This window comes from Streptomyces sp. NPDC058257 (assembly GCF_042881845.1).
Lineage (GTDB): Bacteria > Actinomycetota > Actinomycetes > Streptomycetales > Streptomycetaceae > Streptomyces.
On sequence record NZ_JBHVXJ010000002.1, the window covers coordinates 661436 to 718252 of the forward strand.

Below are 56817 nucleotides of genomic sequence, written 5' to 3' on the forward strand. Positions count from 1 at the left end.
CCGCGGGGCCCCGGGGGGGCGGGGGGGCGGCCCGGGGGGGGGGGCCCGGCCCCCCCACCCCCGCCCCCCCCCCGGGGGGGGGGGGGCGGCCTCCCCCCCCCACCCCCCCCCCCCCCCACTGGTATGAGGTGCGAGGTACGACACGTCGACCGCACCTTCAGAGCTGCAACTTGAAGCCCACATGCGATGCCGTGAAGCCGAGCCGCTCATAGAAGCGGTGGGCATCGGTGCGGGAGGCGTCGGAGGTCAGCTGTACCAACTGGCAGTTCTGGCGCCGGGATTCATCGACGGCCCACTCGATGAAGCGGGTGCCGAGGCCGCTGCCGCGTTCGTCGGCGTGGACGCGTACGCCCTCGATGATCGACCGGGTCGCCCCCTTCCGGGACAGGCCCGGAACGATCGTGAGCTGGAGCGTGCCTACGACGCGTCCCTCGCGCAGGGCGACGACCACGTGCTGGTGCGGGTCGTCGGCCAGCCGCTCGTACGCGGTGAGGTACGGGGTGAGGTCGTCCGGCGACTCGCGCGTGCTGCCCAGGGGGTCGTCGGCGAGCATCTCCACGATGGCGGGGATGTCATCGGCGATCGCCGGGCGTATCTCAAGATCTCCCATGCGGGCAGCCTATGCAGCTGCCCGCTTCTGGGGCAGGGGGACTGCGCCCGCAGCAGCCCTATGCCGGTACGCGTACCGCTTCCACGGCCCTGACCAGCGGTGTCAGTTCTGGGTTCAGCGCCGCTTCGTCGAGCGCCTCGCGCAGCGCGGCGTCATTGGTGGGGCGTGCCTCGGAGAGGAGCGTGGCACCCGACTCGCTGACGTCCGTATAGATGCCACGGCGATCGGTGGGGCACAGGTAGCGGGAGAGCAGCCCACGGTCCTCGAGCCGGGTGACCAGGCGCGTGGTGGCGCTCTGGCTGAGGACGACGGCGTCGGCGACCTGCTTCATCTGCAGATGGCCGCCCTCCCCGTCGTGCTGGCGGCTGAGGACATCGAGCAGGGAGTACTCGCGCACGCTCAGGTCGTGCTGGGCCTGTAGAGCGCGCTCGATGTGGGTCTCGATCTTCCCGTGGAGCAGGGAGAGCGCGCACCAGCCCTGCGCAAGGGCGGTCAGTGCGGGGTCCGTCGCTGTCATGGCTCTTGTTCCTCCGTCCCGGAGCGGCTGAGAACCAGGATAGTCCACCGATGCAATATCAGGCGGTTGCAAGTAACCAGCGTCTGCAACTATTGTGGACGCAAGCTAAGCGCACCCGCAATCGTCTGGAAGGTAGAACCATGCCTCTCGCGCTACTGGCCCTCGCGATCGGGGCCTTCGGGATCGGGACCACGGAGTTCGTGATCATGGGACTGCTCCCTGAGGTCGCGGGTGACTTCGGCGTCTCCATCCCCACGGCCGGTCTCCTCGTGACCGGCTACGCACTCGGCGTCGTCCTCGGCGCTCCCTTGATGACGGTCCTCGGCACCCGCATCTCGCGCAAGCGAATGCTGATGCTGCTCATGGGCCTGTTCATCGCGGGCAACCTGCTCTCCGCAGTGGCCCCGGTCTTCGGCGTCATGCTGGCGGGCCGAGTCGTCGCCTCACTCGCCCACGGTGCCTTCTTCGGCATCGGATCGGTCGTCGCGGCCGAGCTGGTCGCACCGGAGAAGAAGGCCGGGGCCATCGCCATGATGTTCACGGGCCTGACCGTGGCCAACGTGGTCGGCGTGCCGCTCGGCACGCTCGTCGGGCAGACCCTCGGCTGGCGCGTCACCTTCGCCATCGTCGCGGGGCTCGGCGTCATCGGCCTGGCCGGTATCGCCAAGCTCGTGCCGGACCTGCCCAAGCCCGAGGGCGTACGGCTGCGCCATGAGCTGGCCGCGTTCCGCAACGTGCAGGTGCTGCTGGCCATGGCGATGACGATCCTCGGCTTCGGCGGTGTCTTCGCGGCCGTCACCTACCTCGCGCCGATGATGACGGACGTCGCCGGCTATGCGGACTCCTCCGTGACCTGGCTTCTCGTCCTCTTCGGCCTCGGCATGGTCGCGGGCAACCTGATCGGCGGAAAGTTCGCCGACCGTGCCCTGATGCCGCTGCTCTACATCGCGCTGAGCGCGCTGGCCGTCGTGCTCGCCCTCTTCACCCTCACCGCGCACAACAAGATCGCGGCAGCCGTGACCATCGCGCTGATCGGTGCCCTGGGCTTCGCCACCGTGCCTCCGCTGCAGAAGCGGGTGCTCGACCAGGCTTCCGGCGCGCCCACGCTCGCCTCGGCCATGAACATCGGCGCCTTCAACCTAGGCAACGCGCTTTCGGCCTGGCTCGGCGGCCTCGTGATCTCCGCGGGCCTCGGCTACACCGCCCCGAACTGGGTGGGCGCTGTACTGGCGGGCTCCGCGCTCGTCCTGGCCGTCGTATCGGCCACATTGGAGCGCCGCTCGGCCGCTCCCAGTCTGATCGTCGCCGGCACGGCCCCCGTCGAGCAGGCGACTCCCGTCCACCACTGACCTCCCCCTACGAACCACCGACACGAGCACTACCGCGCAAGGAGAACCCCAATGAGCACCACCACCCCCGCTGTCGTCCCGCTGACCACGCAGGACGCAGAGGTACTCGTCACCGCGGCCGGCCACGCGGCCGAGGCGGCCGGTGTCACGGTCAGCGTCACCGTCCTCGACGCCGGCGGTCACCTGCTGGCCTTCCGGCGCGACGACCGGGCCGTGCTGATCTCCGGCGAGACCAGCACCCGCAAGGCGTACACGGCGCTCCAGCTCAACGCTCCGACCGCCGACCTCGTCGACCTGGTCAAGCCCGACGGCGCCTTCCACACGCTGCCCACCGCCCTCGACCGTCCGCTGCTCTTCATCGCGGGCGGCGTCCCGGTCCACCGTGACGGGCGTCTGATCGGCGCCATCGGCGTCGGCGGCGGGGCGCCCGAGCAGGACCACGGCTTCGCCACGGCGGCCGTAGAAGCCCTCGCGTAGTACGCCACCGCGCGAGGAGCAGTACGCCACCGGGCGAGGAGCAGTACGCCACCGCGCGAGGACATGACGAAGGCCCGCTCTCAAGAGCCAGGAACCATCCGGCACTTGAGGGCGGGCCTCTGTGCGCGGTCAGCAGGCCGCGACCGTCAGCGGTGCGAAGCGACGGGTCCAGTCGCCGGGCAGCTCGGGGACGCCGTACGTCATCACGGCGTTGAAGGCGATGGGCGCGAGGCCGCGCTCCTTCACCCAGGCAAGCAGCTCCTCATGGCGCACGTCGATGTCGGTGCGCAGCGGCCGGTCCGATCCCGCGGCGAGCGAGGCGATCAAGGCCTGTGCCGTCTCCGTGTCCGGGGCGATCAGAGGGCCGATGACATGGGTCTCCATGTTCGGCCAGGCACCCGCGTAGCCGGTGATCGTGCCGTCAGCCTCCGTGACCCTCAGCTGGTCGACGAAGGCGGGAAGCCGGGTGAGTACGTGCGTGCGGTCGAGGCCGAAGACCTCGGTGTCGAGACGGACGATGGCAGGCAGGTCCTCCGCGGTCGCAGGCCGGGTGGCGACATCCGGCAGTGGGCCGCCGGGAGTGAACGTGCCGCGGACCATTTCGGCGCGACCGGTGGTCTTGAATCCGAGCTGCTCGTACAGGGGGCGGCCGTTGGGCGTCGCGTGGAGGGTGAGCGGGGTGGTGCCCGCGCTCTCGACGACGTACCGCGTCAGCCGGCGCCCGAGACCCTTGCGGGCGTGCCGCTCGGCGACGAGAACCATGCCGATCGCTCCGAGGCCGGGGCGCTCCTGGGGTCCGTATTGGGTCACTACGCAGGCGGCGATGAGGCCGTCGCCGTCCGGGTCGTCGATGCCGTAGCCCGTACCCGCCGAGAGCAGTAGCCCCCATTTGTGGTCCTCGCGTGGCCAGCCACGATCCTGCGACAGGTCGGCGCAGGCGGTGAGGTCACGGAGGGTCAGCCGGCGGATGGGCAGTGCGGAGAGGGAAGGTGTCGACACTCGGGTCAGGCTGTCTGACGCATGTCCTTGGCGTCCACCGGTTTGTGGGTAGAAGCACGTGGGTTTCGGCCACGTTGCTTCCGGCCGCGGCGGGTCAGGCCCCAGGGCTTGAGTACTGAGATGACCGTCATGAAGAGGTAGGCGCTCAGGGAGACGATGGGGCCGGCGATCACGCTGGTCGGGTCCGTCACTGGGTGCCCCGCGGACACGGTGGCGACTGTGTCGTTGATGCCCGGGCGCAGCGCGAAGGCCGACGCGGCGGTGGTGGCCAGGGTCAGCCAGAACTTCGTGTAGACCCAGCGGTGCTTGGCGAGCCCCCAAGGAGTTCCGAGGGACAGCAGCAGGCCGCTCAGCAGCGTGAGCAGGGCGAGCGGGAGTACCAGCCAGTCCGCGAAGAGCTTCATGGATCGGGCGGCGGCTTCGGTGGTCGAGGCGGAGCCCGTGGTGATGGCCGCGAGGGCGAGCGCGAGCAGGCCGAGCGCGAGCCCGAGCCAGCCTGCGGCGGCGGTGACATGGACGACGAGGGTGGCCCGGCGAGCGGGGCGGCTTAGTTTCACGTGAAACACGGTGCCGGGAGCGGCGGCCGAAGGCGTCTGACAGCGGGAGTAGACGTGGGTACTAGTCTCGGCGTACATGGCACGCCTTCACCTTTTCGATCTGGACGGAACGCTGCTGCACGGCACGGCAGCCCCCGTGGAGATCTCGCGACAGCTTGGCCTCGAAGCGGAGATCGCGGAGCTGGAACGGGACTTCGTTGCGGAGCGGATCGACTCGCCCCAGTACGCGGTGCGTGTGCACGCTCTCTGGGCGGACCTCACGGACGCACAGGTCACAGCAGCTTTCGAGGGGGCTCCGTGGCTGATGGGGATCCGGGAGACCTGGGCCGATATCCGGGAGGGCGGGGACTACTGCGCGGTGATCTCACTGTCGCCGTCGTTCTTCGTTGAGCGGCTGCTCGGCTGGGGCGCGCATGCCGCGCACGGGTCGCGTTTCCCCTCTGTGCCGTTCACCGAGCCGGTGAACCCGACGGGCATCCTCAACGCGGCGGGCAAGGTGAAGATCGCGCAATGGATCTGTGAAGAGTTCGGGGTGAGGCGGTCCGATTGCGTCGCTTATGGCGACTCACTCTCGGACCTGGATCTGTTCGGGGCCGTGCCTGTTTCCGTCGCCGTCAATGCGGATCAGCGGCTGGTTGGGCTCGCTACCCACTCTTATGTCGGGCGGGATCTGCGGAAGGTGTATGAATTGGTGCGCTGCGCCGGGTAATTGGGTCAATTGACAGGCGTCGGCCGCTGAATTCCTGGTGAAGCACGGCAGGACTTGTGTGCCGGACGGCTGCCGGTATGGTCGAGTCCGGTTTGGGCCGGGTGCATCTCAGCGCACCCCTGGGGGCGCGGGCGGAGGTCAACGCAGCCTAACGGGGCGAAGAGATCGAAGACCTGAACTTTCCGTTATGCGACCGGCGTGACGGTGGGGGATGGGACGCTGCGGAGACATGACTGCGGGCAATGTCACATTTGCCGCCTACTTGTCCGTAGCGCCCGGTAATTCGAGGTTCAATGTGGCCACATTGGCTGCCGAGGCGGAGTGGGGAAAGTAAGCGGCTTCCTTCAGGGAAGTGCACGGACCGACTGAGAGATGTTCGAGGCGAGGCACAGCATGGACGCTCCGACCACCACGTCGGCGGGCAACGGCACTTCCGGCGACAGCGGCGGTGGAGGCGGCTGGTTCACTCCACGCAAGGCGCCGAAGCCGTCGGAGGGCGGCGAGGCGGCACGGCCCGAAGGCGGTGAGCCCGAGACGGCCGAGGGGCGCCGGGTGTCCGCCATACGTCCGCTGGGCAGGCCCGGCGCAGCCGCACCCACGTCGGCTCAGGAACACCCCGCGCCGGAAGCCGATGACACGGCCGAGGAGCGAATACCGGCCGCCCGGCGGGCAGCAGAACCCGCGCCCGCTCCGAACGCGGCGCAGCGCGCCACCCAGGCCCCCACATCACATCCCGAGCCGCGCTCCGAGCGCGTACCGGAACCACGGCAGCAGCTCGCTCAGGGGCATCCGGTCCCGCAGGGGCAGCCCGAACCGCAGACGCAGGAACAGTCGCGGCCCGAGCCGAAGTTCTCCCCCAACGGCTCCCCCGACGCGGTCCGCGTCCAGCGCACGATGGCTGAAATAGGCCCCGTCTCCGACAAGGTGACCTCGTACTTCTACGCGCTGCTCTTCACGCGGCACCCCGACCTGCGCCCCCTGTTCCCCGCCGCGATGGACACCCAGCGTGACCGGCTGCTCAAGGCGCTGCTGACAGCGGCCGAACACATCGACCACGCCGACGTCCTCACCGCGTATCTGAAGAACCTCGGCCGCGGACACCGCAAGTACGGCACCCGGCCCGAGCACTATCCGGCCGTCGGTGAGTGCCTGATCGGCTCGCTCAGCCGTTACGCGAGCGCGGTCTGGGACGAGGAGACCGAGGCCGCCTGGGTCCGGACGTACACGACGATCTCCCAGATCATGATCGACGCGGCTGCCGCGGATGAACTGCGCGCTCCCGCCTGGTGGTTGGCCGAGGTCGTCTCGCACGATCTCAGGACGCCTGACATCGCTGTCGTCACGGTCCGCCCCGACCAGCCGTATCCCTTCCTGGCAGGCCAGTACACGAGCCTGGAGACGCCCTGGTGGCCGCGGATCTGGCGGCACTACTCGTTCGCGTCGGCCCCGCGCTCCGACGGTCTGCTGTCGTTCCATGTGAAGGCCGTCCCGGCGGGCTGGGTCTCCAACGCCCTGGTGCACCACGCACGGCCGGGAGACGTCCTGCGCCTTGGCTCGCCCGCCGGTTCGATGACCGTCGACCACACCACCGACAGCGGCTTGCTCTGCCTGGGCGGCGGCACCGGGATCGCCCCCATCAAGGCGCTCGTCGAGGACGTCGCCGAGCACGGCGAACGGCGCCCGGTCGAGGTCTTCTACGGCGCCCGCACCGACCACGACCTGTACGACATCGACACCATGCTGCGCCTCCAGCAGACCCACCCATGGCTCTCGGTCCGCCCGGTCGTCGACGATCACGCCCAATTCCCGCACGCCGTGCGTGAGTACGGCCCCTGGAACGAGTACGACGCCTACCTCTCGGGCCCGCCCGGCATGATCCGCAGCGGCGTGGACGCACTGCGGGACGTCGGCATCCCGGCCGGCCGGATCCGCCACGACTCCGTGGAAGAACTGGTGGCGGCGTCCGACTGAGGCTCGGCCCAGGAGAGCGGGTCAGCCCAGATCAGGGGCATGCATGGCGCGAACGCCCTCGATGTTGCCGTCCAGATAGTGCCGCAGCGACAGCGGTACGAGATGGACCGAGGCGATTCCGACCCGGGTGAAGGGAACATGGACGATCTCGTACTCGCCGCAGGGCTCCTCCATCTCGGGGCCGTGTCGCAGTGAGAGGTCCATGGACTCCAGGCGGCAGACGAAGAAGTGCTGCACTTTGACGCCGGTCGTACTGGCGTCCTCACCGATGTGCTCGATGGTGTCCACGAAGCACGGCACCACATCGGAGATCTTGGCGCCGAGCTCCTCGTGCAGCTCTCTATGGAGCGCTTCGACGACGGTCGTGTCCTCCGGCTCCACGCCGCCACCAGGGGTGAGCCAGTAGGGATCGACGCCGGGTTTGGTTCGCTTGATCAGGACCAGGTCGTCGCCATCGAGCAGGACGGCGCGTGCGGTGCGCTTGACCACGGGTCGGACGGTCATGGGAAGAATGTGGCCCGGACTGTTCCACGTGAAACATCGCGAATCTGCCGGAGTCTTACTCAGGACCAGTCGACGGCAGCGCGCAGCAGCCACTCGTGCGCCCGCGCTATATGCGGCATCGCGAGCGTGCCGGTGCGTACGGCCAGGAAATACGTGCGCAGCGGGGGCACCGCCGGGTCCAGCAGGGCCACGACCTCGCCATTCTTCAGAGCGGGCGCACACAGATAACGCGGCAGCACGGCGAGCCCGGCCTCGGTGGAGACGCAGGCGAGTACCGCCCGCAGGTCCGGCACGATGACGGCGCCCGATGCGGCCGGACGGGTGTCGAAGACGGCGGCCCAGTAGCGGGTGACCAGCGGCAGCGACTCGTGCACTTCCACCACCGGCAGGTTCTCCAGCGCGGCCACGCCCTTGCGGTGCAGCGTGCCGAGGCCGATGCGGTCGGCCCAGCGAGGCCCTGCGACCAGGACGTGCTCCTCGTCGCAGAGAGGCGTCGCGGTGAGCAGAGTGCCGCGCGGTCGGGCCGTGGTGATGGCCAGGTCGTGGTGCCCTGCCGAGAGCCGTTCGAGGACCTCCTCCGCGTTGCCGAACGAGGCACGCAGCGCGAAGCCCTGTCCGTCCTGCCCGGTCAGCGTGGTGAGAGCGGGTAACGCGCGGGCCGCGGTGAACTCCGGAGGTCCCGCGAGGTGGAGGGTGCGTACCGACGAGTCCTCTTCGAGTCCGGCCTCGGCGATCTCCACGAGGGCGTCGAGATGCGGCGCGGCCTTGTGGGCCAGCTCGTCCCCGATGGTCGTGGGGGTTACGCCGCGCGCCTGGCGCAGGAACAGGGGGCGCCCCAACTGTCGCTCGAGGGTGCGTATCTGCGAGGTCACGGCAGGCTGCGACAGGCCTAGCAAGGCGGCCGCGCGAGTGAAGGAGCCGGCCCGGTGCACGGTCACAAACGTGCGCAGCAGAGCCAGGTCCACGGCGGTGTCCTCCACTCCCGGCCCTCGGGCCGCGCCCAACTATAAATATGTCGATAGGTCTCTGTCGCTACTGTGATTGGACACTGACACAGAGTCAACTAGCCTTGTGCGCGCGGTTCTTCGCGCGCAGAACCGGAACGGTCCGAGCCACGAGGGGGGAGGCTCGGACCGTTCGTTGTACGTAGGTCCGCTGCTAGCGGGTACTAGCCGGAAGCGGTCCGCACGCACTCAGGGCTGTCGGTCCGCCGACTCGTCCAGCGCGCGCAGCACGTCCGCGACCAGGTCTTCGGTGTCCTCGGACCCGGCGGAGAGGCGGATGAAGCCCTCCGCGACGGCGTCACCGCCCCAGCGGCCACGCCGCTCGGCGGTGGAACGCACGCCGCCGAAACTCGTCGCGTCGTCCACCAGGCGCAGCGCGTCGAGGAAACGGTCGCCGCGCGCCCGTGAGGGCAGCGTGAAGGAGACGACACAGCCGAATCGCCGCATCTGCTGCGAGGCGATCTTGTGCGAAGGGTCGTCCGGAAGGCCGGGATAGCGGAGGCCAGTCACCTCGGCGCGGTCGCCCAGCGCCTGGGCCACGGCCAGGGCGTTGGCGTTCTGGCGCTCGGCGCGCAGCTGGAGCGTGGCGAGCGAGCGGTGCGCAAGCCAGGCCTCCATCGGCCCAGGGATGGCTCCGACGATCTTGCGCCAGCGCCGCACGGACGCCGTCAGCTCCGCGTCGCGGCAGGCGACGTACCCAAGGAGGATGTCGCCGTGGCCGGTGAGCATCTTGGTGCCGCTGGCCACGGAGAAGTCCGCGCCGAGTTCGAGGGGGCGCTGGCCCAGAGGTGTGGCCAGGGTGTTGTCGACCGCCACCAGGGCTCCACGCGCGTGTGCCGCGTCGGCGAGGCGCCGTACGTCGCACACGTCGAGCCCCGGGTTCGACGGCGTCTCGATCCACAGCAGCTTGGCGCCGTCCAGGACGTCGAGCTGGGCGTCGCCCGCGGTCGGGGCGGTGCGCACCTCGATGCCGTACGCGGTGAGCTGCTCCCTGACCAGGGGCAGCGCCTGATAACCGTCGTCCGGCAGGACCACCGCGTCACCGGCGCGCAGCTGCGAGAAGAGCACCGCCGAGATGGCAGCCATCCCGGAGGCGAAGACCAGGGTCTCGACAGCTGTCCCGGGCGCAGCTGTCCCGGGCGCAGCTGTACCGGGGGCCTCGCCACTCCCCTCGCCCGAAGCCTCAGCCGGGCCCTCCCCCGGCGCCTCAAGCTCGCCGATGGCCTGTTCGAGGAGAGTCCAGGTCGGGTTGTCGTCCCGTCCGTAGGTGTACGGCCCGGTGGGATCGCCCGGCAGGTGGAAGTGCGCGGCGAACACCGGGCCGGGAAGGGTCGGCTCGTGTTTCACCGGCTCGGGGAGGCCGGCCCGCACCGCTCTCGTGCCGTCGCCGAGCCCGGCGCCTGTTCCCGCTCCGGTACCTGCGGCTATCGCTGCGGAGTCCGTCATGCCGCCCGCCCTTCCCTTGCTTCTCGTACTGCGTCGAGCAGACCGTCGCTCGCCGCCTCCACCATTCTCAAGCACATCTCGAACCCGTCGTCGTCCCCGTAGTAGGGGTCGGGGACGTCCAGGTCGCCCAGGCCCACGGCCACGGGGTCGTACGAGCGCAGCAGCCGCACCTTGTCCGCGTCGGCGGGTGTGGGCGCGAGGCGTCGCAGGGTCCGCAGATGGCCGGAGTCCAGGGCGATCACCAGGTCCAGCCGCGAGAACCAGGAGACCTGGAATCGGCGCGCGATGTGATTGCTCTCATAGCCGGCCGCCGTCAGGACGGAGACGGTGCGCGGATCGGCCCCGTCCCCCTCGTGCCAGCCGTCGGTGCCCGCGCTGTCCACCCGGACGAGCCCGCCGAGTCCGTCCTCGTCGACCCGGGCGCGGAAGACGGACTCGGCCAGGGGGGACCGGCAGATGTTGCCGGTACAGACGAAGCACACGGAGAAGGCCATGGGGCGGGCTCAGTCCTTGTCGTCGGGCAGGACGACGTTCATCGCCCAGGAGACGATCGAGATGATCAGGCCGCCCAGGACGGCGGTCCAGAACCCCTCGACGTGGAAACTCACGTCGAACTTGTCGGCCAGCCACGAGGTGAGCAGCAGCATCAGGGCGTTGACCACGAGCGTGATCAGGCCCAGGGTCAGGATGAACAACGGGAAGGTGAGTACCTTCACGATCGGCTTGACCAGGAAGTTCACCAGGCCGAAGAGCAGCGCGACGACGATCAGCGTGACCGTCTTCTTGCCCGTGCTGTCGCCGGTCAGGGTGATCTTGTCGAGGAGCCACACGGCGACGGCCAGGGCCGCCGCGTTGGCGATCGTCTTGACTACGAAATTCTTCATGGTCTGATCGTTGCAGACGGACGGCCAGAGCGGCCGGTTCGCTAGTCGGGGCAAGGGGCGTACGAGGACGATGAAGGCATTCCGGCTTGATGAACTGGAGACGGAGCGCGCCGCGAACGACGGTGCGTATCTGCAGTTTCTGCGCGAGCGGAACATGTCGGTCGGGCTGTACGCGCTCGATGCCGGGGAGTCCGATCCGCAGCAGCCTCACCAGCAGGACGAGGTGTACATGATCGTCAGCGGCCGGGCGTCGATCACGGTCGGCATGGAGACCACCCAGGTCGCGCGCGGCAGTGTGGTGTACGTGCCGGCCGGGGTCGCCCACAAGTTCCACCACATCAGCGAGGATCTGCGGGTGCTTGTCGTCTTCTCGCCGCCAGAAGGCTGATGTCCCCCGCTGGAAGGCTGCTCCTCCCCGTCTGTGGGCCAGGCCGATCCTCTACGCCGGAGGTCTGACTCCTCCGGGCTGCGACCTCGGGGTTCCCTAGGGGAAGGATCAGGGGAGGGCAAGGGATGCGAGGCCCCCGTTGGGCCCTTCGCCGACCTAGCATCGAATGCAAGAAGTACGGCAGATGCAGAGAGAGGTAAGGACGATGGCAGCGCAGGAGATCTTCTCGGGATTGCCGTGGTGGGTGAAGTGGATCGCGGTGCCGGTCATCGCCCTGGTCGTGTTCGGCGGTCTGATAGCGACCGTTGTGGGATTCGTGGTCGGTCTGTTGTTCAAGGCACTGCTTTTCGTGGCCCTGGTGGGTGGACTCATCTACGTCGTACGGAAGTTCATATCCAGCTCGGCCTCTTCGCGTTGGTGACTTCTCGCAACAGTTCGCTCGGGTGGGGGAAGTTTTCTGGTGCGGTGCCTTAGGCCGGTGGCCACCGGTTAGAGTCCGAAAACCGACGCGGGGCGAGCCTCGCGCGCGGGCGCACTGCGCTCCCACCCGTGTATCCCCGGCACGGGCGGAACCCCCAAGCGCTTCGGGAGTGAACCTTGGCCACGGTTGACACCACACCCGCCGACGTCTCGTCCAACGATCCTCCGCACGAGGCATCGTCGGCCGTCACGGCGTCAACTGCCACCGCGCCCACTCTCATTGGCTCGGTGCAGCGGGCGATGCGGTTGCTGGAGGCGGCCTCCGCGCATCAGGAGGGGGCGCCGGCCAAGCAGTTGGCCCGGGAGGCCGGGCTCGCGCTGCCCACGGCGTATCACCTGTTGCGCACGCTGACGCACGAGGGATATCTGTCCCGGGACAAGGGCGTGTTCGTGCTCGGCGAGGCGGCCGAGCGGCTCAGTGCGAGCGGGGCGCAGCAGAATCGTCGCGGCATGATCGGTGAGGCCCTGGAGCACTGGCGCGACGCCATCGGCGTACCGGTGTATTTCGCCATGTACCGCGAGGGGGAGATCGAGGTCGTGGCCGTCGCGGACACGCCCGGGAATCCGGCCGTGGAGGAGTGGGCGGACTTTCGCGAGACGGGGCACGCGCATGCGATCGGACAGTGTCTGCTCGCTCAACTCGACGACGAACGACGGCAGGATCACATCTCCCGATATCCGGTGCAGTCGATCACTCGGTACTCGGTCCGTGACGACCGGAGTTTCCTGCGCCGACTGGACGGAATGGGCCGGATGAAGCCGGTGATCGAGCGGCAGGAGTACGCGCTGGGAACGGTCTGCGCCGCGATTCCGATCACTGCGGGTAACACTGCGGCGACGATGGCGATTTCTGTTCCCGCCTATCAAGCGGATCGGCTGCTGCCTGCGGCTGAGCGGTTGCAGCACGAGATCGGCAGGCTCCTGGGGACACTTGCTTTCTCTATCAGCATCTGAAAACTCACTCCTTGTGATCTGATGTGTACGTTAAGCAAGATGCCATGAGTGTCAGGGAGTTGGTTCCTGGCCAGTCGAGCTTTAGCGACGGGGTAGGCGGGCGATGCGAGAGTCGGTCCAGGCAGAGGTCATGATGAGCTTCCTCGTTTCCGAGGAGCTGTCGTTTCGCATCCCGGTGGAGCTGCGTTACGAGACCGGCGATCCCTACGCCGTCCGGCTGACCTTCCACCTTCCCGGTGACGCCCCAGTGACCTGGGCCTTCGGGCGTGAGTTGCTGGTCGACGGGGTGGGTGAGGCGTGCGGCGAAGGTGATGTGCACATCGAGCCCACCGATTCCGAGCTGCTCGACGAGGTGCTCATCAGGCTTCAGGTCGGTGCGGACCAGGCGCTGTTCCGGGTGGGTATCCCGCCGCTGCTCGCCTTCCTGGACCGCACGGACAAGCTGGTGCCACTGGGGCAGGAGCGGGCACTCGCCGACTTCGAGACCCACCTGGACGAAGCGCTGGACCGGATCCTCGCCGAGGAGCAGAGCGCGGGCTGACCTCGCGAACCGATGAGCGAATCCGCACGGCATTTTGGTGCATTTCTTGGCATCGGCGGTGCAGAGTAACGGCGGCGCAGGATATCGGCGGCTCAAGGCATCGCGGCTCAGGCCTTGCGGCGTCGGCCCTTTCCGCCGCGAGGCTGCTTGGCGGCCGGGGTGGCCCCGCTTCCCGGTCGGCCCGCGGTGCCCGGGTGCGCCGTGCTCCCCGCCCCGCCCGCGGGGGTCGACCGGTCGGCCGAGACCACCAGGGCCGCGAGCGCGGTCGTCACCGGCACCGAGGCGACCAGGCCGATCGAACCGACCAGGGTGCGCACGATCTCCTCGGCCACCAGTTCGCTGTTGGCCACTGTGCCCACGCTGCTCTGCGCGATCGAGAAGAGCAGCAGCAGGGGCAGCGCGGCGCCCGCGTAGGCCAGTACCAGGGTGTTGACGACCGAGGCGATGTGATCGCGGCCGATGCGGATGGCCGCGCCGTACAGACCGCGCCAGCCCATCGTGGGGTTGGCCTGGTGCAGTTCCCAGACCGCGGACGTCTGCGTCACCGTCACATCGTCGAGCACGCCGAGCGAGCCGATGATGACGCCGGCCAGGAGCAGACCGCTCATGTCGATGGACGGGTACAGGCCATGGATCAGGCCGGTGTTGTCGTCCGTGTTGCCGCTCAGCGACGCCCAGCCGATGAAGAGCGAGCCGAGGAGCCCGATGAGGAGCAGAGAGATCAGCGTGCCGAGGACCGCCACCGAGGTACGCGCCGTGAGGCCGTGGCACAGATAGAGCGCGATCAGCATGATGGCGCTGGCCCCGATCACCGCCACGACCAGCGGATTCGAGCCCTGCAGGATCGCGGGCAGGATGAAGAACGTCAGGACCAGGAAGCTCAACGCCAGTGCGACGAGGGCCATGAGGCCGCGCAACCGTCCCACCACGACGACGGCGAGCGCGAAGATCCCGGCGAGCAGCGCCATGGGGAACTTCCGGTTCACATCGGTGACCGAGTACTGCAGCGCCTCGGGGGCCGTGGGCTCATAGGCGACCACCACCTTCTGGTCCTGGCGCAACTGCCGCGGTGAGTCCGGCTGGACGATCTCGGTGAAGGTGCGGCCCCTGTCCTTGCCGCTGGTCACCTCGATCGTCGCCTTCTTGCAGACGCCCTTCGCGCGGGACTCAGCGGACTGCCCCTCGGCGGTGGAGGTGTCGCCGTTGGGCGGGGTCTGCGAGGCGTTCACGTCCTTGCAGGGCAGCTCCTGAAGCTTCGCGACCTCGCCCGACTGGGTCTGACGGTCGAAGCCGACTCCGGTGCGCTCATGGGACGGCGCGCCACCGGGCCAGAACACCGCCAGCCCCACGACGACCGCCGTGGCGAAAGGAATCAGCACGGCGGCGATGACCTTGCGCAGATGCTTGGAGACGGGCGCGGCAGGACCGTGGCTGTGGGAGTGCCCATGCGGGTCCGGCGGCACGTTCGGGGCGGGCGGCTGGGACGGCGGCTCTGTGGTGGTCACTGCCCGATCATCGCAAGAACGGAGGAGGCCCTCTGTTCAGCGCGCCCGACAGGGCGCTAGCGTGGAGCCACCTTTGCAATCGCGGGAGCTCGGAGCACCGGGCTGAGAGGGCGCTGACCTCCGTACGAAGCGGCACGAAAAGTGCACGAGCCGTACGGGATTCGCTGCGTCGACCGCCGAACCTGTTACCGGGTAATGCCGGCGTAGGGAGTAGGTCTCATGACCACATCGGACGCACGCACGCCTGCCTCGACGCAGAACCAGAGCGACGAGGCCGGGAAGTCCATCGGCTGGCACAAGGCGTATGTCGAGGGCTCACGCCCAGACCTGCGGGTGCCGGTCCGCCAGGTGCACCTCACCAACGGCAAGGCCGTGACCCTGTACGACACTTCGGGGCCGTACACCGACGAGTCCATCGACACCGACGTCCGCAGGGGCCTCGCGCCGCTGCGCGAGAACTGGATCATCGCTCGCGGCGACACCGCGGAGTACACGGGCCGCCCGCCACGCCCCGAGGACGACGGCATCAAGCACACCTCGCCGCGCGGCGGCCTGAAGAACCTCGACGCGGTCTTCCCCGGCCGCCCCCGCCAGCCGCGCCGGGGCCGCGAAGGACAGGCGGTGACGCAGCTCGCGTACGCCCGCCGGGGCGAGATCACGCCCGAGATGGAGTTCATCGGGATCCGCGAGAACCTCGACCCCGAGGTCGTGCGCGCGGAGGTCGCCGCGGGCCGCGCGGTCATCCCCGCCAACGTCAACCACCCGGAGATCGAGCCGATGATCATCGGCAAGAAGTTCCTGGTGAAGGTCAACGCCAACATCGGCAACTCCGCGGTCACCTCCTCCATCGAGGAGGAGGTGGACAAGATGACCTGGGCGACCAAGTGGGGCGCCGACACGGTCATGGACCTGTCCACCGGGCGCAACATCCACACCACCCGCGAGTGGGTCCTGCGCAACTCCCCCGTCCCCATCGGCACCGTGCCGCTCTACCAGGCCCTGGAGAAGGTCGATGGCCAGGCCGAGGCGCTGACCTGGGAGATCTACAAGGACACGGTCATCGAGCAGGCCGAACAGGGCGTGGACTACATGACGGTGCACGCGGGCGTGCGCCTTCCGTACGTCCCGCTGACCGCCAATCGCAAGACCGGCATCGTCTCGCGCGGCGGCTCGATCATGGCGGCCTGGTGTCTCGCGCACCACAAGGAGAGCTTTCTCTACGAGAACTTCGAGGAGCTCTGCGAGATCCTCGCGTCGTACGACGTGACGTACTCGCTCGGCGACGGTCTGCGCCCCGGCTCGATCGCGGACGCCAACGACGAGGCGCAGTTCGCCGAGTTGCGCACGCTCGGGGAACTCAACACGATCGCCAAGCGTCATAGCGTACAGACCATGATCGAGGGCCCGGGCCACGTCCCGATGCACAAGATCAAGGAGAACATCGACCTTCAGCAGGAGATCTGCGAGGAGGCGCCGTTCTACACGCTCGGCCCGCTGACCACCGACATCGCACCCGCGTACGACCACATCACCTCCGGCATCGGCGCCGCGATGATCGGCTGGTGGGGCACGGCGATGCTCTGCTACGTCACGCCCAAGGAGCACCTGGGCCTGCCCAACCGCGACGACGTGAAGACCGGCGTGATCACCTACAAGATCGCGGCCCACGCGGCGGACCTCGCCAAGGGGCACCCGGGCGCACAGGACTGGGACGACGCTCTCTCGGACGCGCGTTTCGAGTTCCGCTGGGAGGACCAGTTCAACCTGGCCCTCGACCCCGTCACGGCACGGGAGTTCCACGACGAGACGCTGCCCGCGGAGCCCGCGAAGACGGCGCACTTCTGCTCGATGTGCGGGCCGAAGTTCTGCAGCATGAAGATCTCGCACGACATCCGGCGTGAGCACGGCGGCACGCGGGATGAGATCGAGGAGGGCATGGAGCAGAAGTCCAAGGAGTTCGCGGCAGCCGGAAACCGCGTGTATCTGCCGATCGCCGACTGAGCAGCGGTGCTGCGGTACAGCGGTGCTGCGGTGCTGCGGTGCTGCGGTGCTGCGGTGCTGCCGTACACGCCGTGCTTCGGGCGGGCGGAGATCGCGTCCGCCCGAAGCAGCGTTATGCACTACTCCGGCTTGTGATCCGGCCCGCCGAAGTCCGGGCTTGAGTAGTCCGGGCTCGAGAAGCTCGGGCGGGATCCCGTCGTCTGACCGCCGCTCGGGCTGCTGAACCCCGGCCTGTGATAGCCGAGGTGGGGCATGCGGCCGCCCGGGTCCGTCGCCGGTGTACGAGCCGCGTGCGCCGTCCCCGGATCCGCCAGGGCCTCCCGCAGGAACGGCAGGAGGCCGTGCTCCAGGAGTGCCTCGCCCCAGGCTTCCCTGGCACGGGCCACCTCCTCGTTCTGTTCGCCGTACGAACCGGCCTGGAGCGAGGTGGAGCCGTTGCGCAGGGCCGTCAGGAGCAGGCCGACAGCAGCGACCAGGATGCCCCCGGCGGTGAGCGCGCCGAACAGCCATCCCGCGGTGAGCAGGGTGTCCGCGAAGGCGGGCTCGGGGTTGAGCATCTTCAGGATGTAGCCGACGAGCAGGAAGATCGCGGCGGCCGCCCCGGCGAGGACCGGCGCGAGTACCGCGACGACGGCGATGGCCCCAGCCCCTGAAGCCTGGGCGGTGACCTCCCCCATCGTGGTGGCGAGACCGAGGCCGCCGGAGCCGGCTTCCGCCGGACCCTCGGGGCCCCGCTCACGGATCGGTGGTGCGGCAGATCCGCTTTCGCGCAGTTCTTCGCGGACCTTCACATAGTGCGTGTACTCGGTCGTGGCAGCGGCAGTTATCAGCGCGGTGGCGTTCAGCGCCATAGTGCGCAGTTGTTCGGGATTGAGCCGCTGGCCCACTGCGGCGAGATCAGGACGGTTCGGTGCGGTGCGCAGCGCCTCATTGAGGATTCGCTCGTACTCGGGGCGGTCCTCATTGAGCAGTTGTGGAGCGCTGTTCATGTGCATCCCCCGATGCTCCGTAGGGCTTGGGGCTCGCATGGCTACGAGCCGTCGGGCAGAAACGGAGGGGAGCCTGCTACGGATAAGCCGATGGTAGAGCCGTGACGGCACGCGGTGACAGGGGGTTTCCAGAAATTGACCCGTCGGCCCACGTGATCGTGTAGGGGTGCACCTGCCCGGTGAACGCTCAGTTATCCAAGGGCAGTTGGCAGACCAGCAGTTTTCCGGCCATGGTCACTCCGCCGTCCATGGCGATGGCCAGTCCGCCTGCGTAGATGTGCGGCCCCTCGATGACGGGTCCGCCGCCGTCCGAGTCGTCTTCGGAGCCGACATCGCCGAGCAGATACGGGATGGGGCTGTGGCCATGGACGACGCGGTGGCCGCCGTACATGTCGAGGAGCTCACGTACGGCGGAGGGGCCCGACTCGTCGCGGAAGGCGAAGCGCTTGGTGAACTTCCTGAAGAGGTCCCAGCACTCGTCCGCGTCGTTGCGTGTGAGGGTTTCGCGGACCGTGTCGTTCACGGCTTCGATCGAGTCGCCGTAATCCAGATAGACGGTCGTGTCGGAGTGCATCAGGAGATGCCCGTCCTCCGACTCGATCGCGTCGAGGCGGGCCATCCACTGCAGATGGTGGTCCTCCAGGCGCTCCATGTCGGTCTTCTGGCCGCCGTTCAGGAGCCAGGCGGCCTGGAAGGTGGCCGTGCCCGCGCCCGAGTTGACCGGGGTGTCGCCGAAGCGCTTCGCGCCGAGCAGGAGCAGCTCGTGGTTGCCCATCAGGGCCTTGCAGTAGCCGCCCGCGGCGGCCGCCTGAGCGGACAGGCGCATCACGAGGTCGATGACGCCGATGCCGTCCGGCCCGCGGTCGGTGAAGTCGCCGAGGAACCACAGGCGCGCGTTGCCCGCGGCCCAGTCGCCGTCGGCGTCGATGAGGCCCTGCTCGTGGAGGGCCGCGAGCAGCTCGTCCAGATAGCCGTGCACATCGCCCACGACGAACAGCGGACCGTGTTCGTCGGTCGGCGCCTGCGGAGGCTCGGGCATGGCCTGCACCTCCACTTGCACGGTGTCGCCGCGATTGATGACCGGCAGGTCGCGCTGGGTGGGGGTATAGCCCTCGTCCGGCGCTCCGGTGACCTCCACCGGGGCGCCCGGAACCACCGCACCCGCCGGACCGCTGGCCGGACCGCCCTGGACCGGCCCGGCCTCATGGACGTACGCCGGAACGCGGAAGTCGCGCAACGTCGCCGTCCGCACATCGGGTCCCTGACCGGCCCCCTGAGTCATCGACCCCTCCACCACCATTGCGCCGCATCTGCACCGAGATCGGACTGCCTGGTCGCAGCGGCCCGCGGTGTCGTCCGCCCATCATAGGAATGCGGCTCGCGCTGTGTGGTGCACCAGGGGTGGTGAATCAGTGCTGAACCCCAGTTCACCGAGGTTTTCTCCCGAATTGGGTAGGGGTTTCCCCCCAGTCCACGACCGGGCAGTGCCGGGCAGTGCCGGGCAGTGCCCGGTTGACGGGGGTTCTCCCCGCGGAGCGGCCCGCTCAACCCGGTTCGGGTGAGCGGGGTGGGCTGACCGTCGTACGCGGTGGACGTCGCTCGGACGAGGTGCGCACGATCAGCTCCGTCGGTATCACCTGCTCGACGGGCCGGCCCGAATCCAGGCCTTCGATGGCGTCGATGAGCAACTGGACGACGGCTGTGCCGATGCGCCGCGGTTTGAGGGAGAGCGTGGTGATGGGCGGTTCGGTGGTGGCGTAGACGGTGGACTCGCTGCAGCAGACGAGCAGCAGGTCGTCCGGGACGCGCAGGCCGTACCGGCGTGCGGCCGCGAGGAGGTCGGTGCCGTTCGGGTCGAAGAGGCCGTAGACGGCGTCGGGACGGTCGGGTCTGGCGAGCAGCCGGTCGGCCGCGACCGCGCCGGCACACGGGTCGTGGGCCGGGTAGGACTCGTAGACCGGGTCCTGGCCGACGCGCTCGCACCAGCGTAGATAGGCGGTCGTGGACAGATGGGTGTACGTGTCCGTGGTGGTCCCGGTGAGAAGCCCGATACGGCGGGCTCCGGCCGCCGCGAGGTGTTCGAGGATCTCCAGGACCGCCGCTTCGTGGTCGTTGTCGACCCAGGCGGTGACCGGCAGCGAGCTGGCAGGACGGCCGTCGGACACGACGGGAAGGCCTTGGCGCACGAGTTCGCTGACGACGGGATCGTGGTCGGACGGATCGACGACGACGGTGCCGTCGAGCGCGACGTTCGACCACACGTCGACCGGGCTGCGCCGGGAGGTGGCGGGCAGGATGACAAGGGCGTAGCCGCGGGCCAGCGCGGCCGAGGTCGCGGCTCTGGCCATCTCCGCGAAGTACGCGAATTCGGTGAAGGTGAAAGGTTCATCCCCGTAGGTCGTCACGGTCAGGCCGATGAGGCCCGACTTGCCGGTACGGAGCGTTCGGGCCGCCGCGGAAGGGCGATAGCCCAGCCGTTCGGCGACCTCGCGGACATGGCGTCGGGTGGCGTCCGGGAGCCGCCCCTTGCCGTTAAGCGCGTCGGAGACAGTCGTGATGGAGACACCGGCGGCGGCGGCGACGTCTCTGATGCCCGCTCGGCTCTGCCGGTTGCCCCGGCGGGCGGTCTCCGCTCGGCTGACCTGATGGTTCCCTGCTGCTGTCATGGCGAGCCGATAGTAGGGCTCATGGGGGTGGGTAGTGCGGGCGCATATTCACTCGTTGACAGGCACGTTTCTGCATGGCGAAAGCGGGACAATGGCCTTGGATTGCAAGGGAGTTGGTGGGTCCTGGGGTGGGCGGTCCATTGCTGTCGTGCACAGGTCTGCCGAATGGGTGAGGTTTCGAAGAGGTCTCAACTCACCTTCACGGGTGATGCGCGCCACGGAGTGAGCCACCGGCGCGTACGGAGACGGGGAGCGCTCCCCCCTCTTTGCGCGCCTGTCGGAGCGAATATCTCTGACCCATTCGCAGCAGAGCTGAATCCTCATAAGGTGAGGAGTATTGAAGTCAGGTAGTTCAGGCGTTCAAGTGCCCAAGCGTTCAAGTGTCCAAGCGTTCAAGTTCCCGAGCGTTCGGTGTTTCAAGAGGAGGACTGCGGTGAGCGAGACAAGCCCGAGGCTGCGTGCCGAGCTGGAGGGTGTCCCCACCTACAAGCCGGGGAAGCCTGCCGCGTCCGATGGGCCGGTGGCCTACAAACTGTCCTCGAACGAGAACCCGTACCCGCCTCTGCCGGGCGTCATGGAGAGCGCGCTCGCCGCCGCGGGTACGTTCAACCGCTACCCGGACATGGCGTGCACCGGCCTGATGAGCGAGATCGCCGACCGTTTCGGGGTGCCGGTCTCGCATGTGGCGACGGGCACCGGTTCCGTCGGCGTCGCGCAGCAGCTGCTGCAGGCCACGTCGGGCCCGGGTGACGAGGTCATCTACGCCTGGCGGTCCTTCGAGGCGTACCCGATCATCACGCAGGTGAGCGGTGCCACGTCGGTGAAGGTGCCGCTGACGTCGGAGGACGTCCACGACCTGGACGCGATGGCCGACGCCATCACCGAGCGGACGCGGCTGATCTTCGTCTGCAACCCGAACAACCCGACCGGCACGGTGGTGCGCAGGGCGGAGCTGGAACGATTCCTCGACCGGGTGCCGAGCGATGTCCTGGTGGTTCTCGACGAGGCCTACCGCGAGTTCATCCGCGACACCGAGGTGCCGGACGGTGTCGAGCTCTACCGCGACCGTCCGAACGTCGCCGTGCTGCGTACGTTTTCCAAGGCGTACGGCCTCGCGGGCCTGCGCGTCGGCTTCGCGATCGCCCATGAGCCGGTGGCCGCGGCGCTGCGCAAGACGGCGGTGCCGTTCGGCGTGAGCCAGCTCGCGCAGGACGCGGCGGTGGCCTCGCTGCGGGCCGAGGACGAGCTGATGGGCCGCGTCGGCTCGCTGGTCGCCGAGCGCATGCGGGTGGTCGAGGCGCTGCGCGGGCAGGGCTGGACGGTGCCCGAGACGCAGGCGAACTTCGTGTGGCTGCGGCTCGGGGAGCGTACGGCCGACTTCGCGGCGGCGTGCGAGAAGGCCGGCGTGGTCGTGCGGCCGTTCGCGGGCGAGGGGATGCGGGCCACGATCGGGGAGACCGAGGCCAACGACATCTTCCTGCAGGCGGCGGAGGCGTTCCGCAAGGAGCTGTAGCGCTGTGACGAAGGGGGCCGGGGACGCTGTCCTCGGCCCCCTTCGCTGTGTCCGTGTGAGGTTCCTGGCAGTAAGGGGGACCCCCTGTCGATGCGGGGAACCGGTACGACATAATGCTTGTGAATGTGAACGCGTTCACAAGCGTGTCCCGGTTCCTCCGAAGATCAGTGGGATTAAAGGGGCAAACTGCCGATGTGACCACGGCCGTAAGGAGAAGTCGACGTGGACCTGGCTCTAGCGCCCGAGACATTGGCGCGATGGCAGTTCGGCATCACCACCGTCTACCACTTCCTGTTCGTTCCACTGACGATCTCGCTGGCCGCCCTCACGGCGATCCTGGAGACGGCCTGGGTGCGTACGGGCAAGGAGCACTACCTCAGGGCGACCAAGTTCTGGGGAAAGCTGTTCCTGATCAACATCGCGATGGGCGTCGTCACCGGCATCGTCCAGGAGTTCCAGTTCGGCATGAACTGGTCCGACTACTCGCGCTTCGTCGGTGACATCTTCGGGGCGCCACTCGCCTTCGAGGCGCTCATCGCGTTCTTCTTCGAGTCGACCTTCATCGGCCTGTGGATCTTCGGCTGGGACAAGCTCCCGAAGAAGCTGCACTGCGCCACGATCTGGATCGTCTCCGTCGGGACCGTCGCGTCGGCGTACTTCATCATCGCCGCCAACGCCTTTATGCAGCACCCGGTCGGCTACAAGATCGTGGAGCGGGACGGCACCAAGCGCGCGGAGCTCACCGACTTCTCGAAGGTGCTCTTCCAGGAGACGACGCTGGTCAACTTCTTCCACGTCATCTCTGCGGCCGTCCTGGTCGGCGGTGCCTTCATGACCGGCATCGCGATCTTCCACCTGCGCAAGAAGCAGCACATCCGCACCATGCGGATGTCGATGCGGCTCGGCCTGATCACCGCGTTCGTCGGCACGCTGCTCACCGTGGTCAGCGCCGACACCCTCGGCAAGGTCATGTACGAGCAGCAGCCGATGAAGATGTCGGCCGCCGAGGCCCTGTGGGAGTCGGAGAAGCCGGCGCCGTTCTCGCTCTTCGCGTACGGCGATGTGTCCAAGGGGCACAACGACGTGGCCATCGAGATCCCCGGGATACTGTCCTTCCTCGCCAAGAACAACTTCAGCGCCGAGATCCCCGGTATCAACGACCTGAACAAGGAAGCGCAGGAGAAGTACGGGCCCGGCGACTACCGGCCCAACATCCCCACCGCCTATTGGTCCTACCGCTGGATGATCGGCTTCGGCGGGGTCTCGATGGCCCTGTGCACCGCCGGGCTCTACCTCACGCGGAAGAAGTTCTGGCTGGCGCCGGAGCACCGCACGGGCGAGGACGACGTGCCGAAGCTCATGCTCACCAAGAACAAGGAGCTGACGCCGAAGCTCGGCAACTGGTGGTGGCGGCTCTCCCAGTGGACGCTGATCTTCCCCCTCATCGGCACCGCCTGGGGCTGGATCTTTACCGAGACCGGGCGTCAGCCCTGGGTGGTCTACGGCGTCCTGAAGACCAGAGACGGGGTCTCACCAGGGGTTTCGCAGGGTGAGGTGATCACCTCGCTGATCGTGTTCACCGCGATCTACGCCATCCTCGCCGTGATCGAGGTGAAGCTGCTGCTCAAGTACATCAAGCAGGGCCCGCCCGAGCTCACCGAGGCCGATCTCAACCCGCCCACCAAGATCGGCGGTCCGGGAGCAGGCTCGGGCTCGGACAGTGACGAAGACGCCGACCGGCCCATGGCCTTCTCGTACTGAGGGAGTTGATCGACATGGAACTTCACGACGTCTGGTTCGTGCTGATCGCCGTTTTGTGGATCGGCTACTTCTTCCTGGAGGGCTTCGACTTCGGGATCGGCGTCCTCACCAAGCTGCTCGCCCGTGACCGGACCGAGAAGCGGGTCCTCATCAACACCATCGGTCCGGTGTGGGACGGCAACGAGGTGTGGCTGCTCACGGCGGGCGGTGCGACCTTCGCGGCCTTCCCCGAGTGGTACGCGACGCTCTTCTCCGGCTTCTATCTGCCGCTCCTGATCATCCTGCTCTGCCTGATCGTGCGCGGTGTCGCCTTCGAGTACCGGGCGAAGCGGCCGGAGGAGAAGTGGCAGCGCAACTGGGAGCAGGCCATCTTCTGGACCTCGCTGATCCCGGCGGTGATGTGGGGCGTGGCCTTCGCCAACATCACGCGCGGCGTGAAGATCGACGCCCACAAGGAGTACGTGGGCAACTTCTGGGACCTGCTCAACCCGTACTCGATCCTGGGCGGCCTTGTCACCCTGACGCTGTTCACCTTCCACGGCGCGGTGTTCGCCTCGCTGAAGACGGTGGGCGACATCCGGATGCGGGCGCGGAAGCTGGCGCTGAGGCTCGGCCTGGTGACCGCTGTCCTGGCGCTCGGGTTCCTGATCTGGACGCAGGCGGACAACGGCGACGGCAAGAGCCTGGTCGCGATGGTCGTGGCCGTGGTCGCCCTTGTCGGTGCGATCGGGGCGATCAAGGTGGGGCGCGAGGGCTGGTCGTTCGCACTCTCGGGGATCACGATCGCGGCTGCTGTCGCGATGCTCTTCCTCACGCTCTTCCCGAACGTCATGCCGTCGTCGCTGAACGAGGAGTGGAACATCACGGTCACCAACGCCTCGTCGAGTCCCTACACCCTGAAGATCATGACCTGGTGCGCGGGCATCGCGACGCCGGTCGTGCTGCTCTACCAGTCGTGGACCTACTGGGTGTTCCGCAAGCGGATCGGGACGCAGCACATTGCGGATGCGGCGCACTGAGTTTTTGCGGATGCGGCGCACTGAGTTCTTGTTCGTGGGCCCCTGGGGCTCCTAGTTCCTCTGCAGTCTTCTTCCGGTCCCTCGGAGGGTGTGTTTCACGTGAAACCAATCGATCCGCGTCTGCTCCGGTACGCCCGCGCCACCCGGTTCTTCCTGGTCGCGGTGGTGGTCCTCGGCGTCGCCGGGGCGGGGCTGGTCGTCGCCCAGGCGATGCTCATCGCCGAGATCGTGGTCGGGGCCTTCCAGAAGGGGCTCGCCCTCGGTGACTTGGGGGCGCCGCTCGTACTGCTCGCGGTGGTCGCGGTGGGGCGTGCCCTTGTCGCCTGGCTGACCGAGCTCGCCGCACACCGGGCGAGCGCGGCGGTGAAGTCGGAGCTGCGGGGGCGGCTCCTTGAGCGGGCGGGTGCGCTGGGACCCGGTTGGCTGGGAGGACAGCGGACCGGTTCGCTGGTCTCGCTGGCGACGCGGGGTGTGGACGCCCTGGACGACTACTTCTCGCGCTATCTGCCGCAGTTGGGGCTCGCGGTGGTGGTTCCGGTGGCGGTGCTCGCGAGGATCGTCACCGAGGACTGGGTGTCCGCGGCGATCATCGTCGTGACGCTGCCGCTGATCCCGGTCTTCATGATCCTGATCGGTATGGCGACCCAGAACCGGATGGACCGTCAGTGGCGGCTCCTGTCCCGCCTTTCGGGGCACTTCCTGGACGTGGTGGCGGGCCTGCCCACCCTGAAGGTGTTCGGACGCGCGAAGGCACAGGCCGAGTCGATCCGGCAGATCACCGGCGAGTACCGGCAGGCGACGATGCGCACGCTGCGCATCGCCTTCCTGTCGTCGTTCGCGCTGGAGCTGCTGGCGACGCTGTCGGTGGCGCTGGTCGCGGTGACGATCGGGATGCGGCTCGTCCACGGGGACATGGATCTGTATGTGGGGCTGGTCATCCTGATCCTGGCCCCGGAGGCGTATCTGCCGTTGCGGCAGGTGGGGGCGCAGTACCACGCGGCGGCGGAGGGGCTCGCCGCCGCCGAGGAGATCTTCGAGGTCCTTGAGGCTCCGGTGCGGGCTGCCGGGACGAAGGCGGTGCCGGACGGCGCGCTGAGCGTGCAGGACGTGACGGTGCGGTATCCGGGGCGGTCCTCGGACGCGGTCTCCGGGGTGTCGTTCGTGGTGGAGCCCGGCGAGACCGTGGCACTGGTCGGGCCCAGCGGGGTGGGCAAGTCGACCCTCCTCGACGTGATCCTCGGGTTCGTCGAGCCTGCCGAGGGGCGGGTGCGCGTCGGGGGCGTCGATCTGGCGGAGCTCGCGCCGGAGCGGTGGCGGGAGCGGATCGCGTGGGTGCCGCAGCGGCCGCACTTGTACGCGGGTTCCATCGCGGAGAACGTAAGGCTGGCCCGGCCGGATGCGGACGATGCTTCCGTGCGGGACGCGTTGGAGGCGGCGGGCGCCCGGGAGTTCGTCTCCGCGCTGCCTTCCGGGGCGGAGACCGTGCTGGGGGAGGACGGGGCCGGACTGTCCGCCGGGCAGCGGCAGCGGCTCGCTCTGGCGCGGGCGTTTCTTGCCGACCGGCCTGTGGTCCTCCTTGACGAGCCGACTGCGGCTCTGGACGGGGAGACCGAGGCGGGGGTCGTAGAGGCGGTCCGGCGGTTGGCTGTGGGGCGGACTGTGCTCCTTGTCGTGCACCGGCCCGCGTTGTTGGGTGTCGCGGATCGGGTGGTGCGTCTTGCTGCCTCGGCCGAGGGCGCTCGGCAGGCGGAGCCGAACGCGTCGGCCCCCTCGCGAGCGGCGGCCGTTGAGCCGTTGGGCGCCTTGGAAGTGCCGGGCAGCCGGACACCGGGTGATGCGCTCTTGGGGCACCCGGAGGTGCCAGGCGATGCGGCGGTGGGCGCCGGGAAGGGTTCCGGGGTGCTGGCCCGAGTGCGGGGTGCGGCACAGGCCCGGAAGGGCAAGCTCGCGCTCGCCCTCCTCCTTGGCGCACTCGCGATCGGCAGCTCCGTAGGGCTGATGGCCACCTCGGGGTGGCTGATCAGCCGGGCGTCCGAGCAGCCCCCGGTGATGTACTTGATGATCGCCGTGACGGCGACCCGCGCCTTCGGCATGGGCCGCGCCGTCTTCCGCTACGCGGAGCGCCTCGTCTCGCACGACGCCGTTCTTCGCATGCTGGCCGACACGCGCGTGGCGGTCTACCGGCGCCTGGAGCGCCTCGCCCCTGCCGGGCTCAGGAAGACCCGCCGCGGCGACCTCCTCTCCCGCCTGGTCGCCGACGTGGACGCCTTCCAGGACTACTGGCTGCGCTGGCTGCTCCCCGCTTCGGCCGCCGCGGCGGTGGGCGCCGGATCCGTCGGCTTCACCGCCTGGCTGCTGCCCGAGGCGGGCGCGGTCCTCGCCGCGGGCCTGCTGCTCGCCGGAGTGGGCGTACCGCTGCTCTCCGGAGCGGTGGCCCGCCGGGCGGAGCGCAAGCTCGCCCCCGCGCGCGGATTGCTCGCCACCCGCGTGGCCGACCTGCTCACCGGCACCGCGGAGTTGACGGTCGCCGGTGCGCTGAACCGGCGTACGGCCAAGGCGAAGGAAGCCGATGCCGAGCTGACACGGATCGCGTCCAGGACCGCCACGGCCACCGCGCTCGGCGACGGGTTCGGCGCGCTCCTCTCCGGTCTCACCGTGGCCGCCGCCGCCCTCGTCGGCGTACAGGCGCTGCACGACGGCCGGCTCAGCGGCGTCGCGCTCGCCGTCGTCGTCCTGACCCCGCTCGCCGCCTTCGAGGCGGTCCTCGGTCTGCCGCTCGCCGTGCAGTACCGCCAGCGCGTCAGGAAGAGCGCCGAGCGCGTCTACGAGGTCCTCGACGCACCCGAGCCCGTCCCCGAGCCCGCTGTCCCCGCACAGCGCCCCCAGACGCCTTTCCCGCTCCGTCTCCAGGGGCTGCACGCCCGGTACGAGGGACAGGACAGGGACGCGCTCGCGGGCGTCGGTCTGACGCTGGAGCGCGGACGGCGCATCGCGGTGGTGGGGGCCTCGGGTTCCGGCAAGACGACGCTCGCCCAGGTGCTGCTGCGCTTCCTGGGGGCGAGCGAAGGAACGTACAGCTTGGGCGGTACGGACGCGGCCACGCTGGACGGCGACACCGTGCGCGGACTGGTCGGGCTCTGCGCGCAGGACGCGCACATCTTCGACAGCTCCGTACGCGAGAACCTGCTCATCGCGCGGAAGGGCGCCGGTGACGACGAACTGCGCGGCGCCCTGGAGCGGGCCCGGCTCGGGGAGTGGACCGACTCGCTCCCCGGAGGGCTCGACACCCTGGTCGGCGAGCATGGCGCCCGCCTCTCCGGAGGCCAGCGTCAGCGCATCGCCCTTGCCCGCGCGCTGCTCGCCGATTTCCCCGTCCTCGTCCTGGACGAGCCTGCCGAACACCTCGACCTGCCGACCGCCGACGCCCTCACCGACGATCTTCTCGCCGCCACCGAGGGGCGTACGACGCTGCTCATCACGCACCGGCTCGCAGGGCTCGACGCGGTGGACGAGGTGATCGTCCTGGACGCGGGCCGGGTGGTGCAGCGCGGTGCGTACGCGGACCTCGTGGTGGTGGACGGGCCGCTGCGGCGCATGTGGGAGCGGGAGCGGGCGGCGGATCTGCTGGTGGCGGCCGCCGGGTAGGTCCGGGGGGTCTGTGCCCAGCCGGGTCCGCTGGCGGGCGGCTCCCGGGCGGCTCCCGGGCGGCTCCCGGGCGGCTCCGGGGCCGTCCTCGGGCGGGCCTCGACTTTCCTCGCCAAATAGGACTAACTACTCTCAAAGGCATGTCAGCCCCCTCGGCTTCCGCCGCCTCTCCGCAACCCGACGGCACACCGGATCCACCGGACCCGATCGAGGCGGCGAAGAAGGCGACCCGCGGCCTTCAGGGGCTCTCCCCCGAGCTGACCGCGCGCGTGCCGCAACTGCTTGAGGCGATGCGCTCCGTCGGTGCCGGGCTCGAACTGCACACCACGCTCGACCGCATCTGCGAGACGGCGGCCGAGCTCGCGGACGCCCACTACGCGGCGATCGGCGTCGTCTCCGAAGACGGCAAGGGGCTCTCCGACTTCGTCTACTTCGGCATCGGCGAGGAGACCGCCAACCGGATCGGGCGCCTGCCCGACGGTCACAAGGGGCTGCTCGGTGCCCTCATCCACCAGCCGGAGACCCTGCGTCTCGCGGACCTGTCGGCCGACCCGCGCTCGTGCGGCTTCCCGGCCCATCACCCGCCGATGCGGACCTTCCTCGGCGTTCCCATCCGCGTTCAGGGCGAGATCTTCGGCAACCTCTATCTGACCGAGAAGCGGGGCGACGCCGACTTCAACGAGTACGACGCGCACATGGTCCGCGTGCTCGCCACGGAGGCGGGCATCGCCATCGGCAACGCCCGCCTCTACGAGGCCGCCATGCAGCGCGAACGCTGGATCGACGGCTCCGTGGCGGTCACCACGGCACTGCTCTCGGGCAGCGACGCGGAGGAGGCGCTCGCCGTCGTCGCCGAACAGGCCCGCCACTTGGCCGACTCGGCCGCCGGGATCGTGCTCCTGCCCGACGAGGAGGGCGGCATGGAGATCGTCGCTGTCTCCTCGGACGAACCCTCCGGCGTGCTCGGCGTGATCGTCCCTCCGGAGAGCAGGATCATCGCCGATCTGCTCGCCGGGGACTCCGTGTTCCTCGACGACGCGGCCACGGATCCGCGCGTCATGACCGACTTGGCCCGTGACTACGGACCCGTCATGATGCTGCCGCTGCAGAGCGACGGCCGTGTCATGGGGACGCTCGTCACGCCACGCGCGCGTGGCGCACGGCCGTTCAGCGAGACCGAGCGGACCCTCGCCACCCAGTTCGCCTCGCAGGCAGCGCTCGCGCTGATGATGGCCGAGGCGCAGCGCGACCGTGAACGGCTCGCGGTGTACGAGGACCGCGACCGGATCGCCCGGGACCTGCACGACCTCGTCATCCAGCGCCTGTTCGCCACCGGGATGATGCTGGAGAGCGCCCAGCGCAGGTCCGTCGTACCCGAGGTGCAGACGGGTGTGGGCAAGGCGGTCGACGAGCTGGACGTGACGATCCAGGAGATCCGGACGGCGATCTTCGCCTTGCAGCAGGGCCCGGCCGAGGCTCCCTCCGGGCTGCGTACGCGTGTCCTGCGCGAGATCAACATGGCCGCTGTGCCGCTCGGCTTCAAGCCCTCGCACCACTTCGTGGGCCCTGTCGACACGGTGGTCGGCGAACTCACCGGCAAGAACCTCATCGCGGCGCTGCGCGAGGCGCTGTCCAACGCGTTCCGGCACGCGCGGGCCGACCATATCGATGTAATCGTCGACTCGACGGTGAGCCTTCCCGACGAGCAGCAGGGCGTACGCCTGACGGTAGCGGACGACGGGGTCGGCATCGCGGAGGGCGGCAGGCGCAGCGGCCTGCGGAACCTCAAGAGGCGGGCGGAGTCGCTCGGCGGGGACAGTTGGTACGGGGCGGGCATCGGGGAGGACGGCGGCGGTACGACGGTGGTGTGGCAGGCGCCCTATTAGGGGGATCGGCACTGGTGGGGGCCGGCAGGGGCCCTGTTCGGCCGTACGGAAGTGGGCTGTTCGGGGCACCGGTTGCCCCGGGTGTACGAGTCGGGCGGGACCCGAAGACGGCCTCGGGGCAACGATCCGTGAATGCCCTTGAGCCACCGCGGAACCCACCTCCCGCTCGTCGTCGTGTCGTTACTGCTGTGCGCGCTCCTGTGCCCCATGTACGCCGATGCCTCCGAAGGACCGGACACGAGCGCTGAAGTGGCCCGCCTCTACGAGGAGGCTTCCGCAGCGACCATGCGCTACGAAGAGGGGCGGCGCGCCGCCAAGGCGCAACGCGCGAAGGTCAGGAAACTGGGCCGGCTTCTTAAGAAGGAGCGGCACGCGGTCGATGTGCTGCACGGAGATCTGGGCCGGATGGCCAGTGCCCAGTACCGCAGTGGGGGCGGCCTTTCCCAGACCGCCCAACTCCTGCTCGCCGACAGCCCGGAAGAGCTGATGCGAGGTCAGCGGCTGATGTGGCAGGCGGACCTCGCCGTCACCAACGCCGTCACCAAGACCCAGCGGGCCGCCGCCAGGCTCGCGGACGCCAAACGCACGGCGGACCGCGCCAAACGCACATTGGACCGGCGCAACGCGGGCCTCACGAAGCTCAAGCGCGGGATCGAGAGCAAGCTGGAGTCGGCGCAGTGGACCTTGCAGGGCGAGGCGGACCGGTCGGTCGCGGCCGGGCGGTGCAGGGGCGCCGTGCGCCTGGATCAGCCGAGAACGGGCTCCACGCGCGCGTGGATGACGCCCGTGAAGACGTACGAACTGTCGGCGGGCTTCGACAGCGCCGGTTCGCGCTGGTCGCATCGGCACACCGGGCAGGACTTCGCGGTCGGCATCGGGGCGCCGGTACGGGCGGTCGGCGCGGGCCGGGTGGTGTCCGTGTCGTGCGCAGGCGGCTTCGGCATCGAGGTCGTGGTGTCGCACAAGGGCGGCTACTACACCCAGTACGCGCATCTGGCCGCCGTCACCGTCGACCAGGGGGATCGGGTGCGCCCCGGTGAGTGGCTCGGGCAGGCGGGCACGACCGGCAACTCGACGGGGCCGCACCTGCATTTCGAGGTGCGGCTCACGCCGTATCTGGGGTCCGGGGTGGATCCCGTCAAGTGGCTGGACGAGCGGGGAGTGCGGGTCTAGCGGGCCTGCTCCAGCGCCGGGGTCAGTCGCTCCGGCTGCCCTGCTCCAGCGCCGGGGTCAGTCGCTCCGGCTGTCCTGCTGCTCGCTCAGGATCCGTTCGATGACGACCGCGACGCCGTCCTCGTTGTTGGCGACCGTGCGCCCCGATGCGGCGGCGAGCACGTCCGGGTGCGCGTTGCCCATCGCGTACGAGGTGCCCGCCCAGGTGAGCATCTCGATGTCGTTCGGCATGTCCCCGAAGGCGACGACCTCCTCGGGCATGATGCCGCGCTCGGCGCAGCACAGCTCAAGGGTGCTGGCCTTGGAGACGCCGGGGCCGCTGATCTCGAGCAGGGCGCTCGGGCTGGAGCGGGTGATCTCCACCTGTCCCCGCACGGCCGCGCGGGCCACGACGAGGAAGTCGTCGGGCGCCAGCTCGGGGTGGAAGGCGAGGACCTTCAGGATGGGCTGGGTCGCGTTGTCGGAGTCCTCGGCGAGGAGCTTCTCCGCGGGGGCGATGCTCTCGCCGGGCTCCAGGTGCAGCGGAGGGTAAGTCGGTTCGTGGTGCAGTCCGCCGGTCCGCTCGACCGCGAAGGACGTGCCGGGGGCCGCCGACCGCAGCAGGCCGACGACGTCGAGTGCGTCCTGACGCCGCAGCTCACGCACCTTCACGAAGCGGTGACCGCCCGAGCCGTCGTGCAGGTCGACCACGGCGGCGCCGTTGCCGCAGATGGCGAGGCCGTGGCCGTGGACGTGAGCGCTGACGACGTCCATCCAGCGGGCCGGGCGGCCGGTCACGAAGAAGACCTCGATCCCGGCCCGTTCGGCGGCGTCGAGTGCGGCGACGGTGCGGTCGGACACGGACTTGTCGTCACGCAGCAGGGTGCCGTCCAGGTCCGTGGCGATCAGCCGGGCCTTGGGCCGGTGGGGGACGGAGGCGGCCGGGGTCCTGGGCCGTGGGGTAGCTGAGGTCACGCCATCGATTGTCCCGCACCTGCGTGCACGGGCGTGCGCTGGGGCGCACATCTGAGTGCCTCTACGCCCCTGCTGCGCCGCCGCCCAGCTGGACCAGAGCCTCCGTGGCGATCCGTTCGAAGATCTTCTCGTCGGCCGCGAAATCCGTCCCCGGTAGCGGCCAGTGCAGAACGATCTCGTTGAAGCCCAGCTCAGTGTGGTTGCCGGCGAAGTCCACGAAGGCGTCGAAGGAGTCCAGGGGGCGGTCCGGCGTGAATCCGGTGAGCAGGATCTTGTCGAGTTCGGCGGCGTCGCGGCCGATCGCGTCACAGGCCGTGGCGAGCTTGTCCGCCTGTCCGCGGATGGCTTGAAGTGACTGCTCCGGGGTGCCGTTCTCGAAGAGCTTCGGGTCACCCGTGGTCACCCACGCCTGCCCGTGACGCGCCGCGAGCTTCAGGCCGCGCGGCCCGGTGGCGGCCACCGCGAAGGGCAAGCGGGGGCGCTGGACACAGCCCGGGATGTTCCGTACCTCGGATGCCGAGTAGTACTCGCCCTCGTGGGAAACGACATCTTCGGTAAGAAGGCGGTCGAGCAGGGGCAGGAACTCGCCGAAATGGTCGGCCCGCTGGCGCGGCGTCCAAGGCTCCTCGCCGGACTTGAGCAGCGCGGTGGCGTCGAAGCCGTTGCCGCCCGCGCCGATGCCGAGGGTGATCCGGCCGTCGGACACGTCGTCCAGCGTGATCAGGTCCTTGGCGAGGGTCACCGGGTGCCGGAAGTTCGGCGAGGTGACCAGGGTGCCCAGGCGCAGCCGGTCGGTGGCTGCCGCGGCGGCGGTCAGGGTGGGCACCGCGCCGAACCAGGGCCCGTCGCGGAAGGTCCGCCAGGAGAGGTGGTCATAGGTGTACGCGGTGTGGAAGCCGAGCTCCTCAGCTCGCTGCCAGCGCTCTTTGCCGCCCTCGTGCCAGCGGCGAACGGGCAGGATCGCGGTGCTCAGACGCAAACTCATGTATCAGAGCGTATGCCCCGCGGACCTGCTCGGCTTTCACCGAACCTGCTGCTCAGCCGGGGTGTGAGGACGACCACGGGCAGTGATCCGCCGGGGTATGTGGCCGTGCCGATCCTTCCCGGTCAGTGCTTGTCCGGGAAGCGGAGATAGCCAGGGGGCACGGCACCGGTGAGCCAGACGCCATTGGCGCTGACCTGGAACACATGCCCGTCGCGGTGCATCGCGCCCGCGTCGACGGAGAGCACGACGGGCCGCCCGCGGCGGGCGCCGACGCGGGTGGCGGTCTCGCGGTCGGGCGAGAGATGCACGGCATGACGGTTCATGGGCCGCAGGCCCTCGGCGCGGATCGCGGCCGTACTGCGGGCCACCGTGCCGTGGAACAGATACGCGGGCGGGGTCGCCGGAGGCAGATTGAGGTCGACGTCGACGGAGTGTCCCTGACTGGCGCGGATCCGGCCGTCCTCCACGGCGAAACGCTGTTTGTCGTTCACGGCCACCACATGCTCGAGCTCGGCACGGGTGAAGCGGAAACCGTGTGCCGTCGCGGCGGCGATGAGGGCATCGATCTCCACCCAGCCGCTCTCGTCGAGAGTGAGCCCGATTCTCTCGGGCTGGTGGCGCAGGTGCTTGGAGAGGTATTTCGACACCTTCACTGTGCGCCGCTCGGCGGCCACCTCATCGGTGACCTCATCGGAGGGGGGTTCTCGATTCATCCATTCAGCCTCGCTCCGAACCGTTCTCCCCGCACTTGATTTTCGTCCACCGAATTTTCATCCTTCACTTTTCGTCCACAGGTTTGATCCACAGCCAAGTCGAGTTATCCACAGGGGAATTGGCGTTTCTGTGGACAACGGCCGGAGCATTTAGGCCCTTTGGTCAACAGGTCCATGATTAGCATGACTTGCGGCAAGTGCGTCCAATGTCCTGGCCTGTACTTCTCGTTCAGTGGCCGCTGCGATAAACGTCTCCGCGTTCTCCCGGCCAACGAGGCCTTCAACTGCCCGCATTGTCGCGGCGGGCAGTGCCACCGGGAACGCCTCATTCGCCCGTCGGGCCGGTTGTCCTGATGCGAGATGGTGCTGGAGGTGCCGGGTGGCGAACAGGCGCATGGCCCGAGCCAGTTCGGCGTCCACCGACTGCTGGGCGAGTGGCCTCAGACGTCGTACGAGAGCGGCCGCCTCCGCCGCGTCCGACTCGCTCGGCGGGTGATGCCCGAGATAACGGGCGAAGACATGCTCGGTCGTGAACTCCAGGAATCGGGAGGCTATGTGCTCCACCTGCCCTCTCAACTCCCTCAGGTGGCCCGAGATCGCGGAGAGTGGAACTCCGGCGGCGTGCAACTCCGCGGCCACCGCCAGCTCCTGAGGGCTCGGAACCAGGAATTCGTCGTCCCGGCCCGGCATGGGCTCAAGGATGCCCAGCGCGATCGCGTCGGCCACCGCCGCGTCGTCCGGATCGCCGCCGAACGCCGCGTCCAGCTCCTCCCGGGTCATCCGGTCGGCCTTCTCGTCCGTCCACGGCCCGTCGACCTCGGCGGCGAGACCCAGGACGCCGCCCAGCCCCCGGCCTGTGTCCCAGGCATCGAGCAGCTCCTTTATGGAGGCCAGGGTGTAGCCCCGGTCGAGCAGATCGGCGATCTGTCTCAACCGGGCCAGATGCGCGTCGCCGTACACATTCGCCCGGCCGCGCCGCTCGGGCCGGGGGAGCAGGCCGCGGTCCTGGTAGGCGCGGATCGTACGGACCGTGGCGCCGCTGTGGTGGGCCAGATCCTCGATGCGGTACTCCACCGGCCTGTGCTCGGGGCCGTGGTGGCCCACCGCCCCCTGCCCCGCGCCCGACTGCTCGTCCACGCTCCCGCCTCCGTAGAACCTCGTGCTAGGCGATGGCCGCTCGGCCGACCGCAGCGGCCGCGGCCCGCGCCGCGGGTGACTCCGCCAGATATTCGACGGCCTTGCGCAGCGAGCCTTCCTGCGAGGGATGGTACGACCGCCGCAGATAGCGGGGTATGGCCGTACCGAGCTCTCGCCATGTGGGCAGCAGACCCTTCCCGACCGCCTTGTTGTGCTCGGCCAGGGAGTAGCGAAGGCGGCCCGCGAGCTGCGGATCCCTGCGCATCAGATAGGCGGTGCCCCAGATCCACAGGTACAGCATCACGGGAGCCGTGACCGTCATGCCCGCGATGCGACGCGCATAGCGGGGCAGGCCGTCGCCGCCGCAGTGTTGGTACATGTCGAAGGCGACGGAGCGGTGCTCCACCTCTTCCGCGCCGTGCCAGCGCAGCAGGTCGAGCATGACCGCGTCGGCGTCCGCGCGGTCCAGGCCCTCGGCGTGCAGCACCCAGTTGCCCAGGACCGCCGTGAACTGCTCGATCGCAGCGACGACCGCGAGACGGAAGCGCAGCCACTCCTGCGTCGGTATCGGCGCCCCCAACGGAGGCCTCTCGCCGAGGAGTTTCTCGAAGAGGAAGTCCACGTACTTCGTGAAGGCGGCGGTGTCGAGCCGTTGCGCCGCCAAGTGGTCGAGCACATGCGCGTGCTGCACGCTGTGCGTGGCCTCCTGGCCCATGAACCCCTTGACGTCCTTGAGCAGCACCGGGTCGGTGACCAGGGGCAGGCCTTCCTTGAAGACCTTCACGAACCACCGCTCCCCCGCCGGGAGCAGCAGATGCAGCACGTTGATGACGTGGGTGGCGGTGGGCTCGTCCGGGATCCAGTGCAGGGGAGTCCGTTCCCAGTCGAACGAGACCCGGCGCGGAACGATCGTGTAGTGCTCTTCGGCGTCCGTCTCGGTGCTCTTCTCCGTGCTCACAGCGGCGGCTCCAATCGAGCGATCGCACGCAGGGCCTTGGGCGTGAAGCGGGACATGAGGTGGGCGCCTCGGGCTTCCGGGGTGACCGGGACGACGGCCTGGTTCTTGACGACCGCGCGCAGGATCGCGTCGGCCACCTTCTCCGGCGGGTAGTTCCGCAGGCCGTACAGGCGCGAGGTCTTCTTCTGGCGGCGCTTCTCCTCCTCGGCGTCGACGCCGGCGAAGTGCGTGGTCGATGTGATGTTCGTGTTCACGAAGCCAGGGCATATCGCCGAGACCCCGATGCCCTGGCCCGCGAGCTCCGCGCGCAGGCACTCGCTGAGCATCAGGACCGCGGCCTTGGAGGTGCTGTAGGCGGGCAGAGCCTTCGACGGCTGATACGCCGCCGCAGACGCGGTGTTGACGATGTGGCCACCCTGGCCGCGCTCGGCCATCTGCTTGCCGAAGAGCCGGCAGCCGTGGATCACGCCCCACAGATTGACGTCGAGGACCTTCTTCCAGTCCTCGGGGCTCGTGTCGAGGAAGGAGCCGGAGAGGCCTATCCCCGCGTTGTTCACCAGGACGTCGACGATGCCGTACTCCCTGGCGACCTTCTCGGCGAGCTTCTCCATGGCCTGTTCGTCGGTGACGTCGACCGTCTCGCCCCAGGCCTCGGGGGCGCCGACCAAGCGGGACATCTCCGCCGTGCGCGCCGCGCTCTCCGCGTCCCGGTCGACGGCCACGACACGTGCGCCCGCCTCGGCGAACGCGAAGGCGGTGGCCCGGCCGATGCCGCTGCCCGCGCCTGTGACCAGGACCAGCTGGCCGCCGAAGCGATCCGCGTGTTTCCCTGTGGCCACGCTGTTCCTCGCGGGCACGCCGTCCTCGTTGGTGGTGACGAAGTCGGTGATCCACGCGGCGAGTTGGTCCGGCCGGGTGCGGGGCACCCAGTGCTTGGCGGGGATGCTGCGGCGTACCAGTTCCGGTGCCCACAGCTCCAGTTCGTCATAGAGCCGTTCCGACAGGAAGATGTCGCCGGACGGCGTGATGAGCTGCACGGGCGCATGCGCGAAGGCGTCGGCGCGGGGCCTGCGCAGGCGCGCGCGGACGTTGTCGCGGTAGAGCCATGCTCCGTGCGCGGCGTCGGACGGCAGCGACGACGTCGGGTAGTCGCCCGCCGGCACCTTCTCCATGCGCTGGAGGATCTTCGGCCACTGCTTGCCGAGCGGTCCGCGCCAGGCGAGCTCGGGGAGCACCGGCGTGTGCAGCATGTACACGTACCAGGACTTGGCGCCCTGGCCCAGGAGCTGGCCGACCTTGCGCGGGGTGGGCCGGGTCATCCGCTTCTTGATCCAGTGCCCGAAGTGGTCGAGCGAGGGCCCCGACATCGAGGTGAAGGACGCGATGCGCCCCTCGGTGCGTTTGACGGTGACGAACTCCCAGGCCTGCACCGAGCCCCAGTCGTGGCCGACCAGGTGCACCGGCTTGTCCGGGCTCACCGCGTCGGCGACGGCCACGAAGTCATCGGTCAGTTTCTCCAGCGTGAAGCCGCCGCGCAGCGGCTGCGGAGCCGTGGACCTACCGTGCCCGCGCACGTCGTAGAGCACGACGTGGAAGCGGTCGGTGAGGCGCTCGGCGACGTCCGACCAGACCTCTTTGGAGTCCGGATAGCCGTGTACGAGCAGCACCGTGGGCTGCGCCGGGTCGCCGAGCTCGGCGACGCACAGCTCCACTCCGCCCGTGCGCACCCAGCGCTCGCGGGCGCCCTTGATTCCCTTGGTGATTCCTTCCGCGGTCATGCGGCGGCCCTCTCCTCAGCCCAGCGCCGCACATGCGGCAGATCGTCATCCAGCCAGAACGCGCTCTGTTCGGGGTCCTTGGAGTCGGTGACGACCAGGATCTCCTCGAACTTCGCGCCCGTACCTCTGAATCCGAGGTGCGGTTCGACCGCCCACAGCCCCGTCCGGGGCGGGTGGTCGGAGAATTTGTACGGCGACCACAGCGGGGACCAGCCGTCCCGGTGGCCATGCAGCGCGTCGCTCGCCAGGCCCTTCAGGGACTGGGTGCCGAAGCCGAAGACATGCGGCGACCTGCGGCGCTCCTTGACCCGGTCGATCTTGTGCGCGATGACTCCGAAGGGATACGCGCGATGGCGGTTGGCATAGCCCTGGCGGAGCATGAGCCGGTCCACGTCCTCATAGATCTCGCGCAGCGTGCGGCGCTCACGCACCTCGCGCAGGAGCAGCTCGCGGTGTGCCTCCAGGTCGGAGAGGAGCTTGTCGTGCAGGGGATTGAGGCCGAGACAGCCTGAGTAGCCGATGTCCGCGGTGTATCCCTTGTGGACCGGGGCCATGTCGAGGATGAACGGCATCCCCGCCTCAAGGCGGCGGTTGGTGGGGAAGAACTGCAGCGGTATCCGGAAGTTCGCGAACGCCGTGCGGTCCCCGAACCAGGCGAAGGGCAGGTGGAACCAGTCCCGCACACCCCGCTCACGCAGCCACTCACGCTGCATCCGCGCCGCCTCGCGCTCGGTCACACCCGGCTTGAGCTGCGCCGCGACCGCCTCCGCGCATTCATACGCGAGGGTCTGCACTTCCCTGAACCCCCGCAGTTCCGCGGAGAGTTCGCCTGCCACTGCTGAGGTCATGCCACCGTCCGTCCGTGTCCGGTCCATCGCAGTACGCGCTCGTAACTTGACACTGATGAATGTGACAATGCTCAGCGGCTACGTCAATAGCTGTGCACGGGCGGGCCCGACTCCGGGGGGAAGCCAAGGGTTGTCCCCCAGGGGACGACCTCAGGACGACCCTTACGGGCCCGTAATACCCGAGAGTGATGCGAGGACAGCACCCTGGTCTGACGCTAGATGTGGCCTGCGCCACTACCTTCGAAATGTGACTGTGATCGCGACCGAAAGCCTGAGCAAGCGGTTCCCGAGGGTGACCGCGCTTGACCGGCTCTCCATGGATATCGGGCCCGGTGTAACCGGACTCGTCGGAGCCAATGGAGCCGGCAAGTCCACACTGATCAAGATCCTGCTGGGTCTGTCCCCCGCCACGGAGGGCACCGCCGCTGTGCTCGGCCTCGACGTCGCCACCAGTGGCGGCCAGATCCGTGAGCGCGTCGGCTATATGCCCGAGCACGACTGTCTGCCGCCCGATGTGTCGGCCACCGAGTTCGTCGTCCACATGGCGCGCATGTCGGGCCTGCCGCCCGCGGCGGCCCGTGAACGCACCGCGGACACGCTGCGGCACGTCGGTCTCTACGAAGAGCGCTACCGCCCCATCGGGGGCTACTCGACCGGGATGAAGCAGCGCGTGAAGCTCGCGCAGGCCCTCGTCCACGACCCCGACCTGGTCTTCCTGGACGAACCGACCAACGGCCTCGACCCCGCGGGCCGCGACGAGATGCTGGGCCTCATCCGCCGTGTCCACACGGACTTCGGCATCTCCGTCCTGGTCACCTCGCACCTGCTCGGCGAGCTGGAGCGCACCTGCGACCACGTCGTCGTCATCGACGGCGGAAAGCTCCTGCGGTCCAGCTCCACCACCGACTTCACCCAGATCACCACGACGCTGGCCATCGAGGTGACGGACAGCGACGAACACCCAGACGGCACCGCGGCGTTCCGCGAGGCGCTGCAGGGACGCGGGGTCTCCACCCACGAGGGCAGCGGCCTGCCGGGTGCCGGGCACACCGTGCTGCTCGAAGCGGACGGCGAAGAGACGTACGACCTCGTCCGCGACCTCGTCGCGGACCTCGGCCTCGGCCTGGTCCGGATGGAACAGCGAAGGCACCACATCGCGGAGGTCTTCCAGTCCGAACAGCCCGAGCGGACGGAACAGACCGAACAGCCCGGGAAGACGGAAGCGCGGAAGGAGGCGGTCCGTCATGGCGGTTGAGCAGCCCCCGGCACACGCCGGTGAACAGACCCAGATCCACAACATCGGCTATCGCAACTACGACGGCCCACGCCTGGGCCGCGCCTACGCCCGCCGCTCGCTCTTCTCCCAGAGCCTGCGCGGGGCGTACGGACTCGGCCGTTCGGCCAAGTCCAAGGTCCTGCCCATGATCCTCTTCGCGGTGATGTGTGTTCCCGCCGCGATCATGGTGGCGGTCGCCGTGACCACCAAGGCGAACGAACTCCCCCTCGACTACACCCGATACGCGATCGTGCTGCAGGCCGTCATCAGTCTCTATCTCGCCGCCCAGGCCCCCCAGACGGTCTCCCGCGACCTGCGCTTCAAGACCGTCCCCCTCTACTTCTCCCGCCCCATCGAGCACGGCGACTACGTACGTGCCAAGTTCGCGGCGATGGCCTCGGCCCTCTTCGTCCTCACGGCCGCTCCGCTGCTCGTCCTCTACGTAGGGGCGCTGCTCGCCAAGCTCGACTTCGCGGACCAGACGAAGGGCTTCGGCCAGGGGCTCGTATCCGTGGCGCTGCTCTCGCTCCTCTTCTCCGGCATCGCCCTCGTCGTCTCGGCGATCACACCCCGCCGCGGCTTCGGGATCGCCGCCGTCATCGCCGTTCTGACCATCAGCTACGGAGCGGTGTCCACGGTCCAGGCCATCGCCTACGAACAGGGCAGCACCGAGGTCATCGCCTGGCTCGGCCTCTTCTCGCCGATCACGCTCATCGACGGCGTACAGACCGCCTTCCTCGGCGCGACGTCCGCCTTCCCCGGAGCGGAAGGGCCCTCGTCCGGCACGGGCGTGGTCTACGTGATCGTCGTCCTCGCCCTCATCGCGGGCTGCTACGGCGCACTGATGCGCCGCTACCGGAAGGTCGGGCTGTGAGCGCCCACCCGTCGCCCGCCACCACCCTTCTAAGGAATGGGCCGCGCCCATGAGCACTATTCTCATCGACCACACCTCCCGCTGGTTCGGCAACGTGGTGGCGGTCAACGACATCACGATGAACGTCGGCCCCGGTGTCACCGGCCTCCTCGGCCCGAACGGCGCGGGCAAGTCCACCCTCATCAACATGATGGGCGGCTTCCTCGCCCCCTCCACCGGCAGCGTCACCCTCGACGCCAAGCCGATCTGGCGCAACGAGAAGATCTACAAGGACATCGGCATCGTCCCCGAGCGCGAGGCGATGTACGACTTCCTCACCGGACGCGAATTCGTCGTCGCCAACGCGGAGTTGCACGGTCTGGACGAGCGGGCCGCGCACGAGGCACTCGCCACGGTCGAGATGGAGTACGCGCAGGACCGCAAGATCTCGACGTACAGCAAGGGCATGCGCCAGCGCGTGAAGATGGCCTCCGCCCTCGTCCACGAACCGTCCGTGCTCCTGCTCGACGAGCCGTTCAACGGCATGGACCCCCGCCAGCGCATGCAGCTGATGGACTTGCTTCGGCGCATGGGGGACGAGGGCCGCACGGTCCTGTTCTCGTCGCACATTCTCGAAGAGGTCGAGCAACTGGCCTCGCACATCGAGGTGATCGTGGCAGGACGGCACGCGGCGAGCGGTGACTTCCGCAAGATCCGCCGCCTGATGACCGACCGCCCGCACCGCTACCTGGTGCGTTCCAGCGACGACCGCGCCCTGGCCGCCGCCCTGATCGCAGACCCGTCGACGGCAGGAATCGAAGTCGACCTCAAGGAAGGCGCCCTGCGCATCCAAGCCATCGACTTCGGGCGTTTCACCGCCCTGTTGCCACGCATCGCCCGCGATCACGACATCCGGCTCCTCACGGTCTCGCCCTCGGACGAGTCCCTCGAGTCGGTCTTCTCCTATCTCGTCGCGGCCTGAAGGGAGCCATCGTGTACGACCCCACTGTCGCCCGGCTCACCTACCGGGCCCTGCTCGGCCGCCGCCGGGCTCTGATCCTCTTCGCCCTGCCCGTCCTGCTGATCGCCATCTCCGCCGCGGTCCGCGGATTCAGCGGAGCCGACGACCAGGTCGCCTCCGACCTCCTCGGCGGCTTCGCGCTCGCCACGATGGTGCCGATCATCGGCGTCATCGCGGGCACCGGAGCCATCGGCCCGGAGATCGACGACGGCTCCGTCGTCTACCTCCTCTCCAAGCCGGTCAAGCGGCCCACGATCATCGTCACCAAGCTCATCGTCGCCATCGCCGTCACCATGGCCTTCTCCGCGGTCCCGACCTTCATCGCGGGCATGATCCTGAACGGCAACGGCCAGCAGATCGCCGTGGCGTACACCATCGCCGCCCTGGTCGCCTCCATCGCGTACGCCGCGATCTTCCTGCTCCTCGGCACCATCACCCGGCACGCGGTGGTCTTCGGACTCGTCTACGCCCTCGTGTGGGAGGCCCTCTTCGGGTCCCTCGTCTCCGGGGCGCGCACGCTCAGCGTCCAGCAGTGGTCGCTCGCCGTCGCCCAGAAGACCGCGGGTGGTGACCTGGTCACCTCGGACGTAGGACTACCGGTCGCCACCGTGCTCCTTGTCGGCGTCACGGTCCTCGCCACGTGGTACGCCGGGCAGAAGCTCCGGTCGCTGAAGCTGGCCGGGGAGGAGTAGTGACTGAGGAGCGGCCACTGAGGAGCGGCCGATGATGAGCAGCCACTGAGGAGTCATTAATTCAGTGGCGGGCGATGTGGGCGCGCGGGCACAGTAGTTGTCGACAGCGAAGTTGTTGTCACCGCGCCATCACCCTGGCGCCCGCCTACTGGGAGAGGAGCCGACGTGTCCATCAGTAGTCCGTCGAGTTCCCAGCAGGGCAGCCCGCGGCAGGCCTCGGAGTAGTTACTCACTCCGTAGAGCCCCGCCCACGGGGGAGTTGCCCGGGGCGGCCGCTTCGAGCGCGCACTTCACTGCGCGGGTCGCCCACCCAACGTCGCACTGAGCCGGGCACCGAATCTTCCGGTGCCCGGCTCAGTGCGGTTACCTAAGCCGTCCTAGCCGTCCTAGCCGTCCTAGCCGTCCTAGCCGTCCTAAGCCGTCAGGAGTCGCTCGAGCACCGTCGCGATGCCGTCGTCCTCGTTCGACGCCGTCACCTCGTCCGCCACCGTCTTGAGTTCCTCGTGGGCGTTGGCCATCGCCACGCCGTACGCCGCCCAGCCGAACATCGGGATGTCGTTGGGCATGTCCCCGAAGGCGATCGTGTCCGCCGCCTTCGCACCCAGGCGGCGGGCCGCGAGGGAAAGGCCCGTCGCCTTGGAGAGGCCGAGGGGGAGCAGTTCGACGACGCCCTCGCCGGCCATCGTCACGCCGACCAGACCGCCCGCCACCTCACGGGCCACCGCCGCCAGCGCGTCGTCGCTCAGGCCCGGGTGCTGGACGTACACCTTGTTCAGCGGAGCCGACCATAGATCGGCGACGTCCGTGAACGGGACGACGGGCAGCGGACCCTCCTGCACCAGGTACCCGGGACCGACGATCACCTCGCCGTCGAGGCCGTCACGGCTCGCGGCAAGCGCCAGCGGGCCGATCTCCGCCTCTATCTTGGCGAGGGCGATGCCAGCCAGCTGCCGGTCGAGCGTGACCGACGTGAGGAGCCGGTGCTCGCCCGCGTGGTAGACCTGCGCGCCCTGCCCGCACACCGCCAGGCCGTCATAGCCCAGGTCGTCGAGGATGTGCCGGGTCCAGGGAACGGCACGGCCGGTGACCACGATGTGCGCGGCGCCCGCCGCGGTGGCCGCGGTGAGCGCGTCGCGCGTGCGCGCGGAGACCGTGTCGTCGGAGCGCAGGAGCGTTCCGTCGAGGTCGGTCGCGACGAGCTTGTACGGGAACGACGGCGTGGGAGAAGACGGCGTGGGAGAGGACGGCGTGGAAGAGGACGGCGTGGCGGGAGCAGGGTGACTCACTTGTTGATGGGCTCCAGGATCTCTCGTCCCCCCAGGTACGGACGCAGTACCTCGGGCACCCACACGGAGCCGTCGGCCTGCTGGTGATTCTCCAGGAGGGCGACGATCGTGCGCGGGACGGCGCAGAGCGTGCCGTTCAGCGTCGCGAGCGGCTGCGTCACCTTCTTGCCGTCGCTCTCGTCGCGCATCCGGATCGACAGACGGCGGGACTGGAAGCTGTCGCAGTTCGACGCGGAGGTCAGCTCGCGGTACTTGCCCTGCGTCGGGATCCACGCCTCGCAGTCGAACTTCCGCGACGCCGACGAGCCCAGGTCGCCCGTGGCCACGTCGATCACCTGGAACGGCAGGCCGAGGCCGGTCAGCCACTGCTTCTCCCACTCCAGGAGCCGCTGGTGCTCGTTCTCGGCGTCCGCCGGGTCGACGTACGAGAACATCTCGACCTTGTCGAACTGGTGCACGCGGAAGATGCCGCGGGTGTCCTTGCCGTACGTGCCCGCCTCACGGCGGAAGCAGGGCGAGAAGCCCGCGTACCGCAGGGGGAGCTTGTCGGCGTCGATGATCTCGTCCATGTGGTAGCCGGCGAGCGCTACCTCGGAGGTGCCGACCAGGTAGTAGTCGTCCTTCTCCAGGTGGTAGACGTTCTCGGCGGCCTGGCCGAGGAAGCCCGTGCCCTCCATGGCGCGCGGGCGGACCAGGGCGGGCGTCAGCATCGGGATGAACCCGGCCTCCGTCGCCTGAGCGATCGCCGCGTTCACCAGGGCCAGCTCGAGCAGCGCGCCCACACCGGTCAGGTAGTAGAAGCGCGATCCTGAGACCTTCGCGCCGCGCTCGACGTCGATGGCGCCGAGCGCCTCGCCGAGCTCCAGGTGGTCCTTGGGCTCGAAGCCCTCAGCCGCGAAGTCGCGAGGAGTGCCGATCGTGTCGAGGACGACGAAGTCCTCTTCGCCGCCGACCGGGACGTCCGGGTGGACGAGGTTGCCCAGCTGCCCGAGGAGACGCTTGGTCTCCTCGTCCGCCTCGTCCTGTGCGGCGTTGGCCGCCTTGACGGCGGTGGAGAGCTCGCCGGCCTTCTTCAGGAGCTCGGCCTTCTCGTCACCCGAGGCCTTCGGGATGAGCTTGCCGAGCGCCTTCTGCTCGGAACGGAGCTCGTCGAAGCGGAGCCCGGAGGACCTGCGCCGCTCGTCGGCGGAGAGCAGGGCGTCGACGAGCGCGACGTCCTCTCCACGGGCGCGCTGGGAGGCGCGAACACGGTCGGGGTCCTCACGGAGCAGGCGAAGGTCAATCACCCCACCAGGCTACCGTCGAGCAGTTCCGGCTCTCGACTCGATATTCCACGCTGTGGCGTTATGACCGATTTGCCGGAATGGGAATTCCGGAAAGCGGCTCGATGGGTTCCGGGTCGGTACAGGGGTCGGTTCCAGGTCAACGGAAAGTGTGTCATTCCCCGATATGAGGCAGAAGGGGCTTGCTCCCTTGACCCGATCCCCTTGCGCGGAACGGGACTTGACGCGCCGGTTGTCCACAGGAGTATCCCCTGTCGAAAAGTTATCCACAGGCTGTGCGAAAGATCTGTGGATGCCGGAAGGGATCGTTCCGAAAGCCGCATGCGCGACGAAGGATTCCCGTCCCAAACCACCCTCACACCCACTTTCGAGTGGAAATGGTTCGCTCCAAAGAGTTGATCAATGGAAAAGAGTGGACGAGGGGTGACGTGCTCGACTGTGGACGGACTTGTGGGTTGTAGGCCGATTTGTCGACCATGTCACGCTTCGTTGTCGACTTGTCCCCAGGTCGAGAAGGGGGCCTGTGGATAACTTTGTGGACAACGTAAATCAGCAGGTAAGACCGCTCAGGAACCGCTCAGGGAGCGCTGAGGAACCGCTGAGGACCGATCAGAACCGGCCGTCCTGGCACTGCGTCAGCCAGTCCGAGGCCGCAAGGAACTCGCCATCGGTCGTCCCGGGCCGCAGCGGCGGCAGGTCACTTGGCGCCACCCCCGCCCGCGGGTACGACCCGAGGAAGCGCACCTGCGGGCAGATCCGCTTGAGGCCCATCAGGGCCTCGCCCACGCGGCGGTCCGTGATGTGTCCTTCGGCGTCCACGGAGAAGCAGTAGTTACCGATGCGCTGGCCGGTGGGCCGCGATTCGATCCGCATCAGGTTGACCCCACGTACGGCGAATTCCTGGAGCAGTTCGAGCAGGGCGCCCGGGTGGTCGTCGCCGAGCCAGATGACCACCGAGGTCTTGTCCGCACCGGTCGGTGCGGCGGGGCGGGCCGGGCGGCCGACCAGGACGAAACGGGTCTCGGCGGTCGCCGCGTCGTGGATGTCGTCGACCAGCGGTTCGAGACCGTACGTCGCCGCCGCGAACTCGCCCGCGAAGGCCGCGTCGAAGCGTCCCTCCTGGACCAGGCGCGCGCCGTCCGCGTTCGACGCCGCCGACTCCCACAGGGCGTCCGGGAGGTTCGCGGCGAGCCAGTTGCGGACCTGGGGCTGGGCCACGGGGTGGCCGGTCACCGTCTTGATGTCCTTGAGCTGTGTGCCGGGCCGCACGAGCAGCGCGAAGGCGATCGGCAGGACGACCTCGCGGTAGATCATCAGGGGCTCGCCCTTGGCGAGTTCGTCGACGGTGGTCGTGACACCGCCCTCGACCGAGTTCTCGATCGGTACGAGCGCCGCCGCCGCGTCGCCACTGCGGACCGCGTCAAGGGCGGCCGGTACGGACACCATCGGGACGAGCTCCCTGGTGGCCGCTTCCGGGAGCGTGCGGAGGGCAGCCTCGGTGAAGGTGCCCTCGGGGCCGAGATAGGTGTAGCGCATCGCCGACATACCGTCACCCTAATGGCCCGTACGTGGCATGGCTCACGCGTCTCACGAAGCGGCAACCGCCTCCCCCGTGCACAGGTACAAGGGATGAGCATGAGGCGCGCCCTTCCCCGGCTCACCCCTTCTACGGTTCAGCCCTTCCCCGGCTCACCCCTTCCCCCGGTTCACCCCTTCCCCCGGCTCACCCCTCCGACGGTTCACCCCTCCAGCAACCGCTGCCCCACGTACTCGCCCTTCGCCGCCCCGCCCGGCACCGCGAACAGGCCGCTCGCCTCGTGCCGGATGAACTCCGAAAGGGCGTCCCCCCGGTCGAGCTTGCGCTGCACCGGCACGAAGCCGCGGAGCGGGTCGGCCTGCCAGCACACGAAGAGAAGGCCCGCGTCCGGCTCCCCGCCCTTGTCGAAACCGTCGTGGTACGAGAACGGGCGGCGCAGCATCGCGGAGCCGCCGTTCTGGTCGGGCCGGGTGATGCGGGCGTGGGCGTTGAGGGCGATGACGTACTTGCCGTCCGCGCCCGCCTTCTCCAGCTTCGGCTCGGTGGTCTCCATACCGCCGGTCAGCGGTGAGCCGTCCGACTTGTGGCGCCCGATGACCGCCTCCTGGTCCTTGACGCCGAGCTTCTCCCAGTCGTCGAGGAGCATCCGGATGCGACGTACGACGACGTACGAGCCGCCGGCCATCCACGAAGGGCCCTGTGCGGCTCCCGAGGCGGGAACGTAGATACGTCGGTCGAAGTCGTCCTGCGACGGCTTCGGGTTGTTCGAGCCGTCGATCTGGCCCATGAGGTTGCGCGTCGTCATCGGCTGCGCGGTCGCGCCGGGCGAGCGGTTGAACCCGTTCATCTGCCAGCGCACCCGCGCGGCGTCCCCCGCCTCCTTCTGGATCGCGCGCAGCGCGTGGAAGGCGACGAGCGGGTCGTTCGCGCCGATCTGCACCCACAGGTCGCCGTCGCTGCGTGCCTTGTCGAGGTGGTCGGAGGAGAAGTCGGGCAGCGGGTCGAGCGCGGACGGGCGCTGCTTCTCCAGGCCGGTGCGCCCGAAGAAGCTGTGCCCGAAGCCGAAGGTGACCGTCAGGGACGACGGCCCCGCGTCGCGGGCGACATCCGTGTCCTCGCCCGTCGTGGCCTTGCCCGCCATCAGCCGCTCGGCCGTCGCAGACCAGCGGCGCAGCAGGGCGGCCGCCTCCTTGCGGCCCGCGCCCGCCGCCAGGTCGAAGGCCACCAGATGGCCGCGGGACTGGACGGGCGTGGTGATGCCCGGCTGATGTTTCCCGTGAAACATGACCTCGTCCGTGCCGAGGGACGTCAGCGACGCCGCACGGCCCGTCGACGAGGCGCCCGAGGCGTCTGAGGGCGCCGCGGCATACCCGGCCGCACCGCCCGCCGCGCCGAGCGCGAGACCGGTGGCGCCGGCGGTGCCGATCAGCCGCCGCCTCGAAATCCCGTTGTCCGCCATGGTGGTTCCGTTCAGCCGATCTGCGCGTTCTTGTTCACGGTCACTTGGTCGATGTCGGACGTCCGGACGGTCACCGCGATCTTCCAGTCGCCCGCCATCGGAATCTGCACCCCGCTCGAACTCCAGTGTCCGGTGGCGATGTGGTCGGGGACGACGGGCAGTGGGCCGAGGTCCTTCGACTTGAGGGTGAACGAGACCTTCACCTCGGGGATGTCGAACGCGCTGCCGTTCGGCCGCTTCACGAAGATGTGCATGTCGTTGCTGCCGGTGCGGCCCGGGTCCAGGTCGAGCTGCAGGGTGCCCTTGCCGTCGGAGGAACCGGTGTCGAAGGGGATCTTGAGGGTGAGCGGTCCTGACCGCTGAGCGGCGGCCGCCGTCTTCGAAGCTGCCGCTTCCTCCTCCGTGCGCCCAGGCTCGGTGGAGGTGAGGATCGTGGTGACGGCGAGCAGGACGACGGCGACGCCCGCCTCGGCCAGCACGGAGCGGCGCAGGCCGGAGCGGTTGGGGTCGGCGTCGCGGATCCGCTTCTCGCGGGCGGTGCTCATGGCGGCCCGCTGGCGGGCGAGCTGGGCGGAGCGCGTCGAGTCCTTGGAGTCCTGAGAGCCCTTGGACGTCTTGGACGTCTTGGAGTCTTTGGGATCCGCGCCGGTGGCCCCGGCGGGCACCGTCACCGGCTTCTTCTCCACGCGCTCGGCCACGGCGTTCTTACCCGCGTGCTTCTCCGCGTGCTTCTCCGAACGCTTCTCCGAACGCTTCTCCGCGCGCTTCTCGACGACGGCCGCCGCCGCGGCCTCCGGGGCCATGTCGCCCGCCTGTTCCGCGATCCGTGCCGTCCAGCGCCGCGAGATCCAGGCTATGCCGACGAGGACGGCCACCAGGCCGACCTTGAGGAGGAGCAGCTGTCCGTACCGCGTACCGGTGAGCGCCGACCACGAGCCGACCTGCCGCCACGATTGGTAGAGCCCGGTCGCGGCGAGGGCGATGACGCTGCAGAACGCCACCCGTGAGAAGCGCCGCACCGCGTCGCTGTCCACCGACGGCGCGAAGTAGAGGGCGACGACGAGCGCCGCGAGCCCGCCGAGCCAGGCGGCGACGGCGAGCAGGTGCGCGATGTCCACGGGCATGGCGAGTCCGGCCTGGATACCGGTCGACGCGTGCTCGGCCATGGCCCAGGTCGCGCCGAGCCCGAGGGCGACGACGCCTCCGCCGATCGCGAGCCCGAAGGTGAGGTCCTTGCGTTCCTTGGGGTCGGTCCGCTTCTCGTACGCCCCGAAGAGCACCGCGATGAACAGCGCGGCGGCGGCGAGCAGCAGCAGCCGTGAGACCAGCGCGGCTCCCGTCTTCGTTTGAAGTACGTCGCCGAGCTTGGCCATGTCGAAGGCGTCGGCGAGCTTCCCCGACCCGGTGTAGGGCGCGCGCAGCAGGAGCAGTACGAGGGTGGACGCGGTGAGCGTGACCCAGCCGGACACCACGAGGCGCTGCACGGGACGCACACCGGCGCCGCGCGGCCAGCAGCCGAGCACGAAGGCCGCCCCGCCGACGACGAGGATGAATCCGGCGTACGAGAGGTAGCGCGCGAAGCCGTAGAGACCGCCGACGAATCCGCCGCCCACTTCCTGGTCCGGCAGCGCGACCTTCGTGTCGGACGGCGCGCCCACGGAGAAGGTGAAGGCACCGGAGATGGGGTGGCTGTCGGCGGAGACGACTTGGTAGGCGACGGTGAAGGTGCCGTCGGGCAGTCCCTTGTGCAGCTTCACGCCGTAGGTGTTGGACCCGAGGTCACTGGTCTTGCCGGTGTCGACGCGCTTGCCGGCCGGGTCGAGCACCCGTACGGAACCGTCGGACATGGCGACCTTCTCGGAGAAGGTCAGCGACACACTGGCGGGCGCCTTGTCGACCACCGCCCCCTGCTTGGGGTCGCTTCCCGTCAGCGCCGCATGGGCGGAGACGGGGGCCGCCGCGGCGAACAGCGCGCCGAGGAAGACGGCGACGACGAGCACGAGCCGTCCGACGCCGGGTGGTATCCCGAAGCGCGCTGCGGCCCCGGAGCGAGCTCTGGTGGCCCCGGAGCGGGCTCCACAGCGGGGAGCGATGGTCTGCATCAGCGATCAGTCCCTCAGTGCGACGCGTGCTTGCCGGGCTTGGGGTTGTACGTGGCGGCCTTCACCGGAACCTCGACCTCGATCGGGTCCGACTTCTCGAAGTGCAGCGTCACCGCGACCTTGTCGCCCTGCTTCGGCTTGTGCTTGAGCTCCTCGAACATGAGGTGGTTGCCGCCCCGCGCGAAGTCGAGCTCGCCGTTCGCGGGTACGTCGAACGACTTCTGCTCCTTCATCGCGCTGCCCTTGGTGCTGTGCAGCGTGACCTTCTCGGCGATGGAACTGGTCACCGACGTGAGCTTGTCATCGCCGCCCTTGTTCGTGACGGTGAAGAACCCGGAGGCCATGGTGTCCATGGCGGGCTCGGGCATGAAGGCACCGGCGACCTTGAGCGCGGGCCTGTCCGACGCCTTGGCGCCTTCCTTGTCGCCGGACGAGTCCGAGCAGCCCGCGAGGGCTAGCCCCGCCGTCAGCGCCATGGCCCCGCTGATGAGTGTGCGGCGGTTCACGGAGTCGCTCCCTTGATGATCTTGGGGAGGTCCTTGGTGTAGTCGTCCACGGTGGTGTCCTCGCCGTACAGGAGGTAACCGGCGTCGGTCTTCGGCGAGAACGCGATGACCTGCGTGCCGTGCATCGAGACGACCTTGCCCTTCTCCTTCTTGGAGGGCTCGATGCTGATGCCGAGGGTGCGGGCGCTGCCCTGGATGGTCTCGAAGTCACCGGTCAGACCGATGAAGTCGGTGTCCTGGGCCTTGAGCCACTTGCCGAGGGCGGCAGAGGTGTCGCGCTCGGGGTCGGTGGTGACGAAGACGACCTGGAGCTTGTCCTGTTCGGCCTTGGGCAGCTGCTTCTTGGCGACGGCGATGTTGCTCATCGTCAAGGGGCAGACGTCCGGGCAGTTGGTGTAGCCGAAGTAGATGAGCGTCGGCTTGCCCTTGGTCCGCTCGCGCAGGTCGTACTTCTTGCCGTGCGTGTCCTTGAGGACGAGGTCCGGCTTCTCGAAGGGCTTGTCGAGGATGGTCGCGGCCTTGTCCCCGTTGGACTCGACGGAGACGTCCGCGACGGGCTTCTTGCTGTCGTCACCACTGCCGCAGGCGGACAGGGTGAGGGTGGCCGCGGCCAGCATGGCGGCGGCGAGCAGCTTCTTCTTGCGCATACGAAAATGTCCCAGATGTGAGGGGGCCCGGGCGCACCGGGGGCAGGCGAAACGCCCCCGGTGCGGCCCGAAGGGGTGGCTCAGCTGTTGGTGCGCCGACGTCCGGCGAGCACGCCGAACGCCACACCGGCGGCGCCGACGACGATGCCGACGATGCCGAGGACGCGGGCGGTGGAGTCGCTGCTGTCGGAGGAGGCGGCGGACTCGCTCTTGTCGCCCGACTTCGCGTCTTCCTTGGCGTCGTCGTGCGAGGCGGCGGCGCCGTGGCCGTCCTCGGAGGCGGCGGTGAGCGCGAGGGCCGGAGCCGGGTGCTCCGGCTCCTCCTGGCCCTTCTGCTGCGGCTCGATCCAGCGGACGACGTCCTTGTTGTCGTACGTCTGGACGGCCTTGAAGACCAACTCGTCGGCGTCCTCGGGGAGCGCGCCGATGGACAGCGGGAACTTCTGGAAGGAGCCCGGCTGGACACCCTTGCCGTCGGCGGTCCAGGTGACCTTGGAGACGGCCTCGTCGATCTTCTCGCCGTGCATTTCGAGCGGCTTGTCGAGCTTCGTCTTGGTGACCTTCACGGTCCAGCCGGGTACGGGCTGCGTCATGACGGAGGCGAGCGGGTGGTCCTCGGGGAAGGACACCTCGACCTTGTTGGTCGCGGCGTCGTCCATCTCGTTCGGCACCTTGAAGTTGACCGTGGCGTAGCCGCCCTTGGCGGCCTCACCCTCGGCCGTGACGCTGACGTGCGCGAAGGCGGGGACGGAGAGCAGCAGGACGGCGGTGGCGGCGACGCCACCGACGACGGAGACGCGGGAGGCCTTCACAGCCTTCACGGCCTTCACGGAGGACAGGCCGGACAGAGCAGACAGAGCGGACAGAGCAGACATGGCGGAACACTCCACTTTCAGCGGTGGTGACCAGCAGTGCTGACCGGGTCAGCAGTGGTGATCAGGGGAGAGGGCGCGGCGACGAACCGAGCGGCACGCGCGCGTGGACGCCGCGAGGCGTGACGCACCTCTCCGTAGTGCTGCGGCAGGAGTGCGTCGCGTCAGGCAGCGAGTGCGAGTGCGGCGGCGGCCGGCGGACCCCGCCTGGTCACCGTGTGCTGGAGCGCGGTGGTGTGCGGCTTCGGTGGTACGAGGAAGGTGGCGCGCGGAGTCCGGGCAGCCACGCCGGGCGCTCCGGGGAGGCCGGCTCGCAGGGCGCGTACGAGTGCGAGCGCCCCGCGCAGGGAACGTACAAGCGCCCCTTCGGCGACTCCGTACGCCCCGTGGGCCGAGAGCCGCACGAGTCGAAGGAGCGCGATGTCGCCGCGGCGCAGCAGCCATCCGGCGGCGACGGCGGCGAGTACGTGCCCCAGGAGCATCGGAAGCGACGGGAGCAGCGACATCGAGTCCATCGCGGTGTCCGCCGCCGTGGCCGCGGCCGGGGCGCTGTGCTGGTGCATGGCGTGGCCCGTGGCCCCGCCGCCCGGCTCGATGCCCGACGTCGTCAGGATCCGGTGTGCCTGGGCGGGGCTGAGGTTGGCCGCGCCCGCCCCGCACATCAGACGCGCGGCACGCTCCACCAGGGAGGTGTCGGCGGTCGCCACCGCGGAGCCGCCGTGCTGGCCCGCCCCGAAGAGGGCGTGCAGGCCCACCTGACCGGCGGCGAGCAGGGCGGCGATGCCCGGCAGCGAGCGCTCACGCCCGGCGAGCGGTGCCGCCACGGCGAGGACGGCGATGAAGCCGACGCCGAGTGTCCACAGCGGGACGGCGGCGCAGGAAGCGAGCACATGGCCCCCGGCGGACAGCACGACGCAGAGCACGGCGAACACCGCGGCTCTCAGCAGCCGGAGATCGAATCCGGCGCGCACCTCGCGCTGGTGGGGGGCAGTCATGGCCGGAACATCATCGCACTGGGCTTACCCGCCGCATACGGCAGGTCCGCAAGCTCCCATGCGTGCCGATACGCGCCGATGCATGCGAATCGGTGGCGACTGGTGCCGATTGGTGGCGATCGGTGCCGGTCGATCCCCATCAGCACCGAATGGGTGTCTTCGCGGAATTCTCTTCGGGGCTCCGAAGTGCCTTGTGGGGGACGTGTCTACACCGTCCCGAGTCGTCCGCGCGTCGGCCGTATGGGCGGCATCACGTCAACTGCGCGCTTATACACAGGCGCTTGCGGCAATACGTATCGGTATGTCGAGCCGCGGCCAGGAGGCTGGAGCATGAGCATGTGGTGGTCTCTCCATTTGCGGCGCGAAGCTGCGAGCGTCCCGCTGGCCCGTCGGCTGCTGATCGGCACGATGGAGACCGCGGGGGTGGATCCCGACGTCTCGTACGACCTGTCGGTGGCTCTCAGCGAGGCCTGTGCCAACGCGGTCGAGCACGGCGGGGCGACGGTCTCCGAGGGGGCGGCCGGGGCCTATCGGGTGACGGCGTACCTCGACGGCGAGAAGTGCCGCATCGAAGTGGCTGATTCCGGTCCAGGATTCGTTCCCGTCGCGCAGCGCGCATCCGACACCGCCGAACACGGCCGGGGCCTCTATCTCATCCAGGAGCTCGCCGATCATGTGCACTTCGGCAACAGGCCGGGGGGCAGGGGCGGCGCGGTGATCAGCTTCGACAAGATCCTCAAGTGGCGTGAGGACACGCCGCTCGTCACGGCCTGAGGGCGCTTGACGGCTCCTGTCGCTCAGCCGGGTGGCAGCGCCCTGCACAGGGCTTCGAGCGCCGCTCCGTAGGCGTGCTCCGGCGGCGTGGAGTAACCGACGACCAGACCGTCGGGCGCGGGCATCGTGGCCTCCGGGTGGCGGAATTCGGCGAGGCCTTCCAGCGCGAGGCCCTGCCAGGCGGCTGCCTTCGCCGTGGACTGTTCGGTGCCGGGCGGCAGCCGCAGGACGGCGTGCAGGCCCGCGGCGACACCGGTCGGGCTGATGTGCGGGGCGTGCGTGGCGAGGGCGTTGACCAGCTGATCGCGGCGGTGACGGTAGCGCTGACGCATGCGGCGGATGTGCCGGTCGTAGTGGCCCGACTTGATGAGGTCGGCGAGCGTGAGCTGGTCGATGACACTGACCCACGCCTCCCGTTCGCCCTTCGCCGCGAGCACCCCTTCGATGAGGTGTTCGGGCAGAACGAGCCATCCCAGGCGCACCCCCGGAGAGAGGCTCTTGCTCACCGAGCCCATGTAGACGACGCGTTCGGGGTCCAGTCCCTGTACGGCGCCCACGGGCTCCCGGTCGTAGCGGAACTCGCCGTCGTAGTCGTCCTCCAGGACGAGGCCGTCGCGGGTACGCGCCCAGTCGATCACCGCCGCGCGCCGGGACGGGTGCAGGGGGCCGCCGGTAGGGAACTGGTGTGCGGGCGTGAGCAGTACGCTCCTGATCTGCTGACTCTCGGTCAAATCCTCGGTCCGAGCGCCCTTTTCGTCGAGGCCGAGCGGAACCGTCCGTACGCCCGCGGTGTCGAGGATCGACCGATGGAAGCCGAGCCCGTACGACTCCACCGCGATGGGGTGTCCCCTGCCCGAGCGAAGCCGAGAGCTTGGGGAAGGTCCGTGCAACACCCCGCCTCCCCCGCTCCCGAACAGCAGCCGCAGGGCGTGCGCGAACCCGGAGCACACCACGATCCGCTCCGGATCGGTACGCACCCCGCGAGCGCGCCCCAGATAGCCCGCAAGCGCCCGGCGCAGTTCGACGCGCCCCTGCGGATCACCTGGTCCGAAGGCCTCGTTCGGCGCGGAGTTGAGGGCGCGCCGGGCCGAGGCGAGCCAGGCGGTGCGCGGGAAGGAGGCGGCGTCCGGCTGGCCCTGGCGCAGGTCGTACGTGGGCGTCGCGGGCGTCGTCGGCCGGGTGGGCGTCCGCTTGGGGAGGCGGCCGCGCGCGGGAGGCGCCGCCCGTTCGGCCACCCGCGTGCCTGATCCCTGCCGCGCGGTCAGCCAGCCCTCGGCGACCAGCTCGGCGTAGGCGTCGGCGACGGTGTTGCGGGCGATGCCCAGATCGGCGGCGAGGGAGCGGTAGGGCGGAAGCCGCGTACCGGGAGCGAGCCGCCCCTCGCGCACGGCGTCGCGCAGCGCGCGGATGAGCACGGCGCGGCGGCCTCCCGCCCCGGAGAGCTCCAGGTGCAGGTCACTCCCGATGCGCTCGGCCAAATTGACCCATGATTCCGCCATGAAAATGCACCCTAGTCGAGGTCTTTCCGGCCCGTAGATTCATGGTCATGACGAACAACGAGAACACCACGCAGACCGCCGCACAGGCCGCCACGCAGGCCGCCACGCAGGCCGCCGCGCAGGCCGCCGCACAGACCTCCGTGCCGCCCCACACCCACGCCCCCCGCCTCAACTTCGCCAAGGCCGCCCCCAAGGCGTTCAAGGCCGTGATCGGACTCGACGCAGCCGCCCGCGATGGCCTCGACCCGGCCCTGGTCGAGCTGATCCAGATCCGCGCGTCGCTCCTCAACGGCTGCGCCTACTGCCTGCACATGCACACCTCCGACGCACGCAAGGCGGGCGAGGACGAGGTGCGGCTGCACATGATCGGCGTCTGGCGCGAGGCCAGGAACTTCTTCACGGAGAAGGAGCAGGCGGCGCTCGACCTGACCGAGGCCGTCACGCTCGTCCACCAGGGCGGCGTCCCGGACGACGTCTACGCCCGCGCGGCCGCGCACTTCGACGAGACGGAGCTGGGCCACGTCCTGGCCCTGATCTTCACCATCAACACCTGGAACCGCATCGCCCTGAGCACCGCCAAAGTGGCGGGCGAGGACGAGCGCTGAGCCCACGGAGAAGATCGCCAGGCTCCGGAAACGCAGAACCGGGCCCCTTCTTAAGAAGAGGCCCGGTTCTTAAGAAGAGGCCCGGTCGCGGGACGCTCAGCCCTTGAGCTCGGCCATCCACGCCTCGACGTCATCGGCACGCCGCGGCAGCGCGGCCGACAGGTTCTTGTTGCCGTCGGCCGTCACGAGGATGTCGTCCTCGATCCGCACGCCGATGCCGCGGTACTCCTCCGGCACCGTCAGGTCGTCCGCCTGGAAGTACAGACCGGGCTCGACCGTCAGGCACATGCCGGGCTCCAGGACACCGTCGGCGTACGTCTCACGGCGCGCGGCCGCGCAGTCGTGGACGTCCATGCCGAGCATGTGACCGGTGCCGTGCAGGGTCCAGCGGCGCTGGAGACCCAGCTCCAGGACGCGCTCGACCGGCCCCTCGACGAGCCCCCACTCCACGAGCCTCTCGGCGAGCACGCGCTGTGCGGCGTCGTGGAA

52 protein-coding genes and 1 riboswitch (1 of these 53 running past the window's edge) are annotated in these 56817 nt (G+C 69.1%); of the genes, 21 read left to right on the forward strand and 31 right to left on the reverse strand.

Going from position 1 to position 56817, the window contains the following annotated elements:
• Positions 1-157: 157 nt before the first annotated feature.
• Together ACFVXC_RS08430 and ACFVXC_RS08435 are read right to left on the reverse strand one after the other, a co-directional pair.
• Positions 158-610: a GNAT family N-acetyltransferase gene (locus ACFVXC_RS08430; RefSeq protein WP_389902783.1), complete on the reverse strand. Its 453-nt coding sequence runs from the start codon at positions 608-610 to the stop codon at positions 158-160.
• Positions 611-668: 58 nt separating this feature from the next.
• Positions 669-1127: a MarR family winged helix-turn-helix transcriptional regulator gene (locus ACFVXC_RS08435; RefSeq protein WP_389902785.1), complete on the reverse strand. Its 459-nt coding sequence runs from the start codon at positions 1125-1127 to the stop codon at positions 669-671.
• Between the two features lie 140 nt (positions 1128-1267).
• Between ACFVXC_RS08435 and ACFVXC_RS08440 the strand changes: the two genes are divergently transcribed.
• Together ACFVXC_RS08440 and ACFVXC_RS08445 are read left to right on the forward strand one after the other, a co-directional pair.
• Positions 1268-2476 (forward strand): MFS transporter, encoded by a 1209-nt coding sequence (locus ACFVXC_RS08440; RefSeq protein ID WP_389902787.1) that lies wholly within the window; start codon positions 1268-1270, stop codon positions 2474-2476.
• Between the two features lie 51 nt (positions 2477-2527).
• Positions 2528-2953, forward strand: coding sequence for a heme-binding protein (locus ACFVXC_RS08445; protein WP_389902788.1), 426 nt, complete (start codon positions 2528-2530; stop codon positions 2951-2953).
• Between the two features lie 129 nt (positions 2954-3082).
• Here the strand turns inward: ACFVXC_RS08445 and ACFVXC_RS08450 are convergent, their stop codons facing one another.
• Both ACFVXC_RS08450 and ACFVXC_RS08455 read right to left on the reverse strand, forming a co-directional pair.
• A complete protein-coding gene (locus ACFVXC_RS08450) occupies positions 3083-3952 on the reverse strand; it encodes a GNAT family N-acetyltransferase (RefSeq protein ID WP_389902790.1) in 870 nt (289 codons plus the stop codon).
• A 5-nt stretch (positions 3953-3957) separates the two neighbouring features.
• Complete coding sequence (locus ACFVXC_RS08455; protein WP_389902792.1) at positions 3958-4509, reverse strand: DUF2269 domain-containing protein; 552 nt, start codon at positions 4507-4509, stop codon at positions 3958-3960.
• A 76-nt stretch (positions 4510-4585) separates the two neighbouring features.
• Here ACFVXC_RS08455 and ACFVXC_RS08460 point away from each other — a divergent pair, with 76 nt between their 5' ends.
• Positions 4586-5218 carry an HAD family hydrolase gene (locus tag ACFVXC_RS08460; protein ID WP_389902794.1) on the forward strand — a complete coding sequence of 211 codons (633 nt, stop codon included), beginning with the start codon at positions 4586-4588 and terminating at the stop codon, positions 5216-5218.
• 372 nt (positions 5219-5590) lie between these two features.
• Complete coding sequence (locus ACFVXC_RS08465; RefSeq protein ID WP_389902795.1) at positions 5591-7189, forward strand: globin domain-containing protein; 1599 nt, start codon at positions 5591-5593, stop codon at positions 7187-7189.
• A 21-nt stretch (positions 7190-7210) separates the two neighbouring features.
• On the opposite strand, the gene ACFVXC_RS08470 is transcribed toward ACFVXC_RS08465, so the two are convergent.
• The 5 genes from ACFVXC_RS08470 to ACFVXC_RS08490 all read right to left on the reverse strand — a co-directional run bounded on the left by ACFVXC_RS08470 (position 7211) and on the right by ACFVXC_RS08490 (position 11027).
• Positions 7211-7693 (reverse strand): NUDIX domain-containing protein, encoded by a 483-nt coding sequence (locus ACFVXC_RS08470; RefSeq protein WP_389902796.1) that lies wholly within the window; start codon positions 7691-7693, stop codon positions 7211-7213.
• Positions 7694-7752: 59 nt separating this feature from the next.
• Positions 7753-8658 (reverse strand): LysR family transcriptional regulator, encoded by a 906-nt coding sequence (locus tag ACFVXC_RS08475; protein ID WP_389902798.1) that lies wholly within the window; start codon positions 8656-8658, stop codon positions 7753-7755.
• A 228-nt stretch (positions 8659-8886) separates the two neighbouring features.
• Complete coding sequence (locus ACFVXC_RS08480; RefSeq protein WP_389902801.1) at positions 8887-10143, reverse strand: cystathionine gamma-lyase; 1257 nt, start codon at positions 10141-10143, stop codon at positions 8887-8889.
• Complete coding sequence (locus tag ACFVXC_RS08485) at positions 10140-10637, reverse strand: low molecular weight protein-tyrosine-phosphatase (protein WP_389902803.1); 498 nt, start codon at positions 10635-10637, stop codon at positions 10140-10142. Before ACFVXC_RS08485 ends, ACFVXC_RS08480 begins: the two co-directional genes overlap by 4 nt.
• Before the next feature lie 9 nt (positions 10638-10646).
• Positions 10647-11027: a phage holin family protein gene (locus ACFVXC_RS08490; RefSeq protein WP_389902805.1), complete on the reverse strand. Its 381-nt coding sequence runs from the start codon at positions 11025-11027 to the stop codon at positions 10647-10649.
• A 70-nt stretch (positions 11028-11097) separates the two neighbouring features.
• Between ACFVXC_RS08490 and ACFVXC_RS08495 the strand changes: the two genes are divergently transcribed.
• From ACFVXC_RS08495 to ACFVXC_RS08510, 4 genes are all read left to right on the forward strand, one after another.
• Positions 11098-11415, forward strand: coding sequence for a cupin domain-containing protein (locus ACFVXC_RS08495; RefSeq protein ID WP_160506069.1), 318 nt, complete (start codon positions 11098-11100; stop codon positions 11413-11415).
• Between the two features lie 205 nt (positions 11416-11620).
• A complete protein-coding gene (locus tag ACFVXC_RS08500; protein ID WP_389902807.1) occupies positions 11621-11836 on the forward strand; it encodes a DUF5326 family protein in 216 nt (71 codons plus the stop codon).
• A gap of 287 nt (positions 11837-12123) precedes the next feature.
• Positions 12124-12849, forward strand: a complete 726-nt coding sequence (locus tag ACFVXC_RS08505) for an IclR family transcriptional regulator (protein ID WP_389903041.1) — start codon at positions 12124-12126, stop codon at positions 12847-12849.
• Between the two features lie 103 nt (positions 12850-12952).
• Positions 12953-13390 carry an SsgA family sporulation/cell division regulator gene (locus tag ACFVXC_RS08510; protein ID WP_383272493.1) on the forward strand — a complete coding sequence of 146 codons (438 nt, stop codon included), beginning with the start codon at positions 12953-12955 and terminating at the stop codon, positions 13388-13390.
• 107 nt (positions 13391-13497) lie between these two features.
• Here ACFVXC_RS08510 and ACFVXC_RS08515 read toward each other — a convergent pair whose 3' ends face one another.
• Entirely contained in the window at positions 13498-14895 is a 1398-nt protein-coding gene (locus ACFVXC_RS08515; RefSeq protein WP_389902810.1) for a YibE/F family protein, read from the reverse strand.
• A 71-nt stretch (positions 14896-14966) separates the two neighbouring features.
• Positions 14967-15122: riboswitch (TPP riboswitch) on the forward strand.
• On the opposite strand from ACFVXC_RS08515, the gene thiC reads away from it, so the two are divergent.
• Positions 15115-16896, forward strand: a complete 1782-nt coding sequence (thiC, locus tag ACFVXC_RS08520; RefSeq protein ID WP_389902812.1) for a phosphomethylpyrimidine synthase ThiC — start codon at positions 15115-15117, stop codon at positions 16894-16896. (Overlaps the previous riboswitch by 8 nt.)
• Before the next feature lie 119 nt (positions 16897-17015).
• Here thiC and ACFVXC_RS08525 read toward each other — a convergent pair whose 3' ends face one another.
• From ACFVXC_RS08525 to ACFVXC_RS08535, 3 genes are all read right to left on the reverse strand, one after another.
• Positions 17016-17891, reverse strand: coding sequence for a hypothetical protein (locus ACFVXC_RS08525; RefSeq protein ID WP_389902814.1), 876 nt, complete (start codon positions 17889-17891; stop codon positions 17016-17018).
• A 181-nt stretch (positions 17892-18072) separates the two neighbouring features.
• Positions 18073-19182, reverse strand: a complete 1110-nt coding sequence (locus ACFVXC_RS08530) for a metallophosphoesterase (protein WP_389903044.1) — start codon at positions 19180-19182, stop codon at positions 18073-18075.
• Positions 19183-19429: 247 nt separating this feature from the next.
• Positions 19430-20551 (reverse strand): LacI family DNA-binding transcriptional regulator, encoded by a 1122-nt coding sequence (locus ACFVXC_RS08535; RefSeq protein ID WP_389902816.1) that lies wholly within the window; start codon positions 20549-20551, stop codon positions 19430-19432.
• A gap of 433 nt (positions 20552-20984) precedes the next feature.
• Between ACFVXC_RS08535 and hisC the strand changes: the two genes are divergently transcribed.
• The 6 genes from hisC (at position 20985) to ACFVXC_RS08565 (ending at position 31548) form a co-directional block, all read left to right on the forward strand.
• Positions 20985-22064, forward strand: coding sequence for a histidinol-phosphate transaminase (gene hisC, locus ACFVXC_RS08540; RefSeq protein ID WP_389902819.1), 1080 nt, complete (start codon positions 20985-20987; stop codon positions 22062-22064).
• Positions 22065-22286: 222 nt separating this feature from the next.
• A complete protein-coding gene (locus tag ACFVXC_RS08545; RefSeq protein ID WP_389902821.1) occupies positions 22287-23825 on the forward strand; it encodes a cytochrome ubiquinol oxidase subunit I in 1539 nt (512 codons plus the stop codon).
• 14 nt (positions 23826-23839) lie between these two features.
• Entirely contained in the window at positions 23840-24844 is a 1005-nt protein-coding gene (gene cydB / locus ACFVXC_RS08550; protein WP_389902824.1) for a cytochrome d ubiquinol oxidase subunit II, read from the forward strand.
• Between the two features lie 99 nt (positions 24845-24943).
• Complete coding sequence (gene cydD / locus ACFVXC_RS08555) at positions 24944-28489, forward strand: thiol reductant ABC exporter subunit CydD (RefSeq protein ID WP_389902825.1); 3546 nt, start codon at positions 24944-24946, stop codon at positions 28487-28489.
• Positions 28490-28629: 140 nt separating this feature from the next.
• Positions 28630-30375: a GAF domain-containing protein gene (locus ACFVXC_RS08560; protein ID WP_389902828.1), complete on the forward strand. Its 1746-nt coding sequence runs from the start codon at positions 28630-28632 to the stop codon at positions 30373-30375.
• Positions 30376-30507: 132 nt separating this feature from the next.
• The gene (locus ACFVXC_RS08565; RefSeq protein ID WP_389902829.1) at positions 30508-31548 is read left to right on the forward strand and encodes a M23 family metallopeptidase; all 1041 of its coding nucleotides are present in this window, start codon (positions 30508-30510) and stop codon (positions 31546-31548) included.
• Between the two features lie 57 nt (positions 31549-31605).
• Here the strand turns inward: ACFVXC_RS08565 and ACFVXC_RS08570 are convergent, their stop codons facing one another.
• From ACFVXC_RS08570 to ACFVXC_RS08600, 7 genes are all read right to left on the reverse strand, one after another.
• A complete protein-coding gene (locus ACFVXC_RS08570) occupies positions 31606-32502 on the reverse strand; it encodes a Cof-type HAD-IIB family hydrolase (protein WP_389902832.1) in 897 nt (298 codons plus the stop codon).
• A 61-nt stretch (positions 32503-32563) separates the two neighbouring features.
• Positions 32564-33487 (reverse strand): LLM class flavin-dependent oxidoreductase, encoded by a 924-nt coding sequence (locus tag ACFVXC_RS08575; protein WP_389902835.1) that lies wholly within the window; start codon positions 33485-33487, stop codon positions 32564-32566.
• Positions 33488-33609: 122 nt separating this feature from the next.
• Positions 33610-34200 (reverse strand): RNA 2'-phosphotransferase, encoded by a 591-nt coding sequence (locus ACFVXC_RS08580; protein WP_389902836.1) that lies wholly within the window; start codon positions 34198-34200, stop codon positions 33610-33612.
• Positions 34201-34350: 150 nt separating this feature from the next.
• Positions 34351-35304, reverse strand: a complete 954-nt coding sequence (locus tag ACFVXC_RS08585) for a MerR family transcriptional regulator (protein ID WP_389903047.1) — start codon at positions 35302-35304, stop codon at positions 34351-34353.
• A 58-nt stretch (positions 35305-35362) separates the two neighbouring features.
• Entirely contained in the window at positions 35363-36295 is a 933-nt protein-coding gene (locus ACFVXC_RS08590) for a metal-dependent hydrolase (protein ID WP_389902838.1), read from the reverse strand.
• Positions 36292-38073, reverse strand: coding sequence for an SDR family oxidoreductase (locus tag ACFVXC_RS08595; protein WP_389902841.1), 1782 nt, complete (start codon positions 38071-38073; stop codon positions 36292-36294). The genes ACFVXC_RS08590 and ACFVXC_RS08595 overlap by 4 nt, the downstream gene beginning before the upstream one ends.
• Entirely contained in the window at positions 38070-38921 is an 852-nt protein-coding gene (locus ACFVXC_RS08600) for a M24 family metallopeptidase (protein WP_389902843.1), read from the reverse strand. The genes ACFVXC_RS08595 and ACFVXC_RS08600 overlap by 4 nt, the downstream gene beginning before the upstream one ends.
• A gap of 253 nt (positions 38922-39174) precedes the next feature.
• On the opposite strand from ACFVXC_RS08600, the gene ACFVXC_RS08605 reads away from it, so the two are divergent.
• The 4 genes from ACFVXC_RS08605 to ACFVXC_RS08620 are packed head-to-tail and all read left to right on the forward strand — an operon-like array spanning position 39175 to position 42763.
• Positions 39175-40176 carry an ABC transporter ATP-binding protein gene (locus ACFVXC_RS08605; RefSeq protein ID WP_389903050.1) on the forward strand — a complete coding sequence of 334 codons (1002 nt, stop codon included), beginning with the start codon at positions 39175-39177 and terminating at the stop codon, positions 40174-40176.
• Complete coding sequence (locus tag ACFVXC_RS08610) at positions 40166-41071, forward strand: ABC transporter permease (RefSeq protein WP_389902845.1); 906 nt, start codon at positions 40166-40168, stop codon at positions 41069-41071. The genes ACFVXC_RS08605 and ACFVXC_RS08610 overlap by 11 nt, the downstream gene beginning before the upstream one ends.
• Before the next feature lie 49 nt (positions 41072-41120).
• On the forward strand, positions 41121-42032 hold the full coding sequence (locus ACFVXC_RS08615) for an ABC transporter ATP-binding protein (RefSeq protein ID WP_389902847.1): 912 nt from the start codon (positions 41121-41123) through the stop codon (positions 42030-42032).
• Between the two features lie 11 nt (positions 42033-42043).
• Complete coding sequence (locus ACFVXC_RS08620) at positions 42044-42763, forward strand: ABC transporter permease (protein WP_389902850.1); 720 nt, start codon at positions 42044-42046, stop codon at positions 42761-42763.
• Positions 42764-43176: 413 nt separating this feature from the next.
• Here the strand turns inward: ACFVXC_RS08620 and ACFVXC_RS08625 are convergent, their stop codons facing one another.
• The 9 genes from ACFVXC_RS08625 to ACFVXC_RS08665 form a co-directional block, all read right to left on the reverse strand.
• Positions 43177-44049, reverse strand: a complete 873-nt coding sequence (locus ACFVXC_RS08625) for an HAD family hydrolase (RefSeq protein WP_389902852.1) — start codon at positions 44047-44049, stop codon at positions 43177-43179.
• Positions 44046-45335 carry a serine--tRNA ligase gene (gene serS, locus ACFVXC_RS08630; RefSeq protein WP_389902855.1) on the reverse strand — a complete coding sequence of 430 codons (1290 nt, stop codon included), beginning with the start codon at positions 45333-45335 and terminating at the stop codon, positions 44046-44048. The genes ACFVXC_RS08625 and serS overlap by 4 nt, the downstream gene beginning before the upstream one ends.
• A gap of 606 nt (positions 45336-45941) precedes the next feature.
• On the reverse strand, positions 45942-46877 hold the full coding sequence (gene pheA / locus ACFVXC_RS08635; protein WP_389902857.1) for a prephenate dehydratase: 936 nt from the start codon (positions 46875-46877) through the stop codon (positions 45942-45944).
• Between the two features lie 194 nt (positions 46878-47071).
• On the reverse strand, positions 47072-48328 hold the full coding sequence (gene efeB, locus ACFVXC_RS08640; RefSeq protein WP_389902859.1) for an iron uptake transporter deferrochelatase/peroxidase subunit: 1257 nt from the start codon (positions 48326-48328) through the stop codon (positions 47072-47074).
• An 11-nt stretch (positions 48329-48339) separates the two neighbouring features.
• Positions 48340-50430, reverse strand: a complete 2091-nt coding sequence (locus ACFVXC_RS08645) for a copper resistance CopC/CopD family protein (protein WP_389902862.1) — start codon at positions 50428-50430, stop codon at positions 48340-48342.
• A 14-nt stretch (positions 50431-50444) separates the two neighbouring features.
• Complete coding sequence (locus ACFVXC_RS08650) at positions 50445-50936, reverse strand: copper chaperone PCu(A)C (RefSeq protein ID WP_389902865.1); 492 nt, start codon at positions 50934-50936, stop codon at positions 50445-50447.
• The gene (locus ACFVXC_RS08655) at positions 50933-51583 is read right to left on the reverse strand and encodes an SCO family protein (RefSeq protein ID WP_389902866.1); all 651 of its coding nucleotides are present in this window, start codon (positions 51581-51583) and stop codon (positions 50933-50935) included. Before ACFVXC_RS08655 ends, ACFVXC_RS08650 begins: the two co-directional genes overlap by 4 nt.
• A gap of 80 nt (positions 51584-51663) precedes the next feature.
• Complete coding sequence (locus ACFVXC_RS08660; RefSeq protein ID WP_389903052.1) at positions 51664-52395, reverse strand: YcnI family protein; 732 nt, start codon at positions 52393-52395, stop codon at positions 51664-51666.
• Between the two features lie 224 nt (positions 52396-52619).
• Entirely contained in the window at positions 52620-53450 is an 831-nt protein-coding gene (locus tag ACFVXC_RS08665) for a hypothetical protein (RefSeq protein ID WP_389902869.1), read from the reverse strand.
• 330 nt (positions 53451-53780) lie between these two features.
• Between ACFVXC_RS08665 and ACFVXC_RS08670 the strand changes: the two genes are divergently transcribed.
• The gene (locus ACFVXC_RS08670; RefSeq protein WP_389902870.1) at positions 53781-54224 is read left to right on the forward strand and encodes an ATP-binding protein; all 444 of its coding nucleotides are present in this window, start codon (positions 53781-53783) and stop codon (positions 54222-54224) included.
• Between the two features lie 23 nt (positions 54225-54247).
• On the opposite strand, the gene ACFVXC_RS08675 is transcribed toward ACFVXC_RS08670, so the two are convergent.
• Positions 54248-55723: a PLP-dependent aminotransferase family protein gene (locus ACFVXC_RS08675; protein WP_389902872.1), complete on the reverse strand. Its 1476-nt coding sequence runs from the start codon at positions 55721-55723 to the stop codon at positions 54248-54250.
• Between the two features lie 41 nt (positions 55724-55764).
• On the opposite strand from ACFVXC_RS08675, the gene ACFVXC_RS08680 reads away from it, so the two are divergent.
• Complete coding sequence (locus ACFVXC_RS08680; RefSeq protein ID WP_389902874.1) at positions 55765-56328, forward strand: carboxymuconolactone decarboxylase family protein; 564 nt, start codon at positions 55765-55767, stop codon at positions 56326-56328.
• A 96-nt stretch (positions 56329-56424) separates the two neighbouring features.
• On the opposite strand, the gene ACFVXC_RS08685 is transcribed toward ACFVXC_RS08680, so the two are convergent.
• Positions 56425-56817, reverse strand: the 3' portion of a protein-coding gene (locus ACFVXC_RS08685; RefSeq protein WP_389902876.1) for an aminopeptidase P family protein. Its footprint extends 1104 nt past the window's final position; only the last 393 of its 1497 coding nucleotides appear in the window; the start codon falls outside the window, past its right edge — the gene reads right to left on this strand; it ends in the stop codon at positions 56425-56427.

Excerpts from the sequence above, each read along its gene's own strand:
- ACFVXC_RS08430 (WP_389902783.1), bottom strand. The coding sequence starts at position 610 with ATGGGAGATCTTGAGATACGCCCGGCGATCGCCGATGACATCCCCGCC.
- ACFVXC_RS08435 (WP_389902785.1), bottom strand. The coding sequence starts at position 1,127 with ATGACAGCGACGGACCCCGCACTGACCGCCCTTGCGCAGGGCTGGTGC.
- ACFVXC_RS08440 (WP_389902787.1), top strand. The coding sequence starts at position 1,268 with ATGCCTCTCGCGCTACTGGCCCTCGCGATCGGGGCCTTCGGGATCGGG.
- ACFVXC_RS08445 (WP_389902788.1), top strand. The coding sequence starts at position 2,528 with ATGAGCACCACCACCCCCGCTGTCGTCCCGCTGACCACGCAGGACGCA.
- ACFVXC_RS08460 (WP_389902794.1), top strand. The coding sequence starts at position 4,586 with ATGGCACGCCTTCACCTTTTCGATCTGGACGGAACGCTGCTGCACGGC.
- ACFVXC_RS08465 (WP_389902795.1), top strand. The coding sequence starts at position 5,591 with ATGTTCGAGGCGAGGCACAGCATGGACGCTCCGACCACCACGTCGGCG.
- ACFVXC_RS08470 (WP_389902796.1), bottom strand. The coding sequence starts at position 7,693 with ATGACCGTCCGACCCGTGGTCAAGCGCACCGCACGCGCCGTCCTGCTC.
- ACFVXC_RS08480 (WP_389902801.1), bottom strand. The coding sequence starts at position 10,143 with ATGACGGACTCCGCAGCGATAGCCGCAGGTACCGGAGCGGGAACAGGC.
- ACFVXC_RS08485 (WP_389902803.1), bottom strand. The coding sequence starts at position 10,637 with ATGGCCTTCTCCGTGTGCTTCGTCTGTACCGGCAACATCTGCCGGTCC.
- ACFVXC_RS08490 (WP_389902805.1), bottom strand. The coding sequence starts at position 11,027 with ATGAAGAATTTCGTAGTCAAGACGATCGCCAACGCGGCGGCCCTGGCC.
- ACFVXC_RS08495 (WP_160506069.1), top strand. The coding sequence starts at position 11,098 with ATGAAGGCATTCCGGCTTGATGAACTGGAGACGGAGCGCGCCGCGAAC.
- ACFVXC_RS08500 (WP_389902807.1), top strand. The coding sequence starts at position 11,621 with ATGGCAGCGCAGGAGATCTTCTCGGGATTGCCGTGGTGGGTGAAGTGG.
- ACFVXC_RS08510 (WP_383272493.1), top strand. The coding sequence starts at position 12,953 with ATGCGAGAGTCGGTCCAGGCAGAGGTCATGATGAGCTTCCTCGTTTCC.
- thiC (WP_389902812.1), top strand. The coding sequence starts at position 15,115 with ATGACCACATCGGACGCACGCACGCCTGCCTCGACGCAGAACCAGAGC.
- ACFVXC_RS08525 (WP_389902814.1), bottom strand. The coding sequence starts at position 17,891 with ATGCACATGAACAGCGCTCCACAACTGCTCAATGAGGACCGCCCCGAG.
- ACFVXC_RS08535 (WP_389902816.1), bottom strand. The coding sequence starts at position 20,551 with ATGACAGCAGCAGGGAACCATCAGGTCAGCCGAGCGGAGACCGCCCGC.
- cydB (WP_389902824.1), top strand. The coding sequence starts at position 23,840 with ATGGAACTTCACGACGTCTGGTTCGTGCTGATCGCCGTTTTGTGGATC.
- ACFVXC_RS08560 (WP_389902828.1), top strand. The coding sequence starts at position 28,630 with ATGTCAGCCCCCTCGGCTTCCGCCGCCTCTCCGCAACCCGACGGCACA.
- ACFVXC_RS08565 (WP_389902829.1), top strand. The coding sequence starts at position 30,508 with ATGCCCTTGAGCCACCGCGGAACCCACCTCCCGCTCGTCGTCGTGTCG.
- ACFVXC_RS08575 (WP_389902835.1), bottom strand. The coding sequence starts at position 33,487 with ATGAGTTTGCGTCTGAGCACCGCGATCCTGCCCGTTCGCCGCTGGCAC.
- ACFVXC_RS08580 (WP_389902836.1), bottom strand. The coding sequence starts at position 34,200 with ATGAATCGAGAACCCCCCTCCGATGAGGTCACCGATGAGGTGGCCGCC.
- ACFVXC_RS08595 (WP_389902841.1), bottom strand. The coding sequence starts at position 38,073 with ATGACCGCGGAAGGAATCACCAAGGGAATCAAGGGCGCCCGCGAGCGC.
- ACFVXC_RS08600 (WP_389902843.1), bottom strand. The coding sequence starts at position 38,921 with ATGACCTCAGCAGTGGCAGGCGAACTCTCCGCGGAACTGCGGGGGTTC.
- ACFVXC_RS08610 (WP_389902845.1), top strand. The coding sequence starts at position 40,166 with ATGGCGGTTGAGCAGCCCCCGGCACACGCCGGTGAACAGACCCAGATC.
- ACFVXC_RS08615 (WP_389902847.1), top strand. The coding sequence starts at position 41,121 with ATGAGCACTATTCTCATCGACCACACCTCCCGCTGGTTCGGCAACGTG.
- pheA (WP_389902857.1), bottom strand. The coding sequence starts at position 46,877 with ATGTCGGCGATGCGCTACACCTATCTCGGCCCCGAGGGCACCTTCACC.
- efeB (WP_389902859.1), bottom strand. The coding sequence starts at position 48,328 with ATGGCGGACAACGGGATTTCGAGGCGGCGGCTGATCGGCACCGCCGGC.
- ACFVXC_RS08645 (WP_389902862.1), bottom strand. The coding sequence starts at position 50,430 with ATGCAGACCATCGCTCCCCGCTGTGGAGCCCGCTCCGGGGCCACCAGA.
- ACFVXC_RS08655 (WP_389902866.1), bottom strand. The coding sequence starts at position 51,583 with ATGCGCAAGAAGAAGCTGCTCGCCGCCGCCATGCTGGCCGCGGCCACC.
- ACFVXC_RS08665 (WP_389902869.1), bottom strand. The coding sequence starts at position 53,450 with ATGACTGCCCCCCACCAGCGCGAGGTGCGCGCCGGATTCGATCTCCGG.
- ACFVXC_RS08670 (WP_389902870.1), top strand. The coding sequence starts at position 53,781 with ATGAGCATGTGGTGGTCTCTCCATTTGCGGCGCGAAGCTGCGAGCGTC.
- ACFVXC_RS08675 (WP_389902872.1), bottom strand. The coding sequence starts at position 55,723 with ATGGCGGAATCATGGGTCAATTTGGCCGAGCGCATCGGGAGTGACCTG.
- ACFVXC_RS08680 (WP_389902874.1), top strand. The coding sequence starts at position 55,765 with ATGGTCATGACGAACAACGAGAACACCACGCAGACCGCCGCACAGGCC.